A 55478-nucleotide genomic window follows, 5' to 3' on the forward strand; every position below is an offset into this window, starting at 1 on the left:
CTGGCGCCGTCACCGGCAAGCCCAAGCGAAAGCCAGCCACTACCGCAAACGACTCGAAGCCGCCAAAAGTAACGAACCTCCGTAGCAGTACTAGGCCCGTAAGCGCGAACTGGACCGCCTCGGTTGCACACCCGCCGGGGCGGTTCGCCGTTGGATGATCAGCCCGGCCTTCATGACGTACACCTTCCGCCACTTGATCCACGACCACACCGGCTTGTGCCTGCGGGCGAGGGTCATGGCTACCGCCGCCAGATACTCCGCAAAAGTAACGCGTCGGGTCATTCATCCATGGCAACACGGGAGGTTGTACGAGGGCAACCCCCTAAAGCGTTGTACGACCCGGTAGCCCCTAGAGCAAGTCCCAGGACTCCTACCGTCGAGACGTGGAGTTGCTTGGGCTCGATGAGATCCGCGACCTGCTTGGGGGCATCAGTAAGCAGCGCGCCACGATCATCGTGGGCCGCAAAGGTTTCCCCGACCCGCTCGCCACCTTGAGCATGGGCCGTGTCTGGGACGGCAAGGCCGTACGAGCGTGGATCGCCAAGAACCGCCCCGCTCCGGCCGACGACTGACCAGAGCGCGGCGAACCCCGCCGATCATCGACGCTTCTTCCTTGAGAGTTGCCCCGGCAGCGAGGGTTGGTCGTCCGGCTCGACGCAGGGTTCAGCTCGACCAGCACGCAATGACTGGTGAAGCCAAGGTCCGAGAGCCTCCGCGGCATTCTTGACCGAAACGGTTCAGATTGCCGCAGGGCCGGCCCGACTGTTCGGCCCCCGTACCGACCCCACCCAACGCCGGACGGGTGGGTGGACGCCGTTCCCCTACCCCAGTTCGTCGACAGGTGTTCAGCTGCTCTCCTCGGCCCAGACGCGCCAGTCGTCGAGCACCCCGTGCAGCGCCGGAGTGAGCCACCCCGGCGCCGACCGCCGGAACACCCCCGGATCGATCGCGCCCGCCCCCGCCGGCACCGCGCCCAGCAGATTCGGCACCAGGTCGGTCAGGTTCGTCCAGTGCACCAGCTCCGGCGACGCCGGCCAGGCACCGATCACCACCCCGGCCGGTACCGCCCGACGGTCCAGCGCCTCCAGGGTCAGCGCCGTGTGGTTGAGCGTGCCCAACCCGGCCCGGGCCACCACCACCGCGGGCGCGCCGAGCGACACCGCCAGGTCGGCCATCGTCCACGGCTCACCCGACGGACGTAGCCCCATCGGCACCAGCAGACCACCGGCCCCCTCAACGAGGACCAGGTCGTGCTTGTCCGCCTCCGCGCGGACGGCGTCCACCGCCGTGTACAGCTCCAACGGAGGCAGGTCCGCGACCCGGGCAGCGGCCAGCGGCGCGAGCGGGTCCGGATAGTTCGCCAGGGTACGACCGGTCAGCGGCGCGGCCAGCCGATTGACCACGTCCACGTCACCCGGCTCACCGCCGGCCGTGCCGGTCTGGCCGGGTTTGACCACCGCCACCCGGAGGCCGGCGGCCTGTGCGGCCGCCGCGATGGCCGCCGTGACCACGGTCTTGCCCACCTCGGTGTCGGTACCGGTGACCAGCACCGGCCCCTCCCACGCCGTCACGGCGCAGTGTCCACGATGACGTCCAGCGCCCGCTCGAAGTCGGCCCGCGGCACCCCGGCGCTGACGGTCAGGCGCAGCCGGGAGCGGCTGTCCGGGGTCGACGGCGGCCGGAAGCAGCCCACCGCGACACCGCGGTCCCGGCAGTCGGCCGCCCAGGTCGTCGCGGCCCCCGGACCCGGCGCCGCCACCGAGATCACCGCCGCGTCCGGCGCGGAGACGGCCAGCCCGGCCGCGCGCAGTCGACCGACCGCCAGCGCCACCCGGTCGGCAACCTCGACGCGCAGGTCGTCGCCGGCCCGGGCCAGCCGCAGCGCGGCGTGCACCCCGGCCGCCACGGCCGGCGGCAGCGCCGTGTCGAAGATGAACGTACGACCGGTCTCGACCAGGTGCCGGACGAACTCGGCCGGACCGGCGACGACGCCACCCGCCCCGCCGAGCGCCTTGGACAGGGTGGCGGTGACCACCACGTCCGGCTCGCCGGCCAGACCGGCGGCCGCCACCGCGCCGGCACCGGACGGGCCGGTCACGCCGAGCGCGTGCGCGTCGTCGACGAGCAGCAGCGCGCCGTAGCGGCGGGCGACCGTGTGCAGATCGGCCAGCGGTGCGAGATCGCCGTCGACCGAGAAGACCGACTCGGTGACCACGACCGCCGGGCGTCCCGGCGCCACGGCCAGGGCTGCCGCCACCGCCGTCACGTCGGCGTGCGCACTGACCACCGTCTCGGCGCCCGAGATCCGGCAGCCGTCGATCAGCGACGCGTGGTTGTGCGCGTCCGAGACGAGCAGGGTCCGGGGCTGCACGAGAGCCCGCAACGCGCCGAGGTTCGCCAGGTAGCCGGAGGAGAACACGAGAGCCTGGTCGGTGCCCAGCCACTGCGCCAGCTCGGCCTCCAGGGCGTGGTGCGCGTCGGTCGACCCGCGCACCAGGCGTGACCCGGTCGCGCCCAGCCCGTACGCCGACAGTGCCGCCGTGGCCGCGGCGGTGACCTCCGGGTGGGTGGCCAGGCCGAGGTAGTCGTTGCCGGCGAGGTCGGTCATCCGGTCGTCGGCGGGACGCGGGTGCAGCCGCCGGGTCAACCCGGCCTTCGCCCTCAACTGCGCGCGACGATCGAGCGCCGCCAGCCAGTCCGCCACCGTCACCCCTTCACCGCCGTCCGCGCCGGTCACGCCGACGTCCGCCGGGCGAAATTACCACCCGCCGTCCGCGACTCGACGAATCCACTCGGCACGCGACGCGCAGCGGCGTCGAACGTCGACCCGACGACACGGACCACCACGTACCGTCAAAAGGTCGTCACCCCCGGTCGCCGTGCGGGTGACGCGCGGCCTGACCTGCGCGGTCGTCCGCCGGGCGCGGCCCGGCGTCCGTCTGCGCCGCCGGCAGGTCATACCGGGTGGAGCCGGGGCCTTGTAGGGTACGAGCCATGCCAGAGATCCTCGACCAGGCCCGTACCCAGGTCCTGGGTGACGGCGTCGGCCTCGACCAGGCTGGCGTCCTCGCCGTGCTGAACCTGCCCGACGAGCACCTGCCCGCCGCCCTCCAACTCGCGCACGACGTGCGGATGCGGTGGTGCGGCCCCGAGGTCGAGGTCGAGGGCATCGTCTCGCTGAAGACCGGCGGCTGTCCGGAGGACTGCCACTTCTGCTCCCAGTCCGGTCTGTTCACCTCCCCGGTGCGCTCGGTCTGGCTGGACATCCCGTCGCTTGTCGAGGCCGCGAAGCAGACCGCGAAGACCGGGGCCACCGAGTTCTGCATCGTGGCCGCCGTGCGCGGTCCCGACGCGCGGCTGATGAAGCAGATGCGCGAAGGCGTCGCCGCCATCAAGGCCGAGGTCGACATCCAGGTCGCCGCGTCGCTGGGCATGCTCTCGCAGGAGCAGGTCGACGACCTGGTCGACATGGGTGTGCACCGCTACAACCACAACCTGGAGACCTGCCGGTCGTACTTCCCGAACGTGGTCACCACCCACTCGTGGGAGGAGCGGTGGGAGACGCTGCGCATGGTCCGCGACTCGGGCATGGAGGTGTGCTGCGGCGGCATCCTCGGCCTCGGCGAGACCGTCGAGCAGCGGGCGGAGTTCGCCGCGCAGCTCGCCGAACTCGACCCGCACGAGGTGCCGCTGAACTTCCTCAACCCGCGCCCCGGCACCCCGCTCGGCGACCGTCCGGTGGTCGAGGGCAAGGACGCGCTGCGGGCCATCGCCGCGTTCCGGCTGGCCATGCCGCGCACCATCCTGCGGTACGCGGGCGGCCGCGAGATCACACTCGGTGACCTGGGCACCCGCGACGGCCTGCTGGGCGGCATCAACGCGGTGATCGTCGGCAACTACCTGACCACGTTGGGTCGACCGGCGACCGCCGACCTTGACCTGCTGGACGAGCTGAAGATGCCGGTCAAGGCCCTCTCCGCCACGCTGTGACGACCATGACGACGACCTCCGACGCCGACCCGACCCGCGAGGGTCGGTCGGCCACGGCTGCCGTGCTCTGGTGCGACAGGTGCGGCGAGGCGGCGGCAGCCGGCCCCCACCCGGGCTGCGCGACGGCCCGCCAGTTGGAGCCGCCGCGCTACTGCGCGCACTGTCGACGTCGGATGAAGGTGCAGGTGCTGCCGGTCGGCTGGTCGGCGATCTGCGTCGAGCACGGCGAGATCCGGGGCTGAGCCGATGCTGCACGGGCGGGCGGTTACCCTGCGACCGGCGACGGTCGCGGACGTGCCGGCCCTCGCGGCCATCCGGGCTGACCCGGAGGTACGCCGGTGGTGGCGCGGCGGCGACGACCTGGCCGCGTCCATCCAGGCCGACCTGAACGACGACGACCTCGCCCTGTACGCCATCGAGCACGACGGCAGGGTGATCGGCGCGATCCAGTGGCACTCCGAGCCGGACCCGGACTACCGCCACGCCAGCCTGGACGTGTTCCTCGCTCCCGAGTCACGCGGTGCAGGTCTCGGCGTCGACGCCATCCGCACCCTGGCCCGGCACCTGATCGACGAATACGGCCACCACCGGTTCACGATCGACCCGGCGGCGGCGAACAGCGCGGCCATCCGCGCGTACGCCAAGGTGGGTTTCCGCCCGGTGGGCATCATGCGCCGCTACGAGCGGGGCGAGGACGGCCGCTGGCACGACGCCCTGCTGATGGACCTGCTCGCCGACGACCTCACCAACTGACGCCGAGCCGCCGGGGTCAGCGGCGCTGCGGCGTCCGCCGGGCGGTGTTTGTGGCGAGCACTCCGGCGACCAGCGCCACGGGGCGAGCGCGACAAACAGGGCGCCGGCCACCAGGATGACGATCCCGGGCGGTACGGCGACGGGGAACTCGACGCCTACGGCCCACAGCACGCCGATGCCCGCGGCGCCGACGACGAGACCGGCGATGGTGAAGTTCCGTGCGGCAACAGTCATGCCACCACCGTGGCCCGACGCGGGCCGTTTCGCGTCCGCCCCACGACGTCATCCCGGGTACGGCAGTTTGCGTACTCCGGTCACAGATCTTGGACAGTTCCCGTTCTGGCGAAACGGAAACTGTCCAAGATCTCGACGTGCTGAGCGCCCCCGTTCTCCGCGAACGGAGTGACGCCTAGCGCTGGAGGGTCAGTACACCCGGCCGCCACGGCAGCCGGTTGTAGTCGCCGCCCGCACCGGGGTCCTTGCCCTGGTACAGCAACTGGAGGTTGCAGGCGTCGACGGTCTTGGTCTGGTCGGGGTTGGTACGGACCAGGTCACCGTGACTGATGTCGTTGGTCCACGTGGCGCCGCTGTTGGCCTTGCCGGCGAAGGGGTTGCTCTCGCTGGCGGCCTGCGGGGTCCACGAGCCGCCCAGGCTGGTGGCCGTGAACGACCGGAAGTAGCGTCCCTGGCTGCCGATCGCCTCCACGATCATCAGGTACTGGTTCTGGCCCGCCACCTTGTAGACCTCGACGCCCTCGAACAGGTTGTTCGTCGAGTCGGTCATGATCGTCGTATAGGTCGAGCCGAAGCTGCCCGGGAAGTTCCCCAGCGGCATGCTCGACCGGTAGATCTTGCCGTTGTCACCGGCGAAGAACAGGTACATGTTCTGGTCGTCACCGATGAGGGTCTGGTCGATCACCCCGTACGGGGCGTCCGAGAGGGTGGCGGTGGACAGCGTCTGCGCCGAGGACCAGCCGTTGGCGTTGGTCGGGTCGCTCGACGTCTTGTAGCTGAACGAGGTCGGTCCCCACTGGTACGCCAGCACCCAGATGTTCTTCGGGGCGAAGTACAGCAGCGTGGGCGCCACCGTGCCCTGGCTCATCCCGTTCTGGCTGGCCGAGGCCATGTCGGACCAGTTCGTGAACGTGCCGAAGTTCATCGAGCTGTACTGGCCGCTGCTGTTGACGTACGACCCGTAGACCAGGTGCTGGCCGTTGTAGACCACGTTCGTGAAGTCCTTGAGCGAGAGCCAGCCGTTCTTCGGGCTCGTCAGCGCGCCGGTCGACGACCACCGGTAGGTCGACGGGAGCGCGCAGCCACTCGTCGGCGGCGGCGTGGTGGTCGGCGGAGCCGACGTCGGCGGCGGCGTGGTCGGCGTGGTGCCGCCGAAGTCGGTCCGCCACTGCTGGTTGGTCTGCCCGTGGCAGTCGTACAGCTGGACCTGCTGACCGTTGCCGGTGCCCCAGACGTCCAGGCAGCGGCCGGACTGCACACCGGTGATGGTGCCGTTGGAGTTGATGTTCCACTGCTGGTTCGCCCCGCTGTTGCAGTCCCAGATGATGATTCCGGTCCCGTTGGCGGTGGCCGCGCCGTTCGCGTCGAGGCACTTGCTGCCGTAGACCCGCAACTGCTTGCCGGAGGTGTACGTCCACTGCTGGTTCGACTGACTGTTGCAGTCGTAGAGCTGGACGCGGGTGCCGTTGGTCTGCGTGGAGTTGGGCACGTCGATGCACCGGCCCGACTGCACTCCGACGATCCGGCCGGCACCGCCAGTCGGCGGCGGGCTCGTGGTCGGACTCACGGTCGGGCTGACCGTCGGACTGACCGTCGGGCTGACGGTCGGACTCACGGTCGGTCCCGAGGTCGGGGGGGCCGCGTTGAGCGCATTGAGGACGGAGGTGTAGGCGGCCTTCTTGTTGCCGTTGCCGTCGAAGAGCAGCGGGCTCTCGTTCGAGCGCCAGGAGTCGCTGTCGCGTACGCCCCAGACGGTGATGCCGATGCAGCGCGGCACGTTCAGGCACGCCTGGGTGAGCCCGGCGTACTGGGTGGTGGACGAGTTGGTGACGTCGACCTCGGTCAGCGCCACGTCCACGCCGAGCGCGGCGAAGCTGGACAGCGTGGTCTGGAAGTTGCTCGGCAGCGAGCTGCCACCGGTGAAGTGGGTCTGCAGACCGACGCAGTCGATCGGCACGCCGCGGGACTTGAAGTCCTGGATCATGCGGTAGACGCCCTGCGTCTTGCCGTACGACCAGTTCTCGATGTTGTAGTCGTTGTAGCAGAGCTTGACCGACGGGTCGGCCGCCCGCGCGGTGCGGAACGCCACCTCGATCCAGTCGTTGCCGGTGCCCTGGAGGTTCGAGCTGCGACGGCTGCCGTCCTCGTTGAACGCCTCGTTGACCACGTCCCACGCGGCGAGCTTGCCCCGGTAGTGGCCCATCACGCCGTTGATGTGGTCGATCATCGCCTGGCGCAGGCTGCTGCCGTTCAAGCTCTGCATCCACCCCGGCTGTTGCCCGTGCCAGGCCAGGGTGTGCCCACGGACCTTCAGGCCACGCTGGGTCGCCCAGTTGTAGATCTGGTCGCCGGAGGTGAAGTTGAACTGGCCCCGCTGGGGCTCCGTCGCGTCCGGCTTCATCTCGTTCTCAGCGGTGATCATGTCGAACTCACGCGCCGCGATCGTGCTGTACGTCGAGTTGCTGAGCCGGCCCGCCGCGATGGCGGTGCCGAAGTACCGGCCCGACTGCGCGGCGGCCGCGCCGAGCGTGGTGGCCGCGGCGTTCGCCGAGGGCATCATCACCGCGACGGCGGCGACGGTCACGACGCTGAACGCGCCGGCGAGCAGCGCTCGGACGACGGGCGTTCGCCGTCGCCGAGTACCGCCGCGATGAACGGATGGGCTCATTGCCATCTCGGCCTCCTTGTTGGCCTGGACCCGGGCCGCCGAGGCGGGACGGCCGGAAATGCTGGTTGATATATCTAACTCAGTCGATGTTAACCACGCGCCGGTCCGAGCAACGAAGTTTCGGAAAAGTTTCGGAAGTGTTTTGCGGTGCGCGGCGTGACGCGGCCGGTCACCGGGAGACGGTGACCGGCCGCGACGATTCAGGCGACGACGCAGGTGGTGTTGTTGACGGTGAAGGCCGTCGGCTTCGGGTTGCTGCCGCTGTGCGTGCCGTTGAAGCCGAAGCTCACCGACACGCCCGGCGCGATCGTGCCGTTGTAGGACAGGTTCGTCGCGGTGACCGCCGCCCCGGACTGGCTGACGGTCGCCGACCAGCCCTGGCTGATGGCCTGCCCGTTGGCGAAGCTGAACCGCAGTGCCCAGCCGTTGATCGCGGCGGTGCCGGTGTTGGTGATCGTCACCGTGGCGGTGAAGCCGGTGTTCCAGCCCGTCGTGGCGTACCCCACCGAGCAGGTGCCGCCGACCGGCGGTGCCGCCGTCGTCACCGCGACCGGCGCGGACGCCGCGGAGGTGTTGCCGGCCGCGTCGACGGCCACCACGTAGAACTGGTACGCCGTGGAGGCGGTCAGCCCGGTCACGGCGAGAGTGCTGCTGGTCGGCGACCCGACGAGCGCGTCGGTCGTGCCGGCCTCGCGGTAGACCCGGTAACCGGCGACGCCCACGTTGTCGGTGGACGGCGTCCAGGCGAGGGTGAGGCCGGTGGCGGTGACCGCCGAGGCGACAGGTGTGCCGGGCGTGCTCGGCGCGGTCGTGTCGGTGGAGCCGGTCGGCGGCGTGGTCACGGTGAGCACCGGTGAGGCCGCCGACGTGTTGCCCGCGCCGTCGCGGGCCATGACGGTGAACTCGTACGACGTCGCCGGCAGCAGCGTCGTGATGGTCAACGTCGTGCCAGTGACCGGCCGGACCATTACCGTGTCGCTGTTGACCTGCACCTCGCGGACGTCGTAGCCGGCCAAGCCGCTGCCACCGGTGTCGGTGGACGCCGACCAGGTCAGGGTTACCGAGCGGGACGCGAGGTTGGACACCATCGGCTTGCCCGGGACGCTCGGCGCGGTGGTGTCCGGCACGACCGGCCCCGGCTCGTCGCCCCAGACGCGGGTGCTGCCGGCGTAGAGCGGAACCTTGCGGTTCGGGCCGGCGGTCGCCTGGTACGACGGGTCGTTGGTCGGGTTCCAGGTGCCGCCCTCCGGCACGCCGATCTTGAACTGGACCTCCATCCGGTGCGCCGACTGTCCTGCCGGGGCGATGGTGTAACCGGTGCAGTCCACCTCGACGTACCAGATGTCGCCGCTGAACTGCTTGGCGGTGGTCGGGGACGGGCAGCCCTGGGTGTAGCCGGAGGTGACCTGCACCGGGCCGCTGCCGTCGGGCCGGAAGTAGTACCGGAACTTTCCGGTGGTCAGCGCGCGGGCCGGGAACGCCGACTTGTTGTAGATGACCGCCTTGAGCCCGGTGGCCCGGGGCTCGGCCTGCATGACGGTGGTCTCCACGGTCATCTCGTCGATGTCCGGCGTCTCGGCGACCGGGAAGTTCGCCAGCGGGGTGCCACCGTACTCGGAGGTCAGCCGGACCAGCGCGGACGTGAAGCCGGCGTTGTAGTCGGTGGCCACCTCGTTCATGACGTAGTCCGACCGGCTGTCGCTGTACGCGTCGTTGGCCGAGGACGGGCCGCCGACCAGCGCACCGTAGAGGGTGTGCCGGGTCTCGACGGGCACGGTCTGGCTGTCCCACCACGAGCCGTGCGCGGTCCGGTGGTGCGGGTTCTTCGGTGCGTTGGCGCCGAACCCGATGACGTAGCTGGAGCTGCGCGGATTGTCGCCGAGCGCGTAGTTGATCTGCCGGACGGCAAAGTCGTGGTAGCGCGCCTTGCGGGTGGTGTCGGTGGTCTTGTCGCTGTAGACAAGCGCGGCGAAGGAGGTGTTGGCGGCGTAGCGCAGCGCGCCCCAGGAGTCGAGCACGGCCATCCCGCCCGGCGAGTACGGCACCCGCTGCCCGTTCACGCCGACGGTCCAGTAGTCCAGCCAGCGGTTGGCGTCGTCGACGTACTTCTGCTTGCCGGTCAGGTTGGCCAGCAGCACGTACGCGCCGAACTGCTTGTTGTCCCAGGCGATCGTCCACTTGTAGGAGCGGGTCGTGGACTGCGGCTCGGTGCCGAGCTTGTCGTACTCACTCTCGGCCTTGGTCAGGTAGCTGGCGTCGCCGGTGGCCCGGTAGAGCCAGATGGCGGCCCACACCAGCTCGTCCTGGTAGCCGCTCCACGACTTGTAGAACGAGGCCGCGTCGGTGATGCACTCGCTGTAGGCCTTCCGCACGGTGTCGGCGAACGTGTAGAGCTGCCGCGCGTGGGTGAGCAGTTTGTCCGCGTAGGTCGCGTCGGTGGGCCGGAACACCATCGAGGAGGCGGCCATCGCGGCCGCCGTCTCCCCCGCCAGGTCCGCGCCGCCACAGCTCGCATCGATCTTGTACGCGGGCCTCGCCATCGGCAGCACCTCGGCCGGGCCCCACCACTTGTGGTCGTCGTCGCCCTTGCCGACCTGTCCGTAGAGGACGTTCGCCGACGGGTGCGCCTTGACGAAGTAGTCGTTGACGAAGCGCAGGCTGTTGAGCAGGTGCGGGAGCTGGCCGGAGGCGCTGTAGCCGCTGCGGTACTCCACCGCGCCCCAGGCGAGCATGGTGGCGCTGAACGCCATCGGGAAGCCGAACTTCACGTGGTCACCGGCGTCGTACCAGCCGCCGGTGAGGTCGACGCCCGTGCCGGCGCCGTCGGTGAGGGCGCTGTCGCCGCGCCAGGAGACCCGGTTCCAGTCGGGCAGCTCACCGGACTGCTGCGCCTCGTAGAACAGCAGCGACTTCTGCAACGCCTCGGCGTAGTTGAAGGACGGTGCGGCGGACGCGGGCCCGGGCGTCGGCGCGGCGACCGCGAGGGACACACCGGTGAGCAGGGCGACGCCGGCGGCCAGCAGCCGTCGGGGCCAGGGCTGGTCGGCGACGGGCGACCGGCCGGGGTGGCCGGTCAACGGCCGGGTCAGGTGGCGCATGAACGGCTCCTGTTCACCAGGCGCCGCCGGCGGTCGCACCAACGCGGGACGGCGTGGGGCGGCACGGCCACCGGCGACAGCGGGGGTGGCGGCGTGACCATGGGTCATGGAAGCGCTCCCATGGATATTCGACAATGTAATGTGCGCCTCGTCGATTGGGAAGCCCATGCCGCACCCCAGCGCCGTCACGCCCACCGGCGTGACGGGGACCCCGCCCCGATCACACGGTCAACGCGTCACCTGGTCCACGGGCGTCCGCGAACCCTCCGATCCGGCCGGCGACCGGGAGACGCCCTGGCGCGCGGCCGGGACGGCAACCGACAGCGGCAGCGTCAGGGTGAGCAGACCGGCATCCCGCTGCACCGAGCTGGGCCGGTCCAGCCGGCGCAGTGTCCGCAGCATCGGTGCGTTGTCCGCCCGCACGTGCAGCACCAACGCCGCGTACCCGGCCCGGTCGGCGTGTGACACCAGCCGGCGCAGCAGGGCCGAACCCAGGCCACGGCACTGCCAGTCGTCGCGTACCAGAAGCGCCGCCTCGGCCTCGTCGCCCTCACCGAGCAGGTTCGCCATGGCGACCACCGTGCCGTCCCCGTCGGTCGTCGTGGCGACCAGGGTGAGCCCACGCGTCGGCTCCAGCAGACGGCGCAGCCGGTCCTGCCGCGGCAGTGCCGCCCCGCTCAGGTAGCGCCGCTCCCGACTGCGCGGGGAGCACCCCTCGTGCAGCTCCAGCACACCCGCCAGGTCGTCCGCGTTCGCCGGCCGCACCGCCACCTCGGCACCGTTGGGCAGTACCAGGGTGACCTGCTCGGCGGCTCGACGGGTAACCGTGGCCGCCAGCTCGACCAGGGCCTGCGCCCGGGCGTACTCCGCCGGGGTGAAGGCGGGCGCGGCCCGGCGCAGCGCGAACGAACCGCCCGCCGGATCGGCCAGGAGCATTCTCGTGTCGGCGATGCCCCGGTCGTCGCCGGTCGCCGCCGGTCGCCAGCTCACCGAGTCCGCGCCGAGCAGGGTACGCAGCGCCTCACCCGTCGCGTCCGGGTCGCGCACGAGCCGATTGGCCAGCCCGAGCACGCGGGTCGGCTGGTCGGCCAGGCCGCGCGCCTCGCTGCGCGCCACCCAGCAGTCCCGCCCGCGACCCCGCTCGACGGCGGCGATCAGTTCGGCCTCGTCGAGCGCGTCCGGCGCGTCGACCAGGAAGTCGTCCACCGCGCCCTGCTCGGTGGGCTGCACCTGCACGGTGAGGATGTTGACCCCGCGCAGCGCGAGGCTCGCCGTGAGGACCGACAGGTAACCCGGCCGGTCGTCCACTGTCGCTCGGATCCGCCACAACGTCATGGTTGGCTCCCTTCCCACCCAGAGCCTCGCCCGCGGCTGTTGCCGTCCGGTTGCTCGCCGGTGTCGACCCGGGAACTCCTCGCGCTGCTCAGGAGGGGCCGGCGACCACCGGTGGCGCGCCGACCAGGTCCAGTCGGTCGCCGAGGATCACCGCGCTGGCCCGCACGAGTTGGGTGAGCCGGTCGACCTCGGTGCTGTGGAAACCCGCGGCGCACAGGGTCTCGTTGTGCTCGCGCGCGACCACCAGCACCAGGCCCGCCCGGCCGAACGGGGCGATCGCGTGGTGGGTGCCGTCGGGCGTGGTCATCGACCGGCCGCGCAGCGGAGTCACCTCCGGCAACCGCGGCGGTACGGGAGCGCGCCAGCTCGCGTGACCCACCGTCGCCCCGCCGCCCCCGCTGCGCGACGCCCAGTCCACCGGGACCACCGCGGCGACCGCCCAGTCGGCCGCCAGCAGCCCCGGCACGGCGTCGACAAGGGTGGCCAGCCCATCGGCCGGGTTGGCCGCGACCTGGGCCAGCAGCTCCGCGTCCTGACCGGTGGTGGTGGGCGCGCCGATCGCCCGCCACACCCCGTCCACCCGTACACCCGGGATCGCCGCGAGGCCGGCCAGCAGGCGCTCCACCCGGGCCGCGCCCGGCCACACCACAGTGAAGTCGTCCACCGCGCGCCCGCCGAGACGCTCCAGGACCACCACCTGCACGATGTCCGCGCCGGAGACACCCAGCGTGCGGGCGACCTGGCCGAGGGTGCCCGGACGGTCCGGCAGGGTGACCCGAACTCGCAGCAACATGTCTGTCCCTCCGCTCGGCGGGCCGGCGACGGCCGGCAGGCTGACAACAGCCTGGTGGTTGACCATTTCGTCCCTGTTGCAGAGGCATGTCCCGAGGGGAAAATCTGACCTTGACAACGTGAGCGGGCTGCCATGAACTAGTCGGATGACCGATCCGGCCGCCAGCGCGCTCCGGCCGGGCGCTGTTCCGGCCGCCCCCGCCGGTGTCGACCTCGACCGGCTCGCCGACTACCTGGCGACGCACCGCCCCGAGCTGGCCGCGGGGCCGATGCGGGCCCAGTTGATCGCCGGTGGCAAGTCCAACCTCACCTACCTGCTGCGCCTCGGCGACCGTGAGGTCGTGCTGCGCCGCCCACCGCTGGGGCACGTGCTGGCCACCGCGCACGACATGGCGCGCGAGTTCCGGGTCATCTCGGCGCTGGCGCCCACCGAGGTACCGGTGCCCGGCGCGCTGCTGCTCTGCACCGACACCGCCGTCCTCGGCGCACCGTTCTACCTGATGGAACGCGTACCCGGCGAGGTGTTCCGGACCCGCGCCCAGACCGACCCACTCGGGGACGAGCGACGCCAGGCCCTCGCCATGGCGATGATGGACACCCTGGCCGCGCTGCACACCGTCGACCCGGCCACCGTCGGGCTCGCCGACTTCGGCCGCCCCGAGGGCTACCTTGCCCGGCAGGTCCGCCGCTGGGCCGGCCAGCTCGACCGCTCGCGCAGCCGCGACCTGCCCGGCATCGACGAGCTGCGCGACAGGCTCGCCGCGACCGCCCCGGAGGGCGCCAACGCGGGCCGCATCGTGCACGGCGACTACCGCCTCGACAACCTCCTCGCCTCCGCCGACCCGGTGGCCGTGCACGCCGTCCTCGACTGGGAGATGGCCACCCTCGGCGACCCCCTCGCCGACCTGGGGCTGCTGCTGACGTACTGGGACGTGCTGGGTGACAGCGACACCGCTGCCGGCAACCCCGTCGCCGACGGCCTCGGCCCACGCGCCGGCTTCCCCACCGGCGCCGAGCTGATCGACAGGTACGCCGGGCGCAGCGACGTCGACGTCGGGCCGCTGCACTGGCACGTCGCGCTGGGCTGCTTCAAGCTCGCGGTCATCTGCGAGGGCATCCACTACCGCCACACGCTCGGGCAGACGCTCGGCGAGGGCTTCGACCGGATCGGCGAGATGGTGGCACCGCTGGTCGCGTACGGACTGACCGCCGCCAGGGAGCGGTGATGGACTTCGCGTACGACGCCCGGACCGAGGAGCTGCGCGAGGAGCTGACCCGGTTCCTGACCGAGCACGTCTACCCGGCCGAGCCGGTGCACGCCGAGCAGGTCGCCGTGGGTGACCCGTGGTCGCGTACCCCGGTGTTGGCCGAGCTGAAGGCCGAGGCCCGCAAGCGCGGCCTGTGGAACCTGTTCCTGCCCGACCCGCGCTACGGCGCCGGCCTGACCAACCTCCAGTACGCCCCGCTCGCCGAGCTGACCGGGCGCAGCCCGCACCTCGCGCCCGAGGCCGTCAACTGCGCGGCACCGGACACGGGCAACATGGAACTGTTGGCCGAGTTCGGCTCGGACGCCCAGCGCGAGCGGTGGCTCATGCCGTTGCTGGAGGGGGAGATCCGCTCCGCCTTCTGCATGACCGAGCCGGAGGTCGCCTCCTCCGACGCCACCAACATCGCCACCCGGATCACCCGCGACGGCGACGAGTACGTCATCAACGGCCGCAAGTGGTGGTCGTCCGGCGCGATGGACCCGCGGTGCGAGATTTTCATCGTGATGGGCAAGACCGACCCGGACGCCGACCGGCACCGCCAGCAGAGCATGGTGCTCGTCCCCCGCGACACCCCCGGGGTGACCGTCCGCCGGGGCATGACCGTCTTCGGCTACACCGACGGCTCACACGGCGGGCATGCCGAGATCGACTTCACCGACGTACGGGTGCCGGCGGACAATCTCATCGGCGCCGAGGGCACCGGCTTCGCCATCGCCCAGGCCCGGCTCGGTCCGGGCCGCATCCACCACTGCATGCGGTTGATCGGAATGGCTGAGCGGGCATTGGAACTGCTCTGCCGCCGCGCGAACGAACGGATCGCGTTCGGCCGACCGCTCGCCGAGCAGGGCGTGGTCCGGGAGTGGATCGCCGAGTCCCGGGTCCGCATCGAACAGGCCCGCCTGCTGGTGCTCAAGACCGCGTGGCTGATGGACACCGTCGGCAACAAGGGCGCACACACCGAGATCCAGGCCATCAAGATCGGCACGCCGGCGATGGCCGAGTGGGTGATCGACAAGGCCATCCAGGGGTACGGCGGCGCGGGCGTCAGCCAGGACACGCCCCTGGCCGCCCTCTGGGCGCAGACCCGCACCCTCCGCCTAGCCGACGGCCCCGACGAGGTCCACCGCAACTCCCTGGCCAAACGCGAACTCCGCCGCTGGCTCCCCTAACCCCACCCCCCACCCCCACCCCTCCCGACCCCCACCCCACAGCACGTCGATCTTGCACTTTCTGTCGACGGTTCGCGGGGGATGCCCTTTATGTCGCCACAGCAAGTGCAAGATCGACGGGGACGGGGACGGGGACGGGGTTAGGCGCTGGCGCGGTGGACCAGTTGGGTGTCCAGGAGGATGTGGGGGGCGGGCAGGTCGTCGCCGCGGATGCGGGCGACCAGCAGTCGGGCCATCTGCCGGCCCATCTCCTCCACCGGCTGGAACACCGAGGTCAGGGGTGGCTCCGCCTGCCGGGCGATCGGCGCGTCGTCGAAACCGATCACGGCGACGTCCTGCGGAACACGCCGACCGGCGTCGCGCAGGGTACGCAACGCACCGAACGCCATCAGGTCGGACGCGACGAAGACGGCGTCCAGGTCCGGGCAGGCGTCCAGCAGCCGACGCATGGCGGTCGCCCCGCTGCCCTCGCTGAAGTCGCCGTACGCGATCAGGTCGGGGTTGACGCCGACGCCGGTGGCCTTGACGGCCTCGGTGTAGCCGGCCAGTCGGGCCAGGCCGGCGCCCATGTCCTGCGGACCGGCGATGGTGGCGATCCGCCGCCGGCCCTGGCCGGTCAGGTACTCCACCGCCTGCCGCGCGCCGCCAACGTTGTCCACGTCGACGAACCACGCCGGCTGGGCACCGGGTTGCAGCATCCGGGCCGGTCGGCCACCGAGCACCGCGGGCAGGCCGCGCTCCTCCAGAAGGGTGGGCAGCGGGTCGGAGTCGTGCAGCGACAGCAGCAGTACGCCGTCGACGTGCTGGTTGGTGAGGTGGTGCTCGACGCGCTCCCGCTCGACCGGCGACTGGGCCATCGCCAGCCAGAGCTGCATGGGCGTCTCCAGCAGACCGGAGCTGATCCCCCGCACGATCGCCGCGAAGAACGGCTCGGTGAAGACCCGCTCCCCGGATTCGGACACCACCAGGGCGACGGAGTCGGTCCGCTGGGTGACCAGCGCTCGGGCGGCTCGGTTCGGCACGTACCCCAGCTCGGCGATGGCCTGCTGGACCGCGGCCCGGGCCTCCGGGCTGACCTGGGGCGAGCCGTTGACCACGCGCGAGACCGTGCCCCGACCCACGCCGGCGCGCGCCGCGACCGCGTCGAGGGTCGGGCGCCCGAGCGAGCGGGTGCGCTGCGTTGTCATCGTCTGCTCCTCCGACGGCGGGCGGACCCGGCCCCACCCGAGGATGGACGCCGGGACCGCCCTGATGGCTGGCCCGAGCCTATTGTGCGGCCAGACCGTTGCGTCGGATCACCGAGGCGTACCACCTGGCGCTGGACTTGGGGATGCGAAGCTGGCTGTCGTAGTCCACATGGATCATGCCGAAGCGCTTGGTGTAACCCCAGGCCCACTCGAAATTGTCCATCAGTGACCAGGCGAAGTATCCCCGCAGGGGCACTCCGGCGTTGATCGCCTCGTGGCAGGCCCGCAGGTGGGCATCGAAGTAGGCCAGCCGGTCGACGTCGTCGACCTGCCCGTCGACGACGGTGTCGACGAACGCGGAACCGTTCTCGGTGACGTACAGGGGCAGGTCGGTGTACTCCTCGTGCACCCGCTGGAGCGTCTCCACCAGGCCCGGGGCGTCGATCTCCCAGTTCATGTCGGTGACCGGGACGCCCCGGGTGACGAACCGGACGTCCTCGCTGCCCGGCCAGCAGGAGGGTGCCCGCCAGTACGGCTCGGGCTCGGCGCCCTCGATCGGCGCGGCGACCACGTGCCGGCTGTAGTAGTTGATCCCGACCAGGTCCAGCGGCGTGGAGATGGTCGCCAGGTCGCCGTCGCGGACGTGGTCGAAGTCGGTGACCGTGCGCAGGTCGGCCACCAGGTCCTCCGGGTACGACCCGCGCAGCAGCGGGTCGAGGAAGAAGCGGTTGGCCAGCCCGTCGATTCGGCGGGCCGCATCGACGTCGGCGGGGGCGTCGGTGGCCGCGTCGACCGGGTACAGGTTGACGGTGACGCCCACCTCGGCCGTGGGCCGGACGGCCCGCAGCGCCTGCACGGCCAGGCCGTGCCCGAGCATCAGGTGGTGACCGGCGCGGACCGAGTCCGCACCGTTCGACCGCCCGGGGGCGTGCACGCCGGAGCCGTACCCGAGGAACGCCGAGCACCACGGCTCGTTCAGCGTCGTCCAGTAGCGCACCCGGTCGCCGAGCGCGTCGGCGACGAGCGTGGTGTAGTCGGCGAAGCGGGCGGCGGTGTCCCGCGACGGCCAGCCGCCGGCGTCCTCCAGCTCCTGGGGCAGGTCCCAGTGGTAGAGGGTGAGCCACGGCTCGATGTCGTGGGCCAGCAGGTCGTCGACGAGCCGCCGGTAGAAGTCCAGGCCCTGCGGGTTGGCCGCGCCCGTGCCACCGGGCTGCACCCGGGGCCAGGAGACCGAGAAACGGTACGACTTCAGGCCCAGCTCGGCCATCAACGCGACGTCGTCACCGAGCCGGTGGTAGTGGTCGCAGGCCACGTCGCCGGTGTGCCCGTTGACCACCCGACCCTCGGTGTGGCTGAAGGTGTCCCAGATCGACGGGGTGCGGCCGTCCTCGGCCGCCGCCCCCTCGATCTGGTAGGCCGCGGTCGCGGCTCCCCACAGGAAGCCGGGCGGAAAGGTCAGCCCGGAACGCTCGTCAAGGAGGTCGACGGCGGATGGGCTGGCGGTGTTGCTCACGACTTGACGGCACCTTCCATGATCCCGCCAATGATCTGGCGGCCGAACAGAACGAAGACGATGAACAGCGGAAGGGTCGCGATGAGCGTACCCGCGAAAATCTGAGAATTGTCCGCGAAATATGCGGTGTTCAGACTGCGCAGCGAGATCTGCACGGTCGGGTTGGCCGGGTCCGCGAGCACCACGAAGGGCCAGAAGAACTGGTTCCACTGCTCCATGAAGGTGAGCAGGCCGAGCACCGCCGCCGCCGGTCGCAGCGCCGGCACCACCACGTGCCAGTAGACACGCCAGGTGGAGCAGCCGTCGACGCGTGCCGCCTCGATCAGCTCGTTGGGCACCGCCTGCTCGGCGTACTGGCGCATCATGAAGATGCCGAAGCCGCCGATCAGGAACGGCACCGTCACCGACGGCATCGTGTTCAGCCATTCCAGCTTCGCCATCAGGATGTACAGCGGAAGCACGCCGAGCTGAATCGGAATCATCATCGAGGCCAGGATGATGAGCAACAGCGCGTTCTTGCCGCGGAAGCGCAGCTTCGCGAACGCGAACCCGGCGAGCGAGCCGAAGAACACGGTCGCCACCGTGATCGTGCCCGACACCAGGAACGAGTTCATCAGGCCCTTGACGATGTTGGCGTCGCCGTTGTCGAGCACCCGCTGGATGTTCTCGCCCAGCTTGCCGCCCGGGAGGAACGGCGGTGGCCAGGAGTTCGCCGCGTCGCTGGTCCGCGAGGCGATGACGATCATCCAGTAGAACGGGAAGAGCGACAGGATGACGCCGAGGACGAGCCCGAACCAGGTCAGTGGGCTGGCCGTCCAGAGTTTCTCCGCCCGGTGGCGGATGCCGGCGCGATCGGCCGGTGGCCGGACCGTCGGCGGTCGCAGAGTGGTACTGGTCATGGGAGGGCCACCCTCACTTGTCGGAGCTGATGCGGCGGGCCAGCAGGTAGTTGAGGAACGAGACGGACGCGATCAGCAGGAACAGCACCAGGGCGACGGCGCCCGCGTAACCCCACCGGAACCGCTGGTTCATGACGTCCAGCAGGTACATCGTGATCGTCTGGAACTGCCCCTCCGTGCCGCCGGAGAGCGCGCCCGAGCCACTGGTGAACATCAGCGGCTCGGTGAAGAGCTGCAGGCCACCGATGGTCGAGATGATCAGCGTGAAGATGATGGTGGGACGCAGCTGCGGGATGGTGATGGACCAGAACTGGCGGCGCTGCGAGGCGCCGTCGAGAGCGGCCGCCTCGTAGACGTCCTTGCTGATCGACTGCATCGCCGCGAGGTAGATCAGAGCGTTGTAGCCCACCCACCGCCAGTCGACCATCGTGGCGATGGCGAACCAGGAGGCGAAGCGGTTGGCCCGCCAGTCGATGGGGCCGACGCCGACCAGGTCGAGCAGCCAGTTCATCAGGCCGAAGTCGCGGGCGTAGATCATCGAGAAGATGAGCGCCACCACGGCGGTCGAGGTGATGATCGGCATCGCGATGGCCAGTCGGAAGAACATCTGGCCCCGGATGCGCCGGTTCAGCGCGTTCGCCAGCAGCAGCGCGATGATCAGCTGCGGGATGGTGGAGAGCGCGAACATCCCGAAGGTGTTCACGACCGCGTTCCAGAACTGCGGGTCGTTCGTGAACAGCTCGACGAAGTTGTCCAGACCGACGAAGCTGATCGTCGCGTTCATCGGTGACCGGTCGGTCATCGCGATCCAGAACGTGTAGACGATCGGGTAGACGCCGAAGATCGCGAAGAGCACGAAGAACGGCAGGACGAAGACGTACGGGGTGAAGCGCAGGTCCAGCCGGTTCAACTGCCGGCGGCGCGCCGTTGAGTGCCGTGGCGCCGGGCGCGGCCCGCGGGCCGACGCGCCCGGTGGCGCGGGGGTCTTCAGGGAGCTCATGAGCGGTCCTTCACACTCGGCGGCACCGTCGTGGGCGCCGCGGCAGGGCGTTCCGACGCGGGTTCACGGGTGGCGCCGGAGCGGCACCACCCGTGAGCGCGTCACAGCCGTTACTTGCCTGCTGCCTGGCCGTTCTTCACCGCGTCCTGCCAAGCGGCGTCGGCGGCCTTGCCCTGCTCGATGCTGCGCAGCGCGTTCTCGACCGCGTCCCGGACCGCCTGGTTCTTCGGGCCGAGGTAGACCGGCTTCAGCTCCTTGGCGCCAGCGGCGAAGATCTTGCCGATCGGCGCGCCGCTGAAGTACTCGTTGGTCGCGGCGAGCACGGCCGGGTCCTCCAGAGCCTGCGGCGACGACGGCAGGTTACCGACCTTCTTGAACGCCTCGGTCTGGCTCTTGGCGGTGGTCAGGTACTTAGCCAGCTCGGCGGCTTCCTTCTGGTGCTTGCTGGACTTCGGCACGGCCAGCCAGGAACCGCCCCAGTTACCGCCGTTGCCCGGCGCCTTGGCGACGTCCCACTTGCCGGCCGCCGCGTCACCGGCCTGCCCCTTGATGACACCGGTCATCCAGGCCGGGCAACCGATGGTGGCGAAGCTGCCGTTCTTGAAACCGGCGTTCCACTCGTTCGAGAAGCTGCGCAGGTTGTTGGACAGACCCGCGCTGATCATCTTGGTGGTCTGCTGGAACGCGGACTGCACGTCCTGGTTCTCGCCGACGACGAGCTTGTTGCTCTTGTCGAAGTAGGTGTAGCCGTTGCCCGCGCCCGCCGTCTGCATCAGCACGATGTTGTAGAAGTTGGTCGCCGAGTCGACGAACTTGTGCTTCTTGTCGGCGGCGGCGAACTTCTGACCCTGCTCGATGAAGGCGTCCCACGTTGGCCAGAGGGCGCCGACCTGCTCGCGGTCGGTCGGCAGGCCAGCGGCCTTGAAGAGGTCGCTGCGGTAGCAGACGGCCATGCCGCCGACGTCGGTGCCGAGACCGAGCACCTTGCCGTCCGGCGTGAGGCCACCCTCCCACTTCCAGGGCAGGAAGTTGCCCTTGAGGTCGTTGGCGCCGTGGTCGGCCAGGTTCACGAACTTGTCAGCCTGCGCGAAGAACTGCACGATCGTGCCCTCTTCGAGGGCGACGACGTCGCCGGCACCGGCACCGGCGGTGATCTGCTGCGTCAGCCGGGTGTTGTAGTCGCCGAGGCCGAGGCCCTTGCCGCGCTCCTGGATCGTGACGTTCGGGTGCTCCGTCTGGTACTGCTTGTAGAGATCCTCGTAGCCGAAGCCCTGGTCGCCGAAGACGTCGACGACCAGAGTGACCTTGCCGCCGTCCGAATCGGACGACGAGTCGCCGTCGCCGCAGGCGGTTGCCGCGGCGAGCACGGCGACGGACGCGAGCGCGATCGCCGCAAAGCGGCGACGTGAGGTGACGCTCATCCTGACCCCTCTCAAGTGGTGAGGCTTGGTGTGTCGTACGTGGTGGGGTGCTGTAGCGCCCCGCGCCGCTCGGCCAGCGGCCGTGGACGTCCGGGGAGAGCTGTGAAGGAGACTTCCGCCACTCCCCCGGGAGCGCTCCCATGAGATTGCCGGGGCACTACCAGGGTGTCAATAGACCATTGGGAGCGTTCCCAGATCGTTACCGCCCTGTTTCAGGCCGGCACACGGGGTATCGACGTCGGCCTGACCGGCCCGTTCAGCAGAAGCGACGCAGCAGCGTGGTCGCGACGGCGGGATCGAAGAACGCCGGGTCGAAGCGATCGGTGACCCAGCCCGCCAGCAGCGTCCGCTCCGGATGAGCCGGATCGTCCAGGGCCGCCAGCAGCGCCTGGTAGCCCATCGGGCCACCGATGCCCTCCGGCGGGCACGCGCGCTCCCCGTCCAGGCAGAGTGGGTACCGCTCGTCGTGGTCGGCGGTCAGCGCGTCCTCGACGACCAGGTCGTGCTCCCACCAGTCGCCGAAGTCGTAGGTGTAGGAGAACCTGCTGCCCTTGCCGAGCACCGCGTCCAGCCGGACGTCCAGCTCGTCGTGCAGCGCCAGGCCCTCGTCGGGGTCGGGTTCGCCGTACGCCACCGCGTCGATGTCGAACGAGTGCAGGTGGCAGTCCCGCCAGCCCATGGCGTGCTGGGCGACGCGGTGCAGCCGGTCCAGCGTGTAGGCGGCCGGGACGAGCACCCGTCGCCACACCGGCGGGCGGACGCTGGCGAGGGACATCTTCAGCTGGAAGATCTGACGCGGCATGCTGTCCTGCTCCTCCCGCGGCTTAGGCTACGAGCATGATCTGCCGAGCGTGCCGGGCCCGACGGCACGACGACTGCCCGGGCCGGAACTGGTGCGACTGCCAGCACCGTACCGCCGAACGGACCCCTCCGGTCACTGGTCCGGCCGGCGAATGACGGTCGGAATTCCGATCCGGCGGCTCTGGCCCGAGCCGTCCGCCGAGCCGCTCGACGACGCCACACTGACCGCTCTCTACGGCCGCGCCGACCAGCCCCGACTGCGGGTCAACTTCGTCTCCAGCCTGGACGGTGCGGTCAGCGTCGACGGCTACTCCGCCGGGCTGTCGGGCGAGCCGGACAAGCGGGTCTTCGGCCTGCTGCGGATGGTCTGCGACGCCCTCGTGGTGGCCGCCGGCACTTTGCGCCACGAGGGGTACCGGGCCGTACGCCTGGACGAACGCCGTCGCGCCTGGCGGCAGGCGAACGGGCTGGCCGCGTACCCGACGCTCGTGGTCGTGTCCGGCGCCCTCGACCTGGACCCGGCGCAGTCCGCGTTCGCCGACGCGCCGGTCCGACCGATCGTGCTCACCCATGCCGACGCCGACCCGCCACCCGGCCTCACCGACGTCGCCGACGTGCTGCGCTGCGGCACCGGCCCGGTCGACCTCGCCGCCGCCCTGGCCGCGCTGCACGGGCGGGGGCTGACCCAGTTGCTCTGCGAGGGTGGCCCGCACCTCTTCGGCGCGCTCGCCGCCGCCGACCTGGTGGACGAGCTGTGTCTCACGGTCGCGCCGCTGCTCGCCGGGCCGGGACCGGGGCGGATCACCGCCGGCGCCGCCAGCCCACCCCGGCATCTGCCGCTGCGGCACGTGCTCGCCGCCGACGACGGCGTCCTCCTGCTCCGCCACGCCCGAGGGTGACGAAACGTCGCCCGGTCACACACCCAGCGTCGTGGGGCGCGAGCCGGCATCGTGTCCTCCGCCGCGTCGCGTGGCGACCTGTCGTACTCCTCGGGCAGGATGCACATCATGCTTCCCGACCGTGCCGCCCGACCGACCCGAGTCGCCCGATGACCGACGCCGACCTCGACGGCCCGGGCGAGCTGGTCGGCCGGGTGCTGGGCACCGCCGACGCCACGCCGTTGCAGTTCTGGACGGCCGTGGCACCCGGCAGCTACCTCCAGCTCGACGACGTGGTGGTCACCCGCCGTGAGCTGCCCAACCGCGAGCCGGTGACGATCGCCGGGGTGGTCACCCAGGTCCGGGCCCGGCACGAGGGCGCCCAGTTCGACTCGGACGTCTTCGCCATCGCCGACGGCACGCTGCCCGCCCAGGTGCAGGAGGCGGCCGAGGTCACCACCACCCGGGTCGACCCGGAGCTGTACGTGCCGCCGACTCCGGGGGCCGTGGTACACCGCGCCGAGGGCGACGCGCGGGCCCGCGCGCTGCACTTCGACCGGATGGAACGGCGCATCCCGATGGGCATGGGCCGCGACGGCGTGCCGGTCTACCTCAACGCCGACTTCCTCGACGGCAGTCGGGGCGCGCACGTCTCGATCTCCGGCATCTCCGGCGTGGCCACCAAGACCAGCTTCGCCACCTTCCTGCTCTACTCGGTGTTCCGCTCCGGCGTCCTGGGCGGCGACGCCGTCAACGCCAAGGCGCTGATCTTCAACGTCAAGGGCGAGGACCTGCTGTTCCTCGACCACCCCAACACGCGCCTCGACGAGCCGACCCGGGCCGCGTACGCCAAGCTGGGCCTGAGCGCCGGCGCCTTTCCCGACGTCCGGGTGTACGCCCCGCCCCGGGTCGGTGACGCGGCCGGCACGCCGGACGTGAGCAGCCGGCTGACCGGCGTGGACGCCTTCTACTGGACGTTGAGCGAGTTCTGCTCCGACCGCCTGCTGCCGTACGTCTTCGCCGACGCCGACGACGAGCGCCAGCAGTACACGATGGTCGTGCACTCGGTCGCCGCACACCTGGCCCGATACGCCCAGCCCGCCGACGGTGGGGTGAGCATCGACGGGGTCCGGCTCGGGTCCTACGGCGACCTGGTCGACCACATCGTCGAGGCGCTCAACGACGACGAGACCCGCTCCGACTGGGCGGGCAGCGCGGTCGGTCTGGGCACCGTCAACGCGTTCGCCCGCCGGCTGATCGGCAGCAAGAAGGATCTGGCCCGGCTGATCCGTGGCGACCTCGCGACCCGCCGCCCGCACTCGATCAACACCAGCGAGTCGGCGCAGGTGACAGTCGTCGACCTGCACAACCTCCCGGATCGGGCCCAGCGGTTCGTGGTGGGTGTGACGCTCAAGAGCGAGTTCGAACGCAAGGAGAAGGCCGGCACGGCCAAGCCGCTGCTCTTCGTCGTCCTCGACGAGCTCAACAAGTACGCGCCCCGCGAAGGCTCCTCCCCCATCAAGGAGGTGCTGCTCGACATCGCCGAGCGGGGTCGGTCGCTCGGGGTCATCCTGATCGGTGCCCAGCAGACGGCGAGCGAGGTCGAACGACGCATCGTCACCAACTCGGCGATCCGCGTGGTCGGCCGGCTCGACCCCGCCGAGGCGTCGCGCCCGGAGTACGGCTTCCTACCGCCGGCGCAGCGGCAGCGGGCGCTGCTCGCCAAGCCGGGCACCATGTTCGTCAACCAGCCGGACATTCCGGTGCCGCTCTGCCTGGAGTTCCCGTTCCCGGCCTGGGCCACCCGGGTGTCCGAGGCGGGCCGCGCCCCCTCCGAGACGCTGCGCTCGATCACCCAGTCCGCCGACCCGTTCGCCGTGGTGGGCTCCGGCGGCGGCACCGACGACGACATCCCGTTCTAGCTGAGGGCCGGCACCCATGAAGATCCTGCACACCTCCGACTGGCACGTGGGCAAGGTGCTCAAGGGGCAGTCCCGGGCCGAGGAGCACACGGCCGTGCTGGCCGGGGTGATCGACATCGCCCGCGCCGAACAGCCCGACCTGGTGATCGTCGCCGGTGACCTCTACGACACGGCCGCACCGACCTCGGAGGCGACCCGGCTCGTCACCCGGGCGTTGACCGCGCTGCGTCGTACCGGCGCGGACGTGGTCGCGATCGGCGGCAACCACGACAACGGGCCCGCGCTGGACGCGCTGCGCCCGTGGGCCGAGGCCGCGGGCATCACACTGCGCGGCGGGGTACGCGAGAATCCGGCCGAGCACGTCATCGACGGCACCACGGCCGGCGGTGAGCGGTGGCAGCTCGCCGCGCTGCCGTTCCTGTCCCAGCGGTACGCGATCCGCGCGCTGGAGATGTACGAGCTGACCGCCGCCGAGGCCAACCAGACGTACGCCGACCACCTGGGTCGGGTGCTGGGCCGGCTCACCGAGGGTTTCTCGGAGCCGGACCGGGTGCACCTGGTCACCGCCCACCTGACGGTGATCGGCGCGGCGGCCGGCGGCGGCGAGCGGGACGCGCACACGGTGCTCGGCTACGCGGTGCCGGCCACCGTCTTCCCGGCGACGGCGCACTACGTGGCGCTGGGCCACCTGCACCGGGCGCAGCGCGTCGAGGGCCCCTGCCCGGTCCGGTACAGCGGCAGCCCGCTCGCCGTCGACTTCGGCGAGCAGGAGAACGTGCCGTCGGTGACGGTCGTCGAGGTGACCGCCAGCACGGCTGCCCGGGTGCGGGAGGTGCCGGTGACCGCGGCGAGCGCGCTGCGGACGGTACGCGGCACGCTGGCGCAGCTCGCCGAGATCGAGGCGCCGGACGCCTGGCTGCGGGTGTTCGTGCGGGAGCACCCCCGCGCGGGCCTGCGCGAGGAGGTCCAGGAGCTGCTGCCCCGGGCGTTGGAGATCCGGATCGACCCGGAGTTGCTGGCGACGCCGGGCAGCGGCACGCGGATCGCCCAGCGGTCGGGGCGTTCTCCCCGGGAGCTGTTCGGCGACTACCTGGACAGCCGGGGCCACGACGACGTGGGCGTTCGGGAACTCTTCGACGAACTCTTCGAGGAGATCGATCACTGATGCGACCGATGCGGCTCGACATGGCCGGGTTCACGGTCTTCCGGGACTCCACGACCGTCGACTTCACCGACGCCGACTTCTTCGCACTGATCGGGCCCACCGGTTCGGGTAAGTCGACAGTGCTGGACGCCATCTGCTTCGCCCTCTACGGCACGGTGCCCCGCTGGGGTGGCGCGCGGGGGCTGGCCAACGCCCTCGCGCCGTCGGCGACCGAGGCCCGGGTCCGGCTGGTCTTCGAGTCCGGTGGCGCCCGGTACGTGGCGACCCGGGTGGTGCGCCGGGACGGCCGGGGCAACGTCAAGACGGCGAACGCCGGGTTGCAGGTGATGCCGGCCGGCTTCGACGTGACAAAGCTCGACACCGGGTTGAGCCCGGACGACCTCGGCGAGGTGGTCGCCGGTACGCCCGCCGAAATGGAGCAGGCGGTGCTGGAGGCGGTCGGGCTGCCGTACGAGCAGTTCACCAGTTGTGTGGTGCTGCCGCAGGGGCAGTTCGCCGACTTCCTGCACGCCAAGCCGGCGACCCGGCAGCAGATCCTGGTCAACCTGCTGGGCCTCGGCGTCTACGAGGACGTACAGAAGAGGGCCACGACCCGCGCGGCGCAGGCGGAAGCCAGGCTGGACGCGGTCGACCAGGTCCTCGCCGGCCTGACGGGGGTGGACGACGACGCGTTGGTCGAGGCCGACGCCCTCGTCGACCGGATGGTCGAGCTGGCCGGAGCGGTGACCGGGGCCATGCCGGAGCTGGCAGAGGCCCGACTCCGCGCGCGGGAGGCGGCGGCCGCTCTGACCGCGCTCGACGACGAGCTGACCGTGCTGTCCGGGGTTCGTGCCCCGAGCGGAGTGGCCGAGGTGGCGCGCGCGGTGACCGCGGCACGGGTGGACGCCGACGCGGCGGTCTCGGCCGTGTCGCTGGCCGAGGAGCGGGAGGAGAAGCTGCGTGGTGAGCTGGCCGGCGCGGGCGACGAGAGCGCGCTGCGGCTGCAACTGCGGGCGTACGACGATCGGGATCGGCTGACCGGCGAGGCCGACACGGTCCGCGCGGCGGTGCGCGCGGCGGACGAGGAGCATTCGGCGGCGGTGGCGGCGCTGGCCGCCGCCCGCGTGGACGCCGAGCGGGCCGACGCCGAGTTGGAGGCGGCCTTCCAGGCGCACGAGGAGGCGAAGGCCACCGACCTGGCGGTCGGCCTGCGGACGCATCTGCGTCCGGGCGCGCCCTGCCCGGTGTGCGAGCAGCCGGTGGCCCGGGTGCCGGCCGTCCCGGCGGATTCGGCGGTGGCCGCCGCTACGGCGGCCGGGAAGGCGGCGCGGGCCGCCACGAAGGCCGCGCAGGCGGCGGTGCAGCAACGCGACGCCGCAGCGCGTGACCTGGAGCGGCTGCTGGTGCAGGCGCGCGCCCGCCAGGAGCAGGTGGACGCCCGGCTGGCCGAGCTGAACGGCCAGCTCACGGGCGCGGCCGAGCCGGCGGTGCTGCGCCGGGAGTTGGCCGAGCACGCCCGGCTGCGACGCGCCCTGGACGAGGCGACGACCGCCGTGCGGGCGGGCCGGGACAGCGCCCGCCAGGCCCGGGCGGGTGTGGAGGCGGCGCAGGAGCGGCTGCGGGCCACCTGGCGGGGCTTCGACACCGCCCGCGACGGGCTGGCCCGATTCGGTCCGCCGGCCACGGACCGGGACGACGTGGCGGCCTCGTGGGCGGCCCTTACCGACTGGGCGACCGCCGAGGCGGAGCGTCGCCGCGCCGACCGGGCCGGCCGGGCGACGGTCGTCGCCGAGGCCGAGGCGGCGGCCGACGCGGTGCAGCAGCGGATCGCCGGCATCTTCGCCGCCGCCGATGTGCCGGTCGGCGACGATCCGGTGCACGCCGCGACGATCGCCGTGGAGCGCGCCGAGGCCGACCGGCGTCGACTGCACGAGCGCCGTGAGCAGGCCGGCACGTTGCGCGAGCAGCGGGCCGGGCACGAGCGTGAGGCACAGGTGGCGCGGGCCCTAGCGGGGCACCTGCGGGCCAACAACTTCGAGCGGTGGCTGCTGGCCGAGGCGTTGGACCTGCTGGTCGACGGCGCGTCGGGGATCCTGCGGGAGCTGTCCTCCGGCCAGTACGAGCTGGTACACGACAAGGGCGAGTTCTTCGTGGTCGACCACCACGACGCCGGGTTGCGCCGGGGCGTGCGGACCCTCTCCGGTGGGGAGACGTTCCAGGCGTCGCTGGCATTGGCGCTGGCGTTGTCCGAGCAGTTGGCCGGCATGTCGACGACCGCGGCGAGTCTGGAGTCGATAGTCCTGGACGAGGGTTTCGGCACGCTGGACGCGGCCACGCTGGACACGGTGGCCGCGACGCTGGAGAACCTGGCCGCCCGGGGTGACCGGATGGTCGGCGTGGTCACCCACGTAGCGGCGCTGGCCGAGCGGATTCCGGTCCGCTTCGAGGTGCGCAAGGACGCCCGCTCGGCGCGCATCGAACGGACCGGCCGGTGAGCGCGAGGAGTGCAGCGCAGCGGAGCCCCGCAGTCGCGAACGAAAGGTCCGGCCGGTGAGCGACGCGGCGTTCTTCGTCGACTCCTGGGACCCGGCGTACGGTGCGTCGTTCGAGGCGTCCGCCACCGGTCCGGCCAACCCCAGCAGCGCCCAGGTCGAGGTCGACGTGGAGCTGCCGGCGGTCGACTGGCGGGCGATCGGCGTACGCGACGACGTCCGGGCGCCGGACGTGGTGCTCATGGTCGACGGGGTCCGTCGGATCGACGCGAGCATCTGGACGGCGGAGGACGACGGCGGGTCGTTTCCAGGGCTGGCCGCTTCGTACGCGGCCGGAGTGGTGCGCTGCGACCTGGGTCGGGGCGCGGCGCAGTTGGCTGGTACGCAGGTGGGCCGGGGTCTGTTCACGGCGAGCCCGTCGGCGCAGGACGTGGTGGCGGGCGCGATCCGCTATCCGGTGCACCGGGTGGGTGGCACGGGCGAACTGGCGAAGTTGCCGGCGGCCGTCCAGGCTCCGCTGACCGCGTTGGAGGTGGCGGTGTCCGACGCCGTCCGGGTCGACGGGGACCTGTTGGTGGTGGACGGTCCGCTGCGCAGTCGCCGCCACCTGCCGCGCACGCTGGGCTACATCAAGACCCAGCACAGCCAGTACCTGGACGCCCGGCTGACGGCGGTGGTGACCGGCCTGGCGCCCGGCGAGCGCTCGCCGGTGTTCCGGCTCGGAACGCCCTGGGGTGGCTGGTCGTGGTATCTGCGGCTGCCGGTTGCCGTGGGCGCGCCGTGGGCCGGCATCGTCCGGGTGGAGTGCTCGACCGAACTGTCCGTCGAGGCGGCGATCGACCTGGCCGACCTGTCACTTGTCACGCTGCCCCGGTTCGCGTCGACACCGTACAAGGATCCGCGGGCACCGCAGAACCTGATTCCGATCGCCGGTCTGGAGCGCCGCCTGCGGGCGCTGCTCGGCGACTCCCGGCTGCTGCACCGCGCGTTGACCGCCGCGGCGCGTGCCGGCCGCTGAGCGGGCGGGTCGCGATGGGGCGCAAACGGACGGACGACCGGGTGGTCGAGCAGGTGGACACCGGGCGGGCCGAGCTGGTGCCGTCGCCGGACCGGGCCGGTTCGTGGACGCTGCTGCTGGACGGCGCGCCGCAGTCGCACGTCGACCTGAACGACCCCACGCACCTGGAGTTCGAGTACGTCCGGCGGCTGGCCGCGGCACTGGACCTGGTCGCGCCTCCCGGAGAGCCGCTGCGGGTGCTGCACCTCGGCGGCGGCGCGTTGACCCTGCCCCGGTACGTGTCGGCGACGCGGCCCGGTTCGACCCAGCGGGTGTCCGAGGTGGACGGTGCGTTGGTCGAGTTGGTGCGCCGCGTGTTGCCCTGGCCCACGGACAACCGGCTGCGGGTCCGCGTGCAGGACGCGCGGGCCGTGCTGGCCTCGACGCGGGACGCCAGCTACGACGTGGTGGTCGCGGACGTCTTCGCGGGTGCCCGCACACCGGCGCATCTCACGTCGGTGGAGTACGCCGCCGAGGTGGCACGGGTGCTCCGTCCGGCGGGTTGGTTGTTGGCGAACCTGGCCGACGGCCCGCCGCTGCGGTACGCCCGCAGCCAGGTCGCCACGGTGCGCTCGGTGCTGCCCCAGGCGTGCCTGGTCGGCGACGCGGCGGTACTGCGGGGTCGCCGGTACGGCAATCTGGTGCTGATGGCCGGACGGTCCGCTCCCCCGGTGCCCGCGTTGACCCGGCGGGCGGCCGGCGACTGGTTCCCCGGCCGGGTGGTGGCCGACGACGAGTTGGACCGTTTCGCGGGTGGGGCGACGGTGGTGCGCGACGCCGACGCCACTGGGTCGGATCCGCCACCGCCGGGGCTGTTCTCGGTACGCCGCTGACCGGTCCACTCGGCCCGCTGGCGGCTCGGGTGGAACTTTTTTCGCGGTTCGTTGATCCGCTCGGGGCGTCCGTGCGTACCACCGGGCGGCCCGCCTCGTGGGTCGGCGTTGGTCACGAACATCCCGGAGGTCTGCATGCATGCGGTGGCGGCCGGTTGGCATGGCGACGCGGTTGGCGCGGACTGGTTGTCCGCGCGGTCGTCGTCGCGGTCGACCTCGTCTGCCCGGGGGGTCGACGCCCGAGCCACGTCTCGCCAAAATGGTCCGGTGACGCCCCGACCGGCGCCCGGGCGCCACCAGGCGACGACAACCGAGGCCAGCCACTCCGACCAGTTGATCCGGCTGCTCTACGCCGAGCACGCCGGTCCGTTGCTGATGTTCGTCATGCGGCTCACCGGGGGGGACCGGCAGCGCGCGGAGGACATCGTCCAGGAGACGCTGCTGCGGGCCTGGCGCAACGCGCACCGTCTCGGCGCGCAGGGGCAGGGTTCGCTGCGGCCGTGGCTGGTCACCGTGGCGCGTCGGATCGCCATCGACGAACACCGCAGCCAGGAGGCCCGGCCGCCGGAGACGTACGACCGGGACCTGACCGCGTTCGCCGAGGCGGACAGCACCGACCGGGTGCTGCGCACGATGACCGTGGCGGACGCTCTGCGTACGCTGAGTCAGTCGCATCGGGAGATCCTGATCGCGACGTACTTCCGGGGGCGGACGGTGCCGGAGGCGGCCGAGGAGTTGGGGCTTCCGTTGGGCACCGCCAAGTCGCGGGTCTACTACGCGTTGCGCGCCTTGCGCACGGCTCTGCAGGAGCGGGGGGTGACAGAATGAGCCGGCCAGACCACATGGACGTCGCCGCGTACGCGCTCGGCGTGCTCGACGAGCAGGACACCGAGCGGTTCGAGGAGCATCTCGCCGCCTGCTGGGCGTGCGCGGCCGAGCTGGAGACGATGGTGCCGGTGGTGGGCCTGCTCTCCGGCATCGACGGCGAGACGATGATGGCCCTGGAGCAGACCGCCACCGACCCGGCGCTGTTGGACCGGACGCTGGTCGCGGTCCGGGCCGATCGACGGCGTAACAGGTTTCGTCAGCTGCTCGCGACCGCCGCGGCGGTGGTGGTCTTCGGCGGGTTGACGGGTTACGGCTTCGTGAGTGTGGCCGGGGACGAGGGGCCGGGGGTTCTTGCGGACCCGTCGACGAGCGCCGCCGTCAACGACCCGCCGACGAGCGCCCCGACCGCGCCGCCGAGTGGCCCGGGTGTCGGCGGTAACGAGGAGGAGGGCGACCAGGTCGACGCCACCGACCCGACGACCGGCGTCCAGACGACGATGTTCCTGGTCCAACGGGAGTACGGCACCCGTATCAACTTCAGTCTGCGAAAACTGCCCGGCCCGCGTACCTGCCGGTTGGTGGTGGTGCGCAAGAACTCCAGCACGGAGGTCATTTCGACGTGGTCGGTGCCGGACGGTGGCTACGGGACGAGCAACCGCCCGCAGGGTCTGGAGCTGAGCGCGTCGACGTCGGCGTTGGCGAGCGACATCAAGCAACTCCAGGTGCAGTCGGTCGACCGTAACGGTGTCGCGAGTCCGCTGGTCAGCGTGCCCATGTAGGGTCGCGTACCATCGTCGACGCCGGCCATTATTCCAATGTCTGGCGTCGATGCGTTTTGGCTGGTCAAGTCTTTGCGTAGGGCCATACGGATGAACGCGCTCTCCGGTTCAATCGAATTGCGTGAAATTGACCACTGTTACTTCTTCAACCTTGACAGTCCGCCCGCCGTACCTATGGGTGAACTGCCAAGAATGAGGAGGGCACGTGGCACAGATGAAGCGGACCGTCATCGTCGCGAGCGCGATGGTCGCACTAACGGCCTGCGCTCCCGCGGGTTACGACGGGGCGAACTCGGGCGCGGCTGAGCCGGTCGCCGTCGCCGCGGCCGAACCCAGCGCGTCGGCGGAACCCGAGGCGTCGGCATCCGCGGAGGCACCGGCCGCCGACGCGCCGCCGCCCGCGGACGTCGACCTGACCGAGCAGTTGATCGGTAAGAACGTGGCCCGGATGGGCAAGGTCGTCACCGACCAGGACGGCTGGATCCTGTACCGCTTCGACAAGGACACCGCCGACCCGCCCGCGTCGAACTGCGTCGACAAGTGCGCGCAGGTGTGGCCGCCGGCGTTGACCGACGGCAACCCGCAGCTCACCGGCCTCTCCGACGACAAGGTCGGCAGCGTCACCCGCCAGGACGGCACCCGCCAGCTCACCATCGGCGGCTGGCCGGTCTACCGCTACATCGGCGACAAGAAGCCCGGCCAGTGGAAGGGTCAGGCCGTCGGCGGCACCTGGTTCGTGGTCCAGCCCGACGGCAAGAAGAACCTGAGCTGCCTGCCCACCTCCACGCCGAAGGCGGTCGCCCCGCCGGCCGACAGCGGGTCGAGCGACGCCGGTGGCTCGGGCTACTCGTACTGATCCCTACCGCCAGGACACGACGGGGGGCCGGTCGCAGCCGAGGAGGGCGCGACCGGCCCCGTCGTGTCGTCGGGCGCGTCGGCGACGGCGGGGACCGGCACCGCGGCGTGACCTGGCAGAGTGGCAGGGGTGACCGAGACCGAGCCCGCCGCGAGCAGGGTGCTGCACCCGCCGGCCGGGTACCGGCTGGCCGCGTCGGTCCGCGCGCTGACCTTCAGCCCGTACGACCCGTGCGCGCGCATCGCCGCCGGCACGTTCTGGTGGGCGACCCGCACCCCGCAGGGACCGGCCACCCTCGCGTTGCGGCCGGCCGGCGGTGACCTGCTCGCCGAGGGTTACGGACCGGGCGCCGAGCACGTCGTGGCCCACGCGGACCGGATCGCCGGGCTGCACGACGACCTGACGGGCTTCGCCGAACTGGCGGCGGCACACCCGCTCGTCGCCCGGCTGGCCCGGGAACACCGGGGGCTGCGCATGCCCAGCACCGGGCAGGTCTTCCCCCGTCTGCTGCGGGCGGTCTTCGAGCAGAAGGTCACCGGCAAGGAGGCGTACCGGGCGTACGCGGCGACCGTGCGGCACTTCCACGAGCCGGCGCCCGGCCCACTACAGCCGCTCCTGCTGCCGCCCGAGGCCGCCGCAGTGGCCGCCACCCCGTACTGGGTGTTCCACCCGTTCGGCGTGGAGCAGCGCCGGGCCGACACGCTACGTCGCGCCGCCGCGCTCGCCGACCGGCTGGAGCGTTGCGTCGACGCGACCGAGGCCACCCGCCGGCTGACCGCCATCGCCGGCATCGGACCGTGGACCGCCGCCGAGGTGGTGCGGATCGCGTACGGCGACCCGGACGCGGTAAGCGTCGGCGACTACCACATCCCGAACACCGTGGCCTGGGCGCTCGCCGGTGAGCCACGCGGCGACGACGCGCGGATGCTGACCCTGCTGGAGCCGTTCCGAGGACATCGGGGTCGGGTGTGCCTGCTGCTGGAGGCCGCCGGCATCCAGGCGCCGAAGTACGGTCCCCGCGCCCCGATCCGCTCGTTCGCCCGCTTCTGAGCCCTTCCCGGCTGACGGGCAGCGGCCGGGCCACCCGTGGTGGGCGACGCCGACTGTGGTGTGCTGCCCGGATGAGCGTTGAGGTGAGCTACCGGATCGTGGCACACCGCCCGGACCCGAACGGCACCCCGTTGGCCGTGCTGGAGAAACCGGCCGTCAGCTCCGCTCGCAGCGACGCCTGAGCCCGTCGGCCTCCAGCCGGACGTAGCGGCGCAGCAGGCCGCCGTACAGCCGGCCGATCAGACCGGCGAGCGGTCCGGCCTGGTCGATGGCCACGTCGACCCGGGTACGTCCGTCAGGCAACGGCAGCAACCGGTGCTCGCCGCGGGTGTGCACGCCCGGGACGTCGGAGACCCAGGTGAACTCCCTCCCCTCGGTCAGCTCGACCACCCGCCACACGGCCGGGCGCAGTTTCGGCTGGGTCAGGCGGGCGGTCGCGCCGACCGCGAGGGGACCGGGCTCGCCCCGCTCGGCCCGGGTCACCGAGGCCGTCCACTCCGGCCATCGCTCGACGTCGACCAGTACCGCCCAGACCCGCTCGGCGTCCGCGCCGATCTCCGTGTCCGCTTCGAACCGCATCGCGTCCCCTCCCCCGGCGGCGCCGTCCGGCACTGCCACCTCCTGCCGACGACGCTGCCCGGCGGATCGTGACAACGACATCCACCGGCCGGTCCGATCGTCGATCGGGCCGTGGGTCCGCCGGCCGCGCGGGATCAGGCGGCTTCGCGCAGGTCGGCCAGGCTCAACGGGGTACGTCGACGCAGCAGCTCCTCCAGCTCCGCCACCGAGCCGACCTCGCCGAGCACGTCGCGGCCGCCACCGAACCGCTGCGGATATCGACGGGTCAGCCGGTAGCGGTAGCGGCCCCGGATCAGCTCCACGCTCACCCGCCACCGCCCGCAGCAGTCGCAGACCCACTCGGCCATTCCGCGAAACTAGCTCTGACCTGCGGTTATCTAATTCGCCCAGGCAGGACGAGCGTCGCGCGGGCGGACACGCCGCCGCCGCACCGGCGGTGATCTGCCTCACGACCGTCGGCCCCGTCTGATTGACTGGTCGCCGTGGACCTGCCGATCAACCCTCCGGTCGAGCCGATGCTGGCCAAGAGCGTCGCCAAGCTGCCCACCACGCCCGGTGTGACGTACGAGCCCAAGTGGGACGGGTTCCGGTGCATCGTGTTCCGCGACGGCGACGAGGTCGAGCTGGCCAGCCGGGGCGGCAAGTCGATGACCCGCTACTTCCCCGAGGTGGTCGAGCAGGCCCGCCGGCAGCTGCCCGAGCGGTGCGCCGTCGACGGCGAGCTGATCGTGATCCGGCGGGACGGGCCCTCCGGCCAGCCGCGGCTGGACTTCGAGCTCCTGGCCCAGCGCATCCACCCGGCGGCGTCCCGGGTCACGATGCTGGCCGAGACCACGCCCGCCGACTTCGTCGCGTTCGACCTGCTGGCCATCGGCGACGAGGCCCTGCTCGACCAGCCGTACCCGCGCCGCCGGGAGCGGCTGGTCCAGGCACTTGCCGACGTACGCCCACCGGTGCACGTCACCCAGGTGACCACCGACCCGGAGACGGCACGCCGCTGGTTCGACGTCTTCGAGGGCGCGGGGCTGGACGGGCTGATCGTCAAGCCCGCCGACCTGCCGTACGAGCCGGGCAAGCGGTTGATGTTCAAGGTAAAGCACGCCCGCACCGCCGACGCGGTGGTGGCCGGCTTCCGCTGGCACAAGTCCGGCCCGGTGGTGGGCTCGCTGCTGCTCGGCCTCTACGACGACGCGGGCGTCCTGCACCACGTCGGGGTGAGCGCGTCGTTCAGCATGGCCCGTCGGGCCGAGCTGCTCGACGAGCTGGCCCCCTACCGGGACATCGACGGCGAGCACCCGTGGGTGCACGGCGACCACGAGCGCGGTCAGCGCATCCCGGGTGGGGTGAGCCGGTGGACCGGCACCAAGAACCTGGAGTGGGAGCCGCTGCGCCCGGAGCTGGTGGTCGAGGTGGGTTACGACGCGATGGAGGGTGAGCGCTTCCGGCACACCGCCCAGTTCGTGAGGTGGCGGCCCGACCGCGATCCCCGCTCGTGCCGCTACGACCAGCTCGACCGCCCGATCCGCTTCGACGTGGACCAGGTGCTGCGCGGTGATCCGACGGTCACCCTCGACCGGGCTGCCACGGGTCCGGCGTAGCCTGGCCGCCGACCCGACACCGGAGGATCACGTGAGCCGCACCGCCGACCACCCCCGGATGGCACCCGGTCGCCGGGTCCGTCGCAGTCTCGTCGCCTTCGCCACGGCTGCGCTGCTCACCGCCGGTTGCACGCTTCCGGCGTTCGCGCCACGCACCGAGGTGCAGGGTGAGGCGGTGCCGGCCGGCTCGTCGGCCACCTGGCGGCCCTGCCCGGAGGTGGCCGAGGATCTGGTGGGGCGGGGCGCGCCGGACATGCGCTACGAGTGCGCGCGGATCGCGGTGCCGAGAGACTGGGGCACCGGTGGCGGGGCGACGGCCGGGCCCGGCGCCGGGCAGACCTTCGAGATCGCTCTGCTGCGGGCCCGGTCCAGCAAGCAGCGCGACCGCATCGGCTCGCTGGTGGTCAACCCCGGCGGCCCGGGGAGCTCCGGTGTGGACACCGCCGTCTACCTCTCGTTCGGCACCCAGTTCGGTGGGCTGCCCGCCTCCGTCACCGAGCGCTTCGACATCGTCGGCTTCGACCCGCGCGGTGTCTCCCGGTCCAGTCCGGTCAAGTGCATCTCCGACGCCGACCTGGACGCGAGCTTCGGCTACGACCCGGACCCGGCGAGCCAGGCGGCGTTCGACGGCTTCGCCGGACTGAGCCAGCGGATCGGGCACGGTTGCGGGGACCGCTACGGCGACCAGTTGCCCCTGTACGGCAGTGAGCAGGCCGCCCGGGACATGGACGCTGTCCGCGCCGCCGTCGGCGACGACAAGCTCACCTACCTGGGTTACTCCTACGGCACGCTGCTCGGCGCGGTCTACGCCCAGCTCTACCCGCAGCGGGTACGCGCGCTGGTGCTCGACGGTGCCGTCGACCCGCAGCAGCGGCTGATCGCCGGCTCGGAGAGTCAGGCCCGGGGGTTCGAGCGGGCGTTCGACAACTTCACCCGCTGGTGCACCGCCAACGCCGCGCGCTGCCCGATCGCTCCGGACGCCCGCGCCGCCGTGACCTCGGCCATCGACAAGGCCAAGGTCTCCCCGGTGCGGGGCGACGACGGGCGGGAGGCCACCGCGGGCTGGGTCTTCTACGCGGTCATCTCGTCGCTCTACACCGAGTCCGGCTGGCAGGAGCTGGCCCGGGCCATCGACCGGCTGGCCGAGGGCGATCCGAAGGACGTGTTCCGGCTCGCCGACTCGTACGCCGGCCGGGAGAGCGACGGGCACTACTCGAACATGTTCGACGCCAACCTCGCCGTCAACTGCGCCGACGAGACCGAGAAGCCGAGCCGGGAGCAGATCCGCCAGTTGCAGTCGCAGTGGCGCACGACGTACCCGCTGTTCGGTCCGGCGCTGGCGGTGGGCATGTTGGGCTGCGTCGAGTGGCCGGGTGACCGGGACCCGTACCCGACCGGCCGGGCCAACGGCGCGCCGCCGATCGTGGTGGTCGGCACGACCGGCGACCCTGCCACGCCGTACGAGCAGACCGGCCGGCTCGCCTCGTTGTTGGGTGTGGGTCGGGTTCTCACCTGGGAGGGTGAGGGGCACACCGCCTACCCGCATACCTCCTGCGTCAACCGGGCCGTCGACGCGTACCTGATCGATCTGACCGTCCCCGCCGAGGGCCTGCGCTGCCCGGCCAGGTGACAGCTGTGCCAGGCTGACCGGCATGAGCGACATGATCTTCCGGGAGGCGGATCGCGCGGATCTGCCCGCCGTCATCGCCCTGCTCGCCGACGACGTGCTGGGCAAGGCTCGTGACTTCACCCAGGTCGACGAGGCGTACGAACGGGCGTTCGCCGACATCAGCGCCGACCCGCGGAACGTCCTGATCGTCGCCGAGCAGGCCGGCGAGCTGGTCGGCTGCCTACAGGTCACGTACATCCCAGGGCTCGGCCGGCACGGCGCCGAGCGTGCCCTGGTCGAGTCGGTCCGGGTCCGCTCCGACCGGCGCGGCCAGGGGCTCGGCCGGGAGTTGATGGTCTGGGCAATCGACCAGGCCCGGCAGCGAGGTTGCGCCCTGGTCCAGCTCACCACGGACAAGTCCCGCACCGACGCGCACCGCTTCTACCTGAGCCTCGGCTTCGTGGCCAGTCACGAGGGCATGAAGCTTCCGCTCTGACCCACCCGAGACGCCAGCCCGCCAGTAGGGCTGACCCGGAGGGCCGCCGCCCACCGGCCACGGGCCGCCACCACAAGCCGCCGCCCACCGGCCAGCGCGGGCGGCGGACGCCGGTCAGTCGTCGACGAGGCGGCCGTCGCGCAGGACGAGCACCCGGGCGGCGAGGTCGATCAGGGCCGGGTCGTGTGTGGCGACCAGGGCCGTCATCCCTCGGGCGTGCACCACCGCACGCAGCAGGTTCATGATCGACCGTCCCGTCTCCGAGTCGAGCTGGCCGGTGGGCTCGTCGGCGATGAGCAGGTCCGGCTCGTTGGCGAGCGCCCGGGCCACAGCGACGCGCTGCTGCTGGCCACCGGAGAGCTCGTACGGGCGCTGGGCCGCGTGCCCACCGAGGCCCACCAGCTCGAGCAGCACCGCGACGCGCTCCTCCCGCTCGGCGGCCGGCACCTGCGCCAATCGCAACGGCACACCCACGTTCTCGGCGGCGGAGAGGATCGGCACCAGCCCGAAGGTCTGGAACACGAACCCGACAGTGCCCCGACGCAGCCGTAGCAGCTCGGCCTCCCCGGCCGAGGTCACGTCGTGCCCGGCCACCACCACCTGGCCGCTGTCCGGCCGGTCCAGCCCGCCGATGACGTTCAGCAACGTGGTCTTGCCGGCCCCGGAGCGCCCCCGGACGGCGACCAGCTCACCGCGGTCGGCGGTGAACGAGACGTCCCGCACCGCCTGCACTGCGTGCTCACCGCGGCCGAAGGTCCGGCTCACCCCGCTGACCCGGACCACCTCGACGGGTGGCACACCCGGCCCGCCACCGGTGGACGCCGTTCCCGCCACCGCCATGTCGTGAAAGCTCACGCCTGCGCCTCCCGCTCCTGAAAGACCCGGTCACCGGGCCGTACCTGCACGTGGTCGGGCTCCAGATCGAGCCGGACCCGCTCCTTCAGCGACAGCGCGTCGACGAACGCGGCCGGTAGCTGCATCCGACCGTTACGGTCCAGCACCGCGTACTCCTCGCTGACCAGTTCGGTGTTGCCGTCCGCCCCGACGCGCGCGGTCCGGCGTACCTCGGAGGCGGTTCGACCGTCGCGGATCGCGACGGTCCGGCGGACCTGCGTGGCGACGGCATGGTCGTGGGTGACGATCACGATGGTCACGCCCAGTTCGGCGTTGATGGTGCGCAGCGCCCCGAAGACCTCCGCGCCGGTGGCCTCGTCCAGCTCGCCGGTGGGCTCGTCGGCGAAGAGCACCTCGGGGTCATTGGCGACGGCCACCGCCACCGCGACCCGCTGCTGCTCGCCACCGCTGAGCTGACCGGGCCGCCGGTCCGCGCCGTAGCCCACGCCGACGAGGTCGAGCAGTTCCCGCGCCCGCTCCCGGCGGGCCCGCCCGGAGCGCGTGCCGGCCAGCTGCATCGGCAGCTCCACGTTCTCCAGCGCGGTGAGGTACGGCAGCAGGTTGCGGCCGGTCTGTTGCCACACGAACCCGACGAGCTGCCGGCGGTAGCTCAGCCGGCGCTTCGCGGAGAGCGAGAGCAGGTCGTAGTCGGCCACCCGTGCGATGCCGGCGGTCGGCGTGTCCAGGCCGGAGAGGATGTTGAGCAGGGTCGACTTGCCCGAGCCGGACGCACCGACGATCGCCACCAGCTCACCCCGGTCGATGACCAGGTCGAGCCCCTGTAGGGCGACCACCTCCACCCCCTCGGTCTTGAAGATGCGTACCAGGCCGTCGCAGACGATGTGTCCGCGTAGACGGTCCTGCCCGCCGGCCCGCTCGGCGGCACGTTGCGCCGCCCGCTGCTGCAGGGAAGCCAGGTCGGGCACCAGGGCACTCTGGGCGGTAGCGGTCATCTCAGCTCTCCTCTCCGAGCCGCAGCACCTCACCGAGGCGCAGCCGGCGGTTGTTCAGGGCCTCGACGGCGACCGCGAAGCCGAGGGCGATCGCCCCGAGCGCGACCACCGCGACGACCAGCCCGGGTTCGAACGCCACCCGGACCGGCACGCCGCCGGTGAACGCGGACAGACCGAGCACCGGATTGAGCACCAGTGGGAGCAACGCGCCGACCAGTGCCCCGGTCAGCACCGAGATCCCGACCAGCGGGGTCAGCTCGACCAGCAGCAGCCCTCGCCACTGGCGGCGGGACAGGCCGAGGGTGCGCAGCCGGGACAGCACCTGCCCGCGGGCCCGCGCGCCGGCCAGCACGGTGAACGCGATCGCCAGCAGGCCGAGGACCGTGCCGCCGGCGGCGCCCCCCAGGAACCCGAAGGCCAGGACGCCGTTCGCGCCGCCGTCACCGAGCTGGTGTCGTACGCCCGCTCGGGTGTCGACGGTGACGCCCAGCGGCCGTTCCCGGCCAGTGACCGCCCCCTGCTTCTGATAGCGCAGCTGACCCTGGTCACCGGCCTGCCGCAGCGCCTCCGCGTCGATCCGGTCACCGGCGACGAGCAGGCTGGTCGGCGCCGGCGTGGTGGTCCGCGCCGGTAACGCCTGCCAGGGCAGGATCACGAACCGACCGGTGGTCGCCGCCAGCAGGGGGAAGCTGTCCTGCGAGCCGGCAACCCGGAACTCGTACCGCTGCCCCTGCACCGCGACGAACGCCGAGTCCCGCAGATCCGTCCGCGCCAGGTCCGCGGCGACGGCCGGTGACACGATCGCCGGCACCGCCCCCGGCTCGGCGCGGGCGGAGCGCAACGCGTCCGGCACCGTGACGTCCACTCCGGACTCGCCGGTCACCCTGGCCAACCCGGGGCCGTCGACGAGCAGCACCGTGGTCTGGCCGATCCGCGCGTCGGTGCCGACCTCGTCCGTCGCCAGCCGCTGGTCCGGCTCTGTCAGCACCGGCGTCGCGGCGTCGACGCCGGGCAGACGGTTCAGTGCGTCGACCGTGTCCGGGGCGAAGCGTTCCCCCCGGATCAGCGCGTCGGCGGGGACGACCTGTTCGGCGGCCCGGCCCTGGCTCGCATCGACGCCGGCGGCGACGACCGCGCAGAAGGCCGCTGTGCCGATGGCCAGCACCACGACGACCAGCGGCGCGGCGACCGTCGAGCGCCCGGCCCGCGCGGTGCCGAGGAAGGTCACGCTGCCGCGGGTCCGCGCGGCGAGCCGGCTGACGAGCAACAACGGCCAGGGGTACGCGCGCAGCGCGAGCACCGCCGCGGCGATCGCGATCAGCACCGGCACCGACACGAGCAGCGGGTCGACCTCGCCGAGGGTGAGCCCGCGACGGCGCAGCAGCACGGCGGCGAGCCCGGCCAGCAACAGCAGGAAGACCTCGACGGTCAGCCGCCGTGTCGACGGACGCACCCGGACCAGATCCTGGCGGGTCGCGCCGACGCCCTGCACCGCGAGCGTCGCCAGCGGCAGTGCCAGGGTGACCAGCAGGGTCGCCGCGGCGGCGTCCGGCGCGGTCGGGTCGGGCGTACCGGGGAACAGGGTGCCCAGCCACCAACCGAGCGCCGCGGCGACCGGCACCACCAGCAGTGACTCGGCGAGGCTGCGGCGGGCACCGGCGGTGGCCGCGCCGCCACGGGCCCGGATCAGCGCGAACTCGGAGCGGCGTCGGCGGGTGGACAGGGTCGCCGCGAGCAGGATCAGCCCGGCCAGCGTGGCCAGGATTCCTGCCCCGACCACCGCGAGCAGGGTCCGGGCGGAGTTCACCTGGGCGGCGAACGCGCGCAGCGGGATGTCGACGGCCTGGGTCAGCGTGAGACCGGGCGGGACGTGGCGCTGCAACTGTTGCAGGTTGTCGATCACCTGGTCGAGCTGGCGCGCGTCGATCCGGTCCACGCCGAGGCGGTAGCGCCACTGCGTGCGCACCGGCCAGCCGGCCGCGGCGCCCTTGTCGAGGACCACCGGGGCGACCACGCCGACGCCGATGAGGGGCTGGCCGTCGCCCTCCGGTTCGACGACCTGGAGCACCTGCGGCAACCCGCCCCAGGCGCCGTCCGCCCGGTCGACGGGTCGGAACAGCCCGACCACCACCATCGGTGTCGGTTTGCCACCGTCGGCGAGCTGACGCAGGTCGAGCCGGCTGCCGACGCGCAGGTTGAGCTTGCGCGCCACGTCCGCGTCGAGGGCCAGCTCGATGGGCCGGCCGGCGACGTACGTCTCGTTCGGCCAGGCGCCCTCGACGAGGGTGCTCTCCTGCTGGACGCCGGGCATGGCACGCAGACCGAGGTTGACCAGCAGGTTGCGGGCCTTGAGGTCGGGTCCGACCACCCGGTTCGGCGTGGTATCCACGCTGAGCCAGCGTTCGGTGACGGCGGAGCGAATCTGCGGCGGCATCCCCTCGACCAGGCTGTCGAACTGTTCCCGGGCGCCGGGCATGACCGGCGCGGCGCCGGTCACGACCTCCCCGGTGGCGTAGTTGAGATCCCGGCGGTCGGCCTGCTCGCTGTTGAGCAACGCCCGCAGGCCCTCTTCGGCGAGCCGGTTGACCAGTCGAGGCACTCCATTGACCAGCAGCGTGACCACCAGGGTCAACACCGCCAGGAGCAGGAACTGCCCGCCGTACGCCCGGACCCGGCGGGCGGCCGCGCCGACGCTCATCGTTCTCCCCCGATTCGCAGCTGCACCGCCGCCACCCGCTGACGGATGCCGGTGGCGATGAACGCGCTGAAGGCGAGCGCCGCCAGCAGCAGGCCGACCGCGGTCAGGCCGATGGGCACCCAGGGCAGCGCGAACGCCGCCGGGGGTACCGGCCGGCCGGCGGCCGGAGTGAGGATGACGAGTGGAGCCATGGTGGCTCCGACCGTGGCGCCGAGCAACAGACCGACCCCGACGCCGATGCCGGCCAGGAAGGTCTGCTCGGCGAGCAGAGCCCGGGCCAGCAGTCGGGGCGTCGCGCCGAGGGTGGTCAGCACCGCGAACTCGCTCATCCGGCGTCGGGCGGTCGCCCACACGTCGACCATGAGGCCGACCAGGGCGAGCAGCACCGCGCCGAGGGCGGCGGCGAGCATCCCGGTGCGCGCCCCCCGCCAGTACGGGTCGTCGGCGGCGGCCTCGATCGTGGCACGCCAGTCGAGGACGGTGACGCCGGTCAGTTCGCCGGCGGCGCGTGCGGCGGCCGCCGGGTCGTCGGCGCCCACCCACCACTCGGGTACGCCTCGAACGGTTCCGCCGGTGCGGATCAGCGCGTCGACCGCCGTGGGCAGGTCGAGCAGCACGCCGTCGCCGGCGGTGGTCGGCACGGAGTCCAGCTCACCGACCAACCGGGCCGGCACGGACGCGCCGGAGAGGGCCAGGGTGAGGGTGTCGCCGGTGTGCAGGCTCAACGCGTCGCGCACCCCGGGCGTCATCAGCACCGGAACGGGGGTGATCTGCCCGGCGGGCACGATGGCGAACCGGGTGGGTGGTTGGTAGGCGAACTGTCCGCCGGGAATGACCTCCACCGGGAAGCTGGCGGAGACGCCGCTCGTGCTGGACTGCGCCGTGGCGGCTGGCTTACCGCCGGCCGTGGTGCTCCAGCCCCCGGTCAACTCGGCGGGCCGTCTGGTGCCGTCCGCGCCGACGAGCGTCAGCCCGTCCACCCGGAGCCGGTACGCGTTCCCGGCCGCCGCCCCACCGTCGGCCTCGAATCCGGCCAACCGCAGTCGCGCGTCCCCCACGTCGGGCAGTTGCACGGTGAACGGCGTGGCCCGTCCGTCGCTGGTGGCGTTGACCGCCGGCAGCCGGAAGGCCGACCCGTCGCTGCTGGTGACCAGCAACGACACGGCGACCTCCAGGGGGCGGAAGGCCCGCTCGACGGGGGTGCGAGCCGTACCGGTGATGGCGCGGGTGCCGGCGGGCAGTTCGACGCCGGTGGGTGCACCCCGGGCCCCGACCATGCGTTGGTACTGCGTCGACACCGGCTCGTCGCTCAGCCGGTCGGCGAGCCGGACGACGCCGGGCGCACCGGCCGGGTCGACGCCGATCACGGTGACGGGCAGATCCCCCCGGCCGACCCGCACCTCGTCGCGCCACACCGGCAGTGCCCGGCGCACGCCCGGCAGCGCGGCGAGCTCGCCGGCCCGGGTCGCCGGAGCCAGTCCGGCCCGCTCGGTCAACCGCAGGTCGGCGCCGACCGTGTGGCCGGCCTGCTCGACCTGGGACCGTTCACCGGTACTGACCAGGGACCAGGCGAGCGTGCTGCCGCCGACGGCGAGCGCGAGCAGCAGCACGGGCCCGGCGTGGGGACGGCGGCCCGCCTGCCACATCCCCAGCATGGTGGCCGTCCACGGCCGTCGGTCGACGAACCGCTCGGCGAACCGGGTGAGCGGCGGAAGCACCCGCAGTGCCAGCACGGCCCCGGCCAGCACGCCGAGGGTTGGGGCGGCGATGAGCAGCGGGTCCAGACCGAGCCGGCCGTTCGAGCCGGCGAGCGGAGAGGCGTACCGGCGCAGCTGCACCCAGGCGAGCACGGCGAGGGCGACAAGTACCAGGTCGACGCTCGCGCGTTGGACGCTCGCCGACCGGTTCGGGCGGGACCGCGCGGCCATGTCGGCGACGTACGTGCCGGAGCCGCGCAGCGTCGGCGCGACCATGGCCACCAGGCAGCCGGCCGCCGTCGCCGCGGCTGCCGCCCAGACCAGCGTGGTGTTGCCGCCGGCGGTGGACAGCTCCGCCGCACCGCCGGGGCGGACGAATCGCAGCGCCTCGCCGGCGATCACCGGCCCGAGCAGTGCCGCCGGAGCCACCACCAGGGTCGCCTCCCGGGCGGCCAGGCCGGCCAGTTGGCGGCGGGCGGCGCCACGGGCACGCAGCAGCGCGGTCTGTGGGCGACGGTCCTCGTGCAGCAGTGCGGCGACCAGCACCAGCGCGTACCCGCCGAGAACCAGGATGAGCAGCAGCGGGGTGGCCAGCGCGGAGCGGCCCACCAGGTCGGCGCGCGCGATCCGGTCCAGCAGGCGGTCCATCTTCGTCGAGGTCTGCCCCGAGGAGCCCAGTTGGGCGGCCTCGGGCACCGCCGCCACGGCCGTGGTCACGGCGGCCCGGACGGCGGGCAGGTCACCGGCGTCGACGCCGCCGAGGTCCGGTTCGGCCAGCCAGGACGCCGTCACCGAGCCCGGGAAGACTGTCGTGAAGTCGGCCGGATCGAGCACGAACGGCCCGTACGAGGTGGCCGAGCCCGCGCTGCCGGTCCCCACCCCGGGTGCCAGCAGCCAGTACGCCTCGGTCGGGTCGCGGGGTCGCCAGGTGCCGGCGAGCACCACCTCGCTGGCCTTCTCGGTGGCGCGGTCCCGCACTGGAATCCGGTCGCCGACGGTCAGGCCGAGTGTCGTGGCGACCCGCTCCGGCAGGCTCACCTGGGCTGGCTTCGCCCCGGGGCGGGGCCACGCGCCGCCGGTCAGCTCGGCGTGCGCGGTCAGGTCGTCGAGGGTGGCCAGGTTGGCGAAGATCGGGTCGTCGCCGGTGCGCGGCACCGAGCCGAGATCGCCGGTCAGTTCCCGGCCGGTGCCGTAGCGCGCCACGGAGACGGTTACCCGCGCCCCGCCGAGCCCGTCGGCGAACTGGGCCCGCGCCGCCTGGTCGCGGGTGGCGAACTCGGCGGCGTCTCGACCTCCGGAGCCGCTGACGAGCAGGCCGCGCTCCTCGGCCGGCGACGCCGCGACCAACGCGCGCTGCCCAGCGTCCACCGCACGTCGGTTGTAGTCCGACAGACCGGTGACCAACGCTACGGCGACCAGGGCAGCGATCACCGCGGCAACCAGCAGTCCCCGCGCCTCGCGGGCCCGCCTCCACACCAGCTTCATCCGACGCCTCCCCTGCCCCTGGTGGGCCGACGACCTTCAAGACAGGTCACCTACGGGGAAAGGTTCGCGCCCGTTACATGATCGTTATTACGGGGACGGTCGGCGGCGTCACGTACCGCGTCGAGCCGTCCGTACGGCGAAGGCGATCGCGCCCACGACGAGCAGCGCGCCGATGAGTTGCAGGCCCGGCGAGTCGTCGGCCCCTCCGTACACGACGGCGGCGACGCCGAGGGCGACGGCCGCGATGGCGACGAGGTATCTCATGCTGTCTCCTCCTCAACCCATTCGAGCAGGTCTCCGGGCTGGCATTCGAGCACCCGGCACATCGCTTCGAGGGTGCTGAAGCGGACCGCCTTGGCGCGGCCGTTCTTGAGCACCGCCACGTTCGCCGGGGTGAGCCCGACGCGCTCGGCGAACTCGCCGACGCTCATCTTGCGCTTGGCCAGCTCGACGTCGATCCGGACGACGATGGGCATCAGATCACCGCTTCCATGTCGGTCCGCAGCGTGGTGGCCTGCCGCAGCAGGGCACGCATGACCACCATGAGGAGCCCCAGCACGGTGACGCCCACCGTCAGCAGGAACAGCAGGAGCGGCAGCCCTGGGTCGCCCGCGTTGAACCCCACGTAGAGGAAGACGCCCACCAGCACCACCCACGCGGCGGCGATGGCCCAGACGATGGCGTCGACCCACTTCAGCGACGCCTCGGTGAAGATGCGGTCGTTCTTGACCAGGCTGAGCAGTTGCCACGTCGCGACGATCACCACCTGGACGCACAGCACCCAGAAGACCGTCACGATCGTCGCCGGCCACCGGAGGTACGCGTCCTCCGGCGACTCCTGCGCCATGTGCGCGAACTGCCCCGGCAGCGAGAGGGTCTGGAACAGGACCAGGATCCCGAACAACACCACGAGAAACACTCGGAGAGCGGACACCGCTCGACGTTCAACAACCATACATCGAGTTTCGCTTGCTACCTATCGAAAGTCAATCGGTGCGGCGGTCGGTGCGGTGGTGGCGTCCCCGTCACTTCGGGGTGAGGAGACAGAACTCGTTGCCCTCCGGGTCGGCGAAGACCTTCCACGGGATCGTGCTGCCACCCAGGTCGATCGGCGTGGCGCCCAGGGCCCGCAGTCGCGTCGCCTCGGTCTCCATGTCGTCGTCCGGATACGGGCGGACGTCGAGGTGGACGCGGTTCCACCCGGCTTTGACGACAGGCGTGCGCAGGAACTGCAGGTAGGGGCCTACGCCGCTGGACGAGCGCAGGACCGCGTTGTCGTCGGTCACCTTGTGCACGGTCCAGTCCGTCACCTCACCCCAGAAACGGGCCATGCCCCTCGGGTCCGCGCAGTCGACCACGACGGAGGCGATCGGACCCGTGTCCTGGACCGAGTCGTGCCAGTCCAGCACGCAGAACTCGTTGCCCTCCGGGTCGGCCAGGACGACCCACGGCACGTCCCCCTGCCCCACGTCGGCGGGTGTCGCGCCAAGATCCTTCAGACGTGCGACGACCTGGGCCTGGTGAGCCGCCGAGGTGGTGGCCAGGTCGATGTGCACCGGGTTCTTCACCGTCTTGGGCTCGGTGGAGACGACGATGTCGATGCAGACGGCGACGGGATCGGGATAGACGAATTCCTTGGGTTCGAGGTTCGTCACACCGGGGCCCTCGCTGGACATCTCCCAGCCGAGCGCCTCGGCCCAGAAAGCGCCGAGCGCCACCTCGTCCCGAGCCTTCATGTTGATCTGCACAAGTCGCGTCGCCATGGCGGCGATGCTATCGAGACGCGAGTGGCGTCCCGGCCTCACTTGGTCACCCGCCCGTGGCCCGGCCCGGGTCGTTGATCTGCCGACGGAACGCGAGGTACGCGGTCAGGTTCGCCAGCAGCATCACCAGCCCGATCGCCGAGGCCAGGAGCCCGACGTCGAGGCTCGGCAGTGCCACGAAGGTCAGGGCGGCGAGCACGATGGCGAAGATGTTGAGGAAGGTGAAGGCCAGGACCAGTTCGTTGAGCAGGCGGGACCGCCGGTCCTGGAGTCGGCCGACCAGTTGCTGGTGCAGCGTCCGGACGACAGCCCCAAAACCAACCCACAACAACCCGCTAATTGGCACAGGTGTACGACAAGAACGGGCCGCGCCGAGCACCGCGAACCAATAGTTAGGGCGCGGTCAGCCCTCGGCCAACTCCGGACGGTGCTCTCGGATCCAGGCCACCACGTCCGACTTGCGCCAGACCTTGCCCTGCACCAGATCGGCCACCGGGTCCGGGAAGTTCCGGTGACTGGTGATCACGTAAACGCGCTGCTTGCTGATGCCGCCAAGCATCGCGCGAATCTCCGCAGCGCCCACCAGATCCATATGGCGGACGGTAGACAGATGACCCGACTCCTTGACCCGGGTCAACTTACCGGTCACCGTAAGAGGTATGCCTTCGCCGAACGAGCCGCCGGTCCCGCACGCCCAGCGCAGAGCGATCCGCCCGCACACTCCGATGCGCCCGTTGTGGCTGTGCCGCGTCTGCGCCGCCGCCTGGCCGTGCCCGCCGGCCCGACTGCTGCTGACGATGCAGTACCGGCGGGACCGGGTGGGGTTGTCGGTCTACCTGGCGAGCCAGTTGTTCGAGGCGACGGCCGACCTGCTGAAGCTGAACCCGGACGCGGTACCCGACCCTCGGGAGCTGTTCGACAGGTTCGTGGCGTGGCCGGCACGACCGCCCGCGTGAGACGGCGCTAGGGGGTGCGCTTGGCGCGGCTGGGCTGCACGCGCTTGGGCTCGCCGGGCATCTTGGGGTGGTCCGGCGGGTACGGCAGGTCACCCTGACCGGCGGCGGCGTCGCGCTCGGCCCACTTCAGCAGGGGCGTGATGTCCCACGGCGCGTCGTCGATGCCGGCGTGCGGGTCGCCGACCTCGGTCAGGCGGGCCGGCACGGTACGCAGGTCGAAGTCGTCCGGGTCGACGTCCGGCAGCTCGGCCCAGGTGACCGGGGTGGAGACGGTGGCCCGGGCGTTGGCGCGCAGCGAGTACGCGCAGGCGATCGTCCGGTCCCGGGCCATCTGGTTGTAGTCGACGAAGACCCGGCTGCCGCGCTCCTCCTTCCACCAGGCCGTGGTCACCAGGTCGGGATTGCGGCGCTCGACCTCGCGGGCCAGGGCGATGGTGGCCCGACGCACCTCGGTGAACGTCCAGCGGGGCTGGATGCGTAGGTAGACGTGCACGCCACGCCCACCGGAGGTCTTCGGCCAGCCGGTCGCGCCCAGCTCGTCGAGGACCGCGCGGACCTCCGCCGCGGCCCGGGCGGCGTCGGCGAAGTCGGTGCCGGGCTGCGGGTCGAGGTCGATGCGCAGTTCGTCGGGGCGGTCCACGTCAGCGGCGCGCACCGGCCACGGGTGGAACACGATCGTGCCCATCTGCGCCGCCCAGGCCACGTGCGCCAGGTCGGCCGGGCACAGCTCGGCCGCGCCGCGACCGCTCGGGAAGGTGATCTGGGCGGTGGTGATCCAGGGCGGCACGCCCCGGGTCGGCACCCGCTTCTGGAAGAACGCCTCGCCCTCGACGCCCGCCGGGAAGCGTTGCAGCGTGGTGGGCCGGTCCCGCAGGGCGCGCATGATCCCGTCGCCGACGGCCAGGTAGTAGTGGAAGACGTCCGCCTTGGTGAAGCCCCGCTGCGGGAAGATCACCCGGTCGGGGCTGCTGAGCCGTACGGTGTGCCCGGCCACCTCGACCTCGGCGACCGCTGCCTTGGTGCCACCCATCCCGCGACCTTATGCCACGCCCCCGACGTTGGACGTACCGTTGACGGGTGAGTCTCGACGACAACAACCTGCCCAAGACCGAGGACGAGTGGCGTGTCCGCCTAACCCCGGAGGAGTTCCACGTCCTGCGGGAGCACGGCACCGAACGCCCGTGGACCGGCGAGTACGTGGACACCAAGACCCAGGGGGTCTACCACTGCCGGGCCTGCGGCCTGGAACTCTTCTCCAGCGACACCAAGTTCGACTCGCACTGCGGGTGGCCGAGCTTCGACGACGCCATTCCGGGTCGGGTCAAGGAGATCGAGGACCGGAGCCTCGGCATGGCGCGTACGGAGATCCGCTGCGCCCGCTGCGACAGCCACCTGGGACACGTGTTCCACGGCGAGGGTTTCACGCCGAAGGACACCCGGCACTGCGTCAACTCGATCTCGGTCCGCCTGGAGGCTCGCTGACCTGAGCGTCGTACCCACTGAGCAGGTCGACCTCGGCGGTCCGGGACTGTTCGATCCGCCGGGCCAGGTCGCGGACCCGCTCGTCGCGGCCGCCGCCGACCTGGGCCCGGGCCAGGTCGGCGGCGGCCCGCTGGTGATCGGCGAGGACCTCGCGTAGCACCCGGTCGACGTCGGTGTCCGGCGCGGCCCGCAGCCGGTCGAGCGCGGTGTCGTCGCCGTGCCCGGCGTGGTCGTGCCCGGCGGCGTTGGCGCCCGGCCCGGTCGTCGGCAGCCACCCGCGCATGGTCGACAGTTCGTCGGCCTCGGTCACCTCGATGGCGGCGGCCAGGGTGCGCAGCGCGTCGTCGCGCAGTCGGTCCCGGGCGAGCCGGACGATCTGCAGGGTGCGTTCGCTGTGCCCGACCATCGTGCTGAGGAACACCACGTCGATGCCGCTCAGGTCGGCGGCGGCCGGCGCGGAGTCGGCCGCCACCGGAGAGGCGGTGGTCGGTGGACGCGCTGACGGCCCGGCGCAGGCGGCGAGCAGCGAAGCGGCGACCAACCACGCCAGGTGGGTTGCGCGGGGCATGCCGGGCTCCGATCGCGTGGGGCGGCGACACGGGTGCGGCCGGAGCCGCACCCGCGCGGTCAGACCTGTTGCCAGAGCGCCGGTACGTTCGGCGGCTCCCAGCCGGAGATCGCCGTGTGGGCCTGCCGGCAGCGGTACGTCAGTCCGCCGTAGGTGACCTGGTCACCGACCTGGTACGCCCGGCCCGCCGTCCAACTGCTGCCACCCGCCGGGGGCGGGGTCGTCGGCGCGGCGGTGGGGCTGGTGGTCGGGCGGGGCGTGGGTGAGCTGGTCGGCGTCGGGGTGGGTGTCGACCCGCCGCCGCCGATCTGCACGTCGATGCAGGAGTAGAAGGCGTTCGCGGTGTCGGAGATGTTCCACACGGCGAGGATCTTCTGCCGCCCGGAGAAACCGCCCAGGTTGACGGTGTGCGAGACCGTCGCGCCGGGCTGCTGCCCGTTGCCGTTGACCACGCCGACGCGGGTGTTGCCGATCCAGTACTCCCAGTTGCTGGTGGCGTGCCGGGCCGTGTTGAACCAGGTGAAGGTCAGCGAGCTACCGACCGAGATGGCCGGCCAGCCCCGGCTGTCGTCGTTGAGGACGGCGAACTGGGTGATGCCTGCGTTGCAGCTCTTGAGACCCTTGGGTCCCTCGACGCTCTGCGGCTCGTACTTGATCTGCCCGCAGTCGGGCACCTTGCCCTGCGCGCAGAGCGCCTGCCGGCTTGGCGGGGCGGAGACGTAGCCGTGCGCCTGGGCGGGCGCGGCGACGGTGAGGGTGGCGGCGACAGCGCCCGCCGCCACCAGCGGGACGGTGATTCTTCGACGCATGGGGGCTCCTTCTGCAGGTGCGGTGAGGTGCCCCAAGGTAATTTAAACTTTATTAACAGTAAAGAGCCGCATCGATAAATACATCGATGGTGACGAGTTGACCTCTCAGAGTCGCAGCAGGCTGCCGCTATCGTCGACGCCGTCGGCCGTCTCGTCGTCGAGCCAGACGCCGCCGCTGGCGAGATAACGGAACCGATACTCCCCCGGGCCGAGCTTCACGGTGACCGTCCGGGTGCCGTCGCGGCGGGTCACCAACTCGTGCCGGCCGGGCTCCCAGTCGTTGAACGACCCCACCACACTCACCGGACCGGGTGGCGCGTCCCGTGGGAGGCAGAAGGTCACCCGGGTCTGGCTGCCGAAGAGCTTGTTTCGTTTGATCATGGCGATCCTCCGAAGTCACGGCGGTTCACCAGGCCTAACGGTCGACACGCCGACGCCGACACGCCGCCCATCCCGGCCGGACGACGGCAATTCACCCCCGACAGCCCCGTCCTGGGTAACTCTGAGGTCACATGTCCTGATACGGGGGGGTTCCCATGGCGAGTTGCGAGGTCTGCGGAAACGACTACTGGATGGCGTTCGAGGTGCACACGGTCAGCGGCGACGTACACACCTTCGACTCCTTCGAGTGCGCCATCCACCGCATGGCACCCATCTGCGAACACTGCCAGGTCAAGATCGTCGGGCACGGTGTCGAGGTCAACGGCCGGTTCTTCTGCTGTGGGCACTGCGCCCGCGCGGTCGAGGGCGCCGAGGGTGCCGAGATCCGCGACGCCGTCGGCGCACGCCCGGCCTGACGCACCCCGGCACGTGAGCCCGCCGGGCCGCCCGGCCTACCATCGGTGCGTGCCCCAGCAGACCACCGAGATCCGGACGGCCTTCATCGCCGACCTGGACGCCCGCACCCTTCACGACCTGCTCAAGCTACGCATCGACGTGTTCGTGGTGGAGCAGAACTGCCCGTACCCGGAACTCGACGGGCGTGACGTCGAGGAGAGGACCCGGCACCTCTGGCTCACCGACGGCGGCGCGCCGCTGGCGTACCTGCGGATTCTGGCCGACCCGGACGATGTCGCCCGGATCGGTCGGGTGGTGGTGGCCCCCGGGGCGCGCGGCGGTGGGCACGCCGGTCGGCTGATGACCGCGGCGCTGGAGGTGGTGGGTGACCGGACCTGCGTGCTGGAGGCCCAGTCGCACCTGGTCGCGTTCTACTCCCGGTACGGCTTCACGGTCAGCGGCCCCGACTACGTCGAGGACGGCATCCCGCACACCCCGATGCGGCGCAAGGTCATTGACGTCTGACGATCGACCTGGCATCGTGCCGGGTAGAGCCATCGCAGGAGCCAGCAAGTAGGCACGGGAGTGGGCAACTCCCGGCAGTCCGGGTGTCGTCGTCCGACCTCATCCCCCCGGGGGCTCCATGTCCACAATCGCCCGATCACCACGCGTGCTCCGGCCGCTCGCCGTCGCGGCAGCCGCCACGCTCATGTTGACCACCGCGCTGAGCGTCGCGCTGGTCCCATCCGCCTCCGCGCACGGTTCGGTCGTCGACCCGCCCTCGCGCAGCTACAGCTGCTGGCAGCGCTGGGGCGGTGACTTCCAGAACCCGCGCATGGCCACCGAGGACCCGATGTGCTGGCAGGCCTGGCAGGCCGACCCGCAGGCCATGTGGAACTGGAACGGCCTGTTCCGCGAGGGCGTGGCGGGCAACCACCAGGGGGCCATCCCGAACGGTCAACTGTGCAGCGGCGGACGCACCCAGAACGGTCGCTACAACGCCATGGACACGGTCGGCGCGTGGAAGACCACCTCGGTGTCGAACAACTTCCGGCTGCGCTTCTTCGACCAGGCCAGCCACGGCGCGGACTACATCCGGGTGTACGTGACGAAGCAGGGCTTCAACTCGACCACCCAGCCGCTGAGCTGGAACGACCTCGAGTTGGCCGGCCAGATCGGCAACACCCCGGCGTCGCAGTGGGACAAGGACACCGGTGGCGTCTCCATCCAGATCCCGGTCAACGCGACGGGACGGACCGGACGGCACATCGTCTACACCATCTGGCAGGCGAGCCACCTGGACCAGTCGTACTACCTGTGCAGTGACGTGGACTTCAGTGGCGGATCCACGCCGCCGCCGACCACACCGCCGCCGACGACGCCGCCCCCCACCACGCCGCCGCCCACCACTCCCCCGCCGACGACGCCGCCGCCGAGCACCCCGCCGCCGGCCGGCGCCTGCACGGCGACGTACCAGATCACGGGTCAGTGGAGCGGCGGATTCCAGGCGGAAGTGAAGGTCACCGCCGGGGGCTCACCCACCAGAGGCTGGTCGGTGAGCTGGAACTACAACAACGGCCAACAGGTCGCCTCGTCGTGGAGCGCCACGGTCACCACCAACGGCACGCTTGTCACCGCACGCAACGTCAACTACAACGGCACCCTGGCTGCCGGGGCGAGCACGACATTCGGTCTGCTCGGCTCGTGGAACGGCAGCAACCCGATCCCGCTGGTCTCCTGCACGGCGACCAGTTGATCCCCGGCCGGCGCCGCACCCGGGCGGGGGCGCGGCGCCGGACGGCGGGAATACGGTGGTGCCCGGCGATCCGTCCGGGCACCATCTCCGCATGATCGACATCTTGGTGCTCTCCCCCGACGACTGGCCCACCTGGCGGGAGCTGCGGCTGGCCGCCCTCGCCGAGGCACCGGAAGCGTTCGGCTCACGGCTCGCCGACTGGCAGGGCGACGGCGATCGCGAGCAGCGCTGGCGTGACCGGATGAGCATCCCCGGCTCACTCAACCTGGTGGCCGTCCTGGCCGGGCGTCCGGTCGGAATGTCGAGCGGCGTACCCACGTCGGACCCGCTGACGCGGGACCTGATCTCGATGTGACCGACGAGCCAGGTGATCGCATGCCCGAGGGCGTACGCCGAGAACAGATCATGCTCCGCCCCTCCACCTCACGACGTCGCACCAAGCGAGATCCCCGTCGTCCCCGCGCTGCCCCGTCACCCCGTAACCCCCGTCTCGCCCCGGGCAGCCAGCCGGTGCGGCGATCTTGCACTTTCGGTTGCCAGATCGCGGCCTATGCCCCGTTCGTCGGGACAGCAAGTGCAAGATCGCGGGGCAGAGGAAGGGCGGGGCAGGGAGGAGCCGGGGCGGGGCGGCGAGTCAGACCAGGCAGTTGACGATCTCGGCGACCGAGCGGCGGCGGCCCGTGTAGAACGGAACCTCCTCGCGGACGTGCCGGCGCGCCCCGGAGGCGCGCAGGTCACGCATCAGGTCGACGATCCGGTGCAGCTCGTCGGCCTCGAACGCGAGCATCCACTCGTAGTCGCCCAGCGCGAACGAGGCGACGGTGTTGGCGCGTACGTCCGGGTAGCCGCGCGCCATCTTCCCGTGCTCGGCCAGCAGCTCACGCCGCTCGGCGTCGGGCAGCAGGTACCACTCGTACGAGCGCACGAACGGGTAGACGCACAGGTATCCGCGGGCCTCCTCACCGGCCAGGAACGCCGGGATGTGGCTCTTGTTGAACTCCGCGGGCCGGTGCAGCGCCATCTGCGACCACACCGGGGTCAGCGCCCGACCCAGCGTCGTACGCCGGAACCGCAGGTACGCGTCCTGGAGCGCGTCGCTCGACGCCGAATGCCACCAGATCATCACGTCCGCGTCGGCGCGCAGCCCGGCCACGTCGTACACGCCCCGGACCACCACGTCCTTGCCGGCCAACTCGTCGAAGAGGGACTCGACCTCGCCGGTGACGTTGTCGCGCAGCGACGGCAGCGGTCCGCTGGCCCGGAACACCGACCACATCGTGTAGCGGATGCTGTCGTTCAGCTCCCGCAGCCGGGCCGCGTTGGTCTGCTCGGTCATCTCGCCGATCCTCCCAGTGCTGTGATGATCTCGTCGGCCGCCGTCTCGCCGGAGC

At 71.8% G+C, this 55478-nt stretch carries 55 protein-coding genes (1 of these 55 running past the window's edge); 25 read left to right on the forward strand and 30 right to left on the reverse strand.

What is annotated here, in order from left to right:
- Positions 1 to 383: 383 nt before the first annotated feature.
- Complete coding sequence (locus ACGFH9_RS20440) at positions 384 to 572, forward strand: hypothetical protein (RefSeq protein WP_355063886.1); 189 nt, start codon at positions 384 to 386, stop codon at positions 570 to 572.
- 273 nt (positions 573 to 845) lie between these two features.
- Here ACGFH9_RS20440 and bioD read toward each other — a convergent pair whose 3' ends face one another.
- Both bioD and ACGFH9_RS20450 read right to left on the reverse strand, forming a co-directional pair.
- Positions 846 to 1550: a dethiobiotin synthase gene (gene bioD, locus ACGFH9_RS20445; RefSeq protein WP_393221729.1), complete on the reverse strand. Its 705-nt coding sequence runs from the start codon at positions 1548 to 1550 to the stop codon at positions 846 to 848.
- A 17-nt stretch (positions 1551 to 1567) separates the two neighbouring features.
- On the reverse strand, positions 1568 to 2704 hold the full coding sequence (locus ACGFH9_RS20450; RefSeq protein WP_393221732.1) for an 8-amino-7-oxononanoate synthase: 1137 nt from the start codon (positions 2702 to 2704) through the stop codon (positions 1568 to 1570).
- Positions 2705 to 2994: 290 nt separating this feature from the next.
- Between ACGFH9_RS20450 and bioB the strand changes: the two genes are divergently transcribed.
- From bioB to ACGFH9_RS20465, 3 genes are read left to right on the forward strand one after another with little or no spacing between them, the layout of a single operon-like run.
- Positions 2995 to 3990 carry a biotin synthase BioB gene (gene bioB / locus ACGFH9_RS20455; RefSeq protein WP_393221540.1) on the forward strand — a complete coding sequence of 332 codons (996 nt, stop codon included), beginning with the start codon at positions 2995 to 2997 and terminating at the stop codon, positions 3988 to 3990.
- A 5-nt stretch (positions 3991 to 3995) separates the two neighbouring features.
- Positions 3996 to 4232 (forward strand): hypothetical protein, encoded by a 237-nt coding sequence (locus ACGFH9_RS20460; RefSeq protein ID WP_393221542.1) that lies wholly within the window; start codon positions 3996 to 3998, stop codon positions 4230 to 4232.
- A gap of 4 nt (positions 4233 to 4236) precedes the next feature.
- On the forward strand, positions 4237 to 4743 hold the full coding sequence (locus tag ACGFH9_RS20465; protein WP_393221545.1) for a GNAT family N-acetyltransferase: 507 nt from the start codon (positions 4237 to 4239) through the stop codon (positions 4741 to 4743).
- A 409-nt stretch (positions 4744 to 5152) separates the two neighbouring features.
- Here ACGFH9_RS20465 and ACGFH9_RS20470 read toward each other — a convergent pair whose 3' ends face one another.
- The 4 genes from ACGFH9_RS20470 to ACGFH9_RS20485 form a co-directional block, all read right to left on the reverse strand.
- Positions 5153 to 7651, reverse strand: a complete 2499-nt coding sequence (locus ACGFH9_RS20470) for a non-reducing end alpha-L-arabinofuranosidase family hydrolase (RefSeq protein WP_393221547.1) — start codon at positions 7649 to 7651, stop codon at positions 5153 to 5155.
- A 194-nt stretch (positions 7652 to 7845) separates the two neighbouring features.
- A complete protein-coding gene (locus tag ACGFH9_RS20475) occupies positions 7846 to 10743 on the reverse strand; it encodes a glycoside hydrolase family 9 protein (protein WP_393221734.1) in 2898 nt (965 codons plus the stop codon).
- A 228-nt stretch (positions 10744 to 10971) separates the two neighbouring features.
- A complete protein-coding gene (locus ACGFH9_RS20480) occupies positions 10972 to 12078 on the reverse strand; it encodes a GNAT family N-acetyltransferase (RefSeq protein ID WP_393221549.1) in 1107 nt (368 codons plus the stop codon).
- 88 nt (positions 12079 to 12166) lie between these two features.
- The gene (locus ACGFH9_RS20485; RefSeq protein ID WP_393221551.1) at positions 12167 to 12871 is read right to left on the reverse strand and encodes an amino acid-binding protein; all 705 of its coding nucleotides are present in this window, start codon (positions 12869 to 12871) and stop codon (positions 12167 to 12169) included.
- A 145-nt stretch (positions 12872 to 13016) separates the two neighbouring features.
- On the opposite strand from ACGFH9_RS20485, the gene ACGFH9_RS20490 reads away from it, so the two are divergent.
- Together ACGFH9_RS20490 and ACGFH9_RS20495 are read left to right on the forward strand one after the other, a co-directional pair.
- Positions 13017 to 14096: a phosphotransferase family protein gene (locus ACGFH9_RS20490; RefSeq protein WP_393221554.1), complete on the forward strand. Its 1080-nt coding sequence runs from the start codon at positions 13017 to 13019 to the stop codon at positions 14094 to 14096.
- Complete coding sequence (locus ACGFH9_RS20495; protein WP_355233892.1) at positions 14096 to 15307, forward strand: acyl-CoA dehydrogenase family protein; 1212 nt, start codon at positions 14096 to 14098, stop codon at positions 15305 to 15307. Before ACGFH9_RS20490 ends, ACGFH9_RS20495 begins: the two co-directional genes overlap by 1 nt.
- Before the next feature lie 140 nt (positions 15308 to 15447).
- Here ACGFH9_RS20495 and ACGFH9_RS20500 read toward each other — a convergent pair whose 3' ends face one another.
- The 6 genes from ACGFH9_RS20500 to ACGFH9_RS20525 all read right to left on the reverse strand — a co-directional run bounded on the left by ACGFH9_RS20500 (position 15448) and on the right by ACGFH9_RS20525 (position 22129).
- Positions 15448 to 16494 (reverse strand): LacI family DNA-binding transcriptional regulator, encoded by a 1047-nt coding sequence (locus ACGFH9_RS20500; RefSeq protein ID WP_393221558.1) that lies wholly within the window; start codon positions 16492 to 16494, stop codon positions 15448 to 15450.
- A gap of 79 nt (positions 16495 to 16573) precedes the next feature.
- Positions 16574 to 18007, reverse strand: a complete 1434-nt coding sequence (locus ACGFH9_RS20505) for a GH1 family beta-glucosidase (protein ID WP_355233896.1) — start codon at positions 18005 to 18007, stop codon at positions 16574 to 16576.
- Positions 18004 to 18906 (reverse strand): carbohydrate ABC transporter permease, encoded by a 903-nt coding sequence (locus tag ACGFH9_RS20510; protein WP_393221560.1) that lies wholly within the window; start codon positions 18904 to 18906, stop codon positions 18004 to 18006. Before ACGFH9_RS20510 ends, ACGFH9_RS20505 begins: the two co-directional genes overlap by 4 nt.
- Before the next feature lie 13 nt (positions 18907 to 18919).
- The gene (locus ACGFH9_RS20515) at positions 18920 to 19906 is read right to left on the reverse strand and encodes a sugar ABC transporter permease (protein WP_355233898.1); all 987 of its coding nucleotides are present in this window, start codon (positions 19904 to 19906) and stop codon (positions 18920 to 18922) included.
- 110 nt (positions 19907 to 20016) lie between these two features.
- A complete protein-coding gene (locus tag ACGFH9_RS20520) occupies positions 20017 to 21327 on the reverse strand; it encodes an extracellular solute-binding protein (RefSeq protein WP_355233900.1) in 1311 nt (436 codons plus the stop codon).
- Between the two features lie 256 nt (positions 21328 to 21583).
- Entirely contained in the window at positions 21584 to 22129 is a 546-nt protein-coding gene (locus tag ACGFH9_RS20525) for a plasmid pRiA4b ORF-3 family protein (RefSeq protein ID WP_393221564.1), read from the reverse strand.
- A gap of 151 nt (positions 22130 to 22280) precedes the next feature.
- Between ACGFH9_RS20525 and ACGFH9_RS20530 the strand changes: the two genes are divergently transcribed.
- The 10 genes from ACGFH9_RS20530 (at position 22281) to ACGFH9_RS20575 (ending at position 33967) form a co-directional block, all read left to right on the forward strand.
- Positions 22281 to 23027, forward strand: a complete 747-nt coding sequence (locus ACGFH9_RS20530) for a pyrimidine reductase family protein (RefSeq protein WP_393221566.1) — start codon at positions 22281 to 22283, stop codon at positions 23025 to 23027.
- A gap of 149 nt (positions 23028 to 23176) precedes the next feature.
- Positions 23177 to 24928 (forward strand): ATP-binding protein, encoded by a 1752-nt coding sequence (locus tag ACGFH9_RS20535; RefSeq protein WP_393221569.1) that lies wholly within the window; start codon positions 23177 to 23179, stop codon positions 24926 to 24928.
- Positions 24929 to 24944: 16 nt separating this feature from the next.
- Positions 24945 to 26093 (forward strand): exonuclease SbcCD subunit D, encoded by a 1149-nt coding sequence (locus ACGFH9_RS20540; protein ID WP_393221572.1) that lies wholly within the window; start codon positions 24945 to 24947, stop codon positions 26091 to 26093.
- Entirely contained in the window at positions 26093 to 28567 is a 2475-nt protein-coding gene (locus tag ACGFH9_RS20545; RefSeq protein ID WP_393221575.1) for an AAA family ATPase, read from the forward strand. Before ACGFH9_RS20540 ends, ACGFH9_RS20545 begins: the two co-directional genes overlap by 1 nt.
- A gap of 55 nt (positions 28568 to 28622) precedes the next feature.
- The gene (locus tag ACGFH9_RS20550) at positions 28623 to 29582 is read left to right on the forward strand and encodes a hypothetical protein (protein ID WP_355233912.1); all 960 of its coding nucleotides are present in this window, start codon (positions 28623 to 28625) and stop codon (positions 29580 to 29582) included.
- 14 nt (positions 29583 to 29596) lie between these two features.
- Positions 29597 to 30454, forward strand: a complete 858-nt coding sequence (locus ACGFH9_RS20555) for a spermidine synthase (RefSeq protein ID WP_393221578.1) — start codon at positions 29597 to 29599, stop codon at positions 30452 to 30454.
- Positions 30455 to 30589: 135 nt separating this feature from the next.
- Positions 30590 to 31282 carry a sigma-70 family RNA polymerase sigma factor gene (locus ACGFH9_RS20560; RefSeq protein ID WP_355051883.1) on the forward strand — a complete coding sequence of 231 codons (693 nt, stop codon included), beginning with the start codon at positions 30590 to 30592 and terminating at the stop codon, positions 31280 to 31282.
- Positions 31279 to 32061 (forward strand): anti-sigma factor family protein, encoded by a 783-nt coding sequence (locus tag ACGFH9_RS20565; RefSeq protein WP_393221582.1) that lies wholly within the window; start codon positions 31279 to 31281, stop codon positions 32059 to 32061. The genes ACGFH9_RS20560 and ACGFH9_RS20565 overlap by 4 nt, the downstream gene beginning before the upstream one ends.
- 205 nt (positions 32062 to 32266) lie before the next feature.
- Complete coding sequence (locus tag ACGFH9_RS20570) at positions 32267 to 32917, forward strand: hypothetical protein (RefSeq protein ID WP_393221585.1); 651 nt, start codon at positions 32267 to 32269, stop codon at positions 32915 to 32917.
- A 129-nt stretch (positions 32918 to 33046) separates the two neighbouring features.
- Positions 33047 to 33967 carry a DNA-3-methyladenine glycosylase family protein gene (locus ACGFH9_RS20575; protein ID WP_393221587.1) on the forward strand — a complete coding sequence of 307 codons (921 nt, stop codon included), beginning with the start codon at positions 33047 to 33049 and terminating at the stop codon, positions 33965 to 33967.
- A gap of 156 nt (positions 33968 to 34123) precedes the next feature.
- Here ACGFH9_RS20575 and ACGFH9_RS20580 read toward each other — a convergent pair whose 3' ends face one another.
- Together ACGFH9_RS20580 and ACGFH9_RS20585 are read right to left on the reverse strand one after the other, a co-directional pair.
- Positions 34124 to 34546 (reverse strand): SRPBCC family protein, encoded by a 423-nt coding sequence (locus ACGFH9_RS20580; protein ID WP_393221590.1) that lies wholly within the window; start codon positions 34544 to 34546, stop codon positions 34124 to 34126.
- A 134-nt stretch (positions 34547 to 34680) separates the two neighbouring features.
- A complete protein-coding gene (locus ACGFH9_RS20585; protein WP_393221593.1) occupies positions 34681 to 34893 on the reverse strand; it encodes a hypothetical protein in 213 nt (70 codons plus the stop codon).
- 135 nt (positions 34894 to 35028) lie between these two features.
- Between ACGFH9_RS20585 and ACGFH9_RS20590 the strand changes: the two genes are divergently transcribed.
- Genes ACGFH9_RS20590 through ACGFH9_RS20600 form a run of 3 tightly spaced genes read left to right on the forward strand, consistent with a single transcriptional unit; the run spans position 35029 to position 38249 of the window.
- The gene (locus tag ACGFH9_RS20590) at positions 35029 to 36144 is read left to right on the forward strand and encodes an ATP-dependent DNA ligase (protein ID WP_393221596.1); all 1116 of its coding nucleotides are present in this window, start codon (positions 35029 to 35031) and stop codon (positions 36142 to 36144) included.
- 58 nt (positions 36145 to 36202) lie between these two features.
- Entirely contained in the window at positions 36203 to 37774 is a 1572-nt protein-coding gene (locus ACGFH9_RS20595; RefSeq protein ID WP_393221737.1) for an alpha/beta hydrolase, read from the forward strand.
- 22 nt (positions 37775 to 37796) lie between these two features.
- Entirely contained in the window at positions 37797 to 38249 is a 453-nt protein-coding gene (locus ACGFH9_RS20600) for a GNAT family N-acetyltransferase (RefSeq protein ID WP_393221598.1), read from the forward strand.
- Between the two features lie 114 nt (positions 38250 to 38363).
- On the opposite strand, the gene ACGFH9_RS20605 is transcribed toward ACGFH9_RS20600, so the two are convergent.
- The 10 genes from ACGFH9_RS20605 to ACGFH9_RS20650 form a co-directional block, all read right to left on the reverse strand.
- The gene (locus tag ACGFH9_RS20605; RefSeq protein WP_393221739.1) at positions 38364 to 39089 is read right to left on the reverse strand and encodes an ABC transporter ATP-binding protein; all 726 of its coding nucleotides are present in this window, start codon (positions 39087 to 39089) and stop codon (positions 38364 to 38366) included.
- A gap of 11 nt (positions 39090 to 39100) precedes the next feature.
- Positions 39101 to 40096, reverse strand: a complete 996-nt coding sequence (locus tag ACGFH9_RS20610; RefSeq protein WP_393221601.1) for an ABC transporter ATP-binding protein — start codon at positions 40094 to 40096, stop codon at positions 39101 to 39103.
- Between the two features lies 1 nt (position 40097).
- A complete protein-coding gene (locus tag ACGFH9_RS20615) occupies positions 40098 to 42794 on the reverse strand; it encodes an FtsX-like permease family protein (RefSeq protein WP_393221604.1) in 2697 nt (898 codons plus the stop codon).
- Entirely contained in the window at positions 42791 to 45976 is a 3186-nt protein-coding gene (locus ACGFH9_RS20620; protein WP_393221606.1) for an FtsX-like permease family protein, read from the reverse strand. The genes ACGFH9_RS20615 and ACGFH9_RS20620 overlap by 4 nt, the downstream gene beginning before the upstream one ends.
- A 108-nt stretch (positions 45977 to 46084) precedes the next feature.
- On the reverse strand, positions 46085 to 46240 hold the full coding sequence (locus ACGFH9_RS20625) for a hypothetical protein (RefSeq protein ID WP_355233938.1): 156 nt from the start codon (positions 46238 to 46240) through the stop codon (positions 46085 to 46087).
- A complete protein-coding gene (locus ACGFH9_RS20630) occupies positions 46237 to 46452 on the reverse strand; it encodes a helix-turn-helix transcriptional regulator (RefSeq protein WP_355051732.1) in 216 nt (71 codons plus the stop codon). The genes ACGFH9_RS20625 and ACGFH9_RS20630 overlap by 4 nt, the downstream gene beginning before the upstream one ends.
- Positions 46452 to 46910: a DUF2975 domain-containing protein gene (locus ACGFH9_RS20635; RefSeq protein ID WP_393221610.1), complete on the reverse strand. Its 459-nt coding sequence runs from the start codon at positions 46908 to 46910 to the stop codon at positions 46452 to 46454. Before ACGFH9_RS20635 ends, ACGFH9_RS20630 begins: the two co-directional genes overlap by 1 nt.
- A 91-nt stretch (positions 46911 to 47001) precedes the next feature.
- The gene (locus ACGFH9_RS20640) at positions 47002 to 47739 is read right to left on the reverse strand and encodes a VOC family protein (protein WP_393221612.1); all 738 of its coding nucleotides are present in this window, start codon (positions 47737 to 47739) and stop codon (positions 47002 to 47004) included.
- A gap of 46 nt (positions 47740 to 47785) precedes the next feature.
- The gene (locus tag ACGFH9_RS20645) at positions 47786 to 48070 is read right to left on the reverse strand and encodes a hypothetical protein (protein WP_393221615.1); all 285 of its coding nucleotides are present in this window, start codon (positions 48068 to 48070) and stop codon (positions 47786 to 47788) included.
- A 72-nt stretch (positions 48071 to 48142) separates the two neighbouring features.
- Positions 48143 to 48331 (reverse strand): hypothetical protein, encoded by a 189-nt coding sequence (locus ACGFH9_RS20650; RefSeq protein WP_393221617.1) that lies wholly within the window; start codon positions 48329 to 48331, stop codon positions 48143 to 48145.
- Between the two features lie 67 nt (positions 48332 to 48398).
- Between ACGFH9_RS20650 and ACGFH9_RS20655 the strand changes: the two genes are divergently transcribed.
- Positions 48399 to 48695 (forward strand): hypothetical protein, encoded by a 297-nt coding sequence (locus ACGFH9_RS20655; RefSeq protein WP_393221619.1) that lies wholly within the window; start codon positions 48399 to 48401, stop codon positions 48693 to 48695.
- Between the two features lie 7 nt (positions 48696 to 48702).
- On the opposite strand, the gene ligD is transcribed toward ACGFH9_RS20655, so the two are convergent.
- Positions 48703 to 49725, reverse strand: a complete 1023-nt coding sequence (gene ligD, locus ACGFH9_RS20660) for a non-homologous end-joining DNA ligase (RefSeq protein ID WP_393221622.1) — start codon at positions 49723 to 49725, stop codon at positions 48703 to 48705.
- A gap of 47 nt (positions 49726 to 49772) precedes the next feature.
- Between ligD and msrB the strand changes: the two genes are divergently transcribed.
- On the forward strand, positions 49773 to 50177 hold the full coding sequence (gene msrB, locus ACGFH9_RS20665; RefSeq protein WP_393221625.1) for a peptide-methionine (R)-S-oxide reductase MsrB: 405 nt from the start codon (positions 49773 to 49775) through the stop codon (positions 50175 to 50177).
- Here msrB and ACGFH9_RS20670 read toward each other — a convergent pair.
- The 3 genes from ACGFH9_RS20670 to ACGFH9_RS20680 all read right to left on the reverse strand — a co-directional run bounded on the left by ACGFH9_RS20670 (position 50143) and on the right by ACGFH9_RS20680 (position 51935).
- Positions 50143 to 50745 carry a DUF305 domain-containing protein gene (locus ACGFH9_RS20670; RefSeq protein WP_393221628.1) on the reverse strand — a complete coding sequence of 201 codons (603 nt, stop codon included), beginning with the start codon at positions 50743 to 50745 and terminating at the stop codon, positions 50143 to 50145. The two genes, msrB and ACGFH9_RS20670, sit on opposite strands and share 35 nt — an antisense overlap.
- Before the next feature lie 59 nt (positions 50746 to 50804).
- Positions 50805 to 51554 (reverse strand): lytic polysaccharide monooxygenase, encoded by a 750-nt coding sequence (locus ACGFH9_RS20675; protein WP_393221631.1) that lies wholly within the window; start codon positions 51552 to 51554, stop codon positions 50805 to 50807.
- A gap of 105 nt (positions 51555 to 51659) precedes the next feature.
- Positions 51660 to 51935 (reverse strand): isoamylase early set domain-containing protein, encoded by a 276-nt coding sequence (locus ACGFH9_RS20680; protein WP_393221634.1) that lies wholly within the window; start codon positions 51933 to 51935, stop codon positions 51660 to 51662.
- Between the two features lie 155 nt (positions 51936 to 52090).
- On the opposite strand from ACGFH9_RS20680, the gene ACGFH9_RS20685 reads away from it, so the two are divergent.
- The 4 genes from ACGFH9_RS20685 (at position 52091) to ACGFH9_RS20700 (ending at position 54442) form a co-directional block, all read left to right on the forward strand.
- Positions 52091 to 52351 carry a Prokaryotic metallothionein gene (locus ACGFH9_RS20685; protein WP_355233962.1) on the forward strand — a complete coding sequence of 87 codons (261 nt, stop codon included), beginning with the start codon at positions 52091 to 52093 and terminating at the stop codon, positions 52349 to 52351.
- 49 nt (positions 52352 to 52400) lie between these two features.
- Positions 52401 to 52856: a GNAT family N-acetyltransferase gene (locus tag ACGFH9_RS20690; protein WP_393221637.1), complete on the forward strand. Its 456-nt coding sequence runs from the start codon at positions 52401 to 52403 to the stop codon at positions 52854 to 52856.
- 118 nt (positions 52857 to 52974) lie between these two features.
- Positions 52975 to 54087 carry a lytic polysaccharide monooxygenase gene (locus ACGFH9_RS20695; RefSeq protein ID WP_393221639.1) on the forward strand — a complete coding sequence of 371 codons (1113 nt, stop codon included), beginning with the start codon at positions 52975 to 52977 and terminating at the stop codon, positions 54085 to 54087.
- Between the two features lie 91 nt (positions 54088 to 54178).
- The gene (locus ACGFH9_RS20700) at positions 54179 to 54442 is read left to right on the forward strand and encodes a hypothetical protein (RefSeq protein WP_393221642.1); all 264 of its coding nucleotides are present in this window, start codon (positions 54179 to 54181) and stop codon (positions 54440 to 54442) included.
- A gap of 279 nt (positions 54443 to 54721) precedes the next feature.
- Here the strand turns inward: ACGFH9_RS20700 and hemQ are convergent, their stop codons facing one another.
- Positions 54722 to 55423: a hydrogen peroxide-dependent heme synthase gene (gene hemQ, locus ACGFH9_RS20705; protein WP_393221645.1), complete on the reverse strand. Its 702-nt coding sequence runs from the start codon at positions 55421 to 55423 to the stop codon at positions 54722 to 54724.
- A protein-coding gene (hemG, locus tag ACGFH9_RS20710; protein ID WP_393221648.1) for a protoporphyrinogen oxidase crosses the window boundary here: on the reverse strand, positions 55420 to 55478 show its 3' portion. Its footprint extends 1351 nt past the window's final position; 59 of the gene's 1410 nt are visible here — the last part of the coding sequence; its start codon lies off the right edge, out of view; its stop codon occupies positions 55420 to 55422. Before hemG ends, hemQ begins: the two co-directional genes overlap by 4 nt.

This window comes from Micromonospora sp. NPDC049102, assembly GCF_043197485.1.
Lineage (GTDB): Bacteria > Actinomycetota > Actinomycetes > Mycobacteriales > Micromonosporaceae > Micromonospora.

Bases quoted from the DNA above. Each gene is read 5' to 3' on its own strand.
- ACGFH9_RS20555 (WP_393221578.1), top strand. From the start codon at position 29,597: ATGGGGCGCAAACGGACGGACGACCGGGTGGTCGAGCAGGTGGACACC.
- ACGFH9_RS20530 (WP_393221566.1), top strand. From the start codon at position 22,281: ATGACGGTCGGAATTCCGATCCGGCGGCTCTGGCCCGAGCCGTCCGCC.
- ACGFH9_RS20540 (WP_393221572.1), top strand. From the start codon at position 24,945: ATGAAGATCCTGCACACCTCCGACTGGCACGTGGGCAAGGTGCTCAAG.
- bioB (WP_393221540.1), top strand. From the start codon at position 2,995: ATGCCAGAGATCCTCGACCAGGCCCGTACCCAGGTCCTGGGTGACGGC.
- hemQ (WP_393221645.1), bottom strand. From the start codon at position 55,423: ATGACCGAGCAGACCAACGCGGCCCGGCTGCGGGAGCTGAACGACAGC.
- ACGFH9_RS20695 (WP_393221639.1), top strand. From the start codon at position 52,975: ATGTCCACAATCGCCCGATCACCACGCGTGCTCCGGCCGCTCGCCGTC.
- ACGFH9_RS20490 (WP_393221554.1), top strand. From the start codon at position 13,017: ATGACCGATCCGGCCGCCAGCGCGCTCCGGCCGGGCGCTGTTCCGGCC.
- ACGFH9_RS20480 (WP_393221549.1), bottom strand. From the start codon at position 12,078: ATGACGTTGTGGCGGATCCGAGCGACAGTGGACGACCGGCCGGGTTAC.
- ACGFH9_RS20475 (WP_393221734.1), bottom strand. From the start codon at position 10,743: ATGCGCCACCTGACCCGGCCGTTGACCGGCCACCCCGGCCGGTCGCCC.
- ACGFH9_RS20525 (WP_393221564.1), bottom strand. From the start codon at position 22,129: ATGCCGCGTCAGATCTTCCAGCTGAAGATGTCCCTCGCCAGCGTCCGC.
- ACGFH9_RS20615 (WP_393221604.1), bottom strand. From the start codon at position 42,794: ATGAGCGTCGGCGCGGCCGCCCGCCGGGTCCGGGCGTACGGCGGGCAG.
- ACGFH9_RS20560 (WP_355051883.1), top strand. From the start codon at position 30,590: ATGCATGCGGTGGCGGCCGGTTGGCATGGCGACGCGGTTGGCGCGGAC.
- ligD (WP_393221622.1), bottom strand. From the start codon at position 49,725: ATGGGTGGCACCAAGGCAGCGGTCGCCGAGGTCGAGGTGGCCGGGCAC.
- ACGFH9_RS20600 (WP_393221598.1), top strand. From the start codon at position 37,797: ATGAGCGACATGATCTTCCGGGAGGCGGATCGCGCGGATCTGCCCGCC.
- ACGFH9_RS20610 (WP_393221601.1), bottom strand. From the start codon at position 40,096: ATGACCGCTACCGCCCAGAGTGCCCTGGTGCCCGACCTGGCTTCCCTG.
- ACGFH9_RS20565 (WP_393221582.1), top strand. From the start codon at position 31,279: ATGAGCCGGCCAGACCACATGGACGTCGCCGCGTACGCGCTCGGCGTG.
- ACGFH9_RS20495 (WP_355233892.1), top strand. From the start codon at position 14,096: ATGGACTTCGCGTACGACGCCCGGACCGAGGAGCTGCGCGAGGAGCTG.
- ACGFH9_RS20675 (WP_393221631.1), bottom strand. From the start codon at position 51,554: ATGCGTCGAAGAATCACCGTCCCGCTGGTGGCGGCGGGCGCTGTCGCC.
- ACGFH9_RS20535 (WP_393221569.1), top strand. From the start codon at position 23,177: ATGACCGACGCCGACCTCGACGGCCCGGGCGAGCTGGTCGGCCGGGTG.
- ACGFH9_RS20470 (WP_393221547.1), bottom strand. From the start codon at position 7,651: ATGGCAATGAGCCCATCCGTTCATCGCGGCGGTACTCGGCGACGGCGA.
- ACGFH9_RS20460 (WP_393221542.1), top strand. From the start codon at position 3,996: ATGACGACGACCTCCGACGCCGACCCGACCCGCGAGGGTCGGTCGGCC.
- ACGFH9_RS20670 (WP_393221628.1), bottom strand. From the start codon at position 50,745: ATGCCCCGCGCAACCCACCTGGCGTGGTTGGTCGCCGCTTCGCTGCTC.
- ACGFH9_RS20605 (WP_393221739.1), bottom strand. From the start codon at position 39,089: ATGGCGGTGGCGGGAACGGCGTCCACCGGTGGCGGGCCGGGTGTGCCA.
- ACGFH9_RS20630 (WP_355051732.1), bottom strand. From the start codon at position 46,452: ATGCCCATCGTCGTCCGGATCGACGTCGAGCTGGCCAAGCGCAAGATG.
- ACGFH9_RS20510 (WP_393221560.1), bottom strand. From the start codon at position 18,906: ATGACCAGTACCACTCTGCGACCGCCGACGGTCCGGCCACCGGCCGAT.
- ACGFH9_RS20520 (WP_355233900.1), bottom strand. From the start codon at position 21,327: ATGAGCGTCACCTCACGTCGCCGCTTTGCGGCGATCGCGCTCGCGTCC.
- ACGFH9_RS20585 (WP_393221593.1), bottom strand. From the start codon at position 34,893: ATGGCCGAGTGGGTCTGCGACTGCTGCGGGCGGTGGCGGGTGAGCGTG.
- ACGFH9_RS20485 (WP_393221551.1), bottom strand. From the start codon at position 12,871: ATGTTGCTGCGAGTTCGGGTCACCCTGCCGGACCGTCCGGGCACCCTC.
- ACGFH9_RS20545 (WP_393221575.1), top strand. From the start codon at position 26,093: ATGCGACCGATGCGGCTCGACATGGCCGGGTTCACGGTCTTCCGGGAC.
- ACGFH9_RS20580 (WP_393221590.1), bottom strand. From the start codon at position 34,546: ATGCGGTTCGAAGCGGACACGGAGATCGGCGCGGACGCCGAGCGGGTC.
- ACGFH9_RS20465 (WP_393221545.1), top strand. From the start codon at position 4,237: ATGCTGCACGGGCGGGCGGTTACCCTGCGACCGGCGACGGTCGCGGAC.
- ACGFH9_RS20595 (WP_393221737.1), top strand. From the start codon at position 36,203: ATGGCACCCGGTCGCCGGGTCCGTCGCAGTCTCGTCGCCTTCGCCACG.
- ACGFH9_RS20625 (WP_355233938.1), bottom strand. From the start codon at position 46,240: ATGAGATACCTCGTCGCCATCGCGGCCGTCGCCCTCGGCGTCGCCGCC.
- ACGFH9_RS20680 (WP_393221634.1), bottom strand. From the start codon at position 51,935: ATGATCAAACGAAACAAGCTCTTCGGCAGCCAGACCCGGGTGACCTTC.
- ACGFH9_RS20655 (WP_393221619.1), top strand. From the start codon at position 48,399: ATGCCTTCGCCGAACGAGCCGCCGGTCCCGCACGCCCAGCGCAGAGCG.
- ACGFH9_RS20640 (WP_393221612.1), bottom strand. From the start codon at position 47,739: ATGGCGACGCGACTTGTGCAGATCAACATGAAGGCTCGGGACGAGGTG.
- ACGFH9_RS20650 (WP_393221617.1), bottom strand. From the start codon at position 48,331: ATGGATCTGGTGGGCGCTGCGGAGATTCGCGCGATGCTTGGCGGCATC.
- ACGFH9_RS20700 (WP_393221642.1), top strand. From the start codon at position 54,179: ATGATCGACATCTTGGTGCTCTCCCCCGACGACTGGCCCACCTGGCGG.
- ACGFH9_RS20685 (WP_355233962.1), top strand. From the start codon at position 52,091: ATGGCGAGTTGCGAGGTCTGCGGAAACGACTACTGGATGGCGTTCGAG.
- ACGFH9_RS20515 (WP_355233898.1), bottom strand. From the start codon at position 19,906: ATGAGCTCCCTGAAGACCCCCGCGCCACCGGGCGCGTCGGCCCGCGGG.
- ACGFH9_RS20620 (WP_393221606.1), bottom strand. From the start codon at position 45,976: ATGAAGCTGGTGTGGAGGCGGGCCCGCGAGGCGCGGGGACTGCTGGTT.
- ACGFH9_RS20500 (WP_393221558.1), bottom strand. From the start codon at position 16,494: ATGACAACGCAGCGCACCCGCTCGCTCGGGCGCCCGACCCTCGACGCG.